This window comes from Phytopseudomonas daroniae, from assembly GCF_004327285.1.
Lineage (GTDB): Bacteria > Pseudomonadota > Gammaproteobacteria > Pseudomonadales > Pseudomonadaceae > Aquipseudomonas > Aquipseudomonas daroniae.
In genome coordinates, this window is sequence record NZ_QJUI01000009.1 from 167,729 (window position 1) to 225,399 (window position 57,671).

Here is a 57,671-nt window from a genome sequence, read left to right on the forward strand (position 1 = left end):
GGTGCAAAATCTCTCTTGATTCTACAGCTATTCTACGTGCGTTATAGGTGAATTATATTAGACATCTATATGATCTCTATGGTGATTCTATGAATAGAAATTTCTTTTTAGCCCAGTATTTACTAGGTTTCAGCTGGGTTTATACAGTTTTTCTCATTCTTTCTATTCGAATCTAATGTAGTGCGGTGTAATGGTGCGCAGCGGGACACCATCCTGAAAGCGCGGTTCGCAAGCCACGTTCAGGTAGTCGACAAGATGATCAGGAGGATGGGGCGCTAGATTGGCCTGACGGAAAACGGCTATGTAGAACTCACACCGGATGCCTGCAGGGCATGTGTGAGCCGAGGCGGTTTCTGAATGCTGGCGGGATAGTCACGAGGCAGGGCTGGGGCTCTTGTCGGGGTTCGGGTGTCAGAGAGCTGTACGTTTAAAGCTTGTAGGTGCTCTGGGGCTGCGGATCAGTCCTTCAGTGTTTTTTTACCGGCTCTGCCAATCCTCTGAGCGAATACGAGGAGCCCCGTTCATGAGGATCATCCGTCTGAAAGAAGTCATCGACTCGACCGGTCTTGCCCGATCGACCATCTACAAATACATCGGAGAAGGAACCTTCCCGAAACCGGTCTCGCTGGGCGACCGCTGCGTCGGTTGGGTCGATAGCGAGGTGCACGACTGGATCCTGGCCAGGATCGAGGAGCGTGACCAGGCCGAGGGAGCTACTGCGCGCCATATCGGTCACCTGAGCATGGCCAGCTAGAACCAGCAGCGCCATGACCGGCTACGGCTGGTCATGGCGCTTATGCCGCTGCTGAGGGTTCTCTGATCTCAGCTAACTCTCCCGAAGCTCGGTGCGGTAAATCTCTCGACAGGCTTGGCAGTGTTGCTCCCCATTGCCTGGCCTGACCGGGAAGGTCTGCATCGGTCAGGGCTGCATCTATTGATATAGCGATTAACTATCTACTCTACCTATCCAATAGTAACCATCACTACCCATCACCACTGACTACCACCAGAGGGAAAGAGACCAGTAAAAAGAAACAGACCACGTACCTAGTATGCACCATCAACCAATCAGGTACGCACCATGAATAACCGCAAGCTCAACGCCTACCTTTCCCAATCTGACATTGCCCTTCAGATCGAGTCACTCGTCCTAGCTATCGAACACAGCGACACACCTGCATTCCGCATCACACAGAGCCGTTCAGGTTGCGAGCGTATCGAAGCGACCAGGCTCTCCCGCTACTTCACCCATATCAAGCAGATGGTCGACCTGTTCGATGACAGAGTGGAGTACAGCTACAGCGAGCAACTGCAAGCGTTCAGGGAGGCCTGTCAGGATATCGGTCTTGAGCTTCATTCCGATGGGCCTGTCTGCCTGGATGAGCGGGGCGCGGGTTGGCTCAGTCATCACCACAGCATGAACGTCCTCGTCGCAAGGATCTGTCAGCTGACCCGGCAGCAGTGGTATCGGCGTAGGGCTAAGGATCGTCGTGATTTGGCCAAGCAGCAGGAGAGGGAGATCACTGAGTACACGGAAGCTGTGACGAGCTGGTACTCCCGCACCACGATCATCCGGGTCAATCTCTATTACCGTCCTGAAGCCCAGGCCAGGCTACGAATCGAGCATGTCTTCGATGATCTAGACGCTCTAATTGCTAAACACAGCCGCCATTCGATTTTCGAGCACCTCATCGGCTACACCTACTCAGTGGAGCAGGGGGATCGCAATGACGGGCAGGGCTATCACATCCATGCTGCCTACTTCTTCAATGGCAACGTGGTGTGCCGGGATGTCTGGAAGGCGATTGAGATCAGCGAGCTGTGGGAGGAGATCACGCGTGGTCAGGGCTATGCCCATAGCTGCAACCACGACAAGGAGGGGTATGGCGATAGGCGCGGAATCGGCCTTATCCAGAGGGATGATCAGTCGATACGGCCTAATGTGCACAAGGCGATGAAGTATCTGGTCAAGGATGGTCAGTGCCTACGCCTGAAGCCTGCAGGGAAGCGCTGCCTGCGTAAGGGGGCTCTGAGTCATGCTCGTCGGTGATGGCTGCTTAGATGTCCGCTGAGGTCCCCAGGCGCGCGCGTACCCGGTGCTCCTGGGATCGTGGGCATCGGCTGACGCTTCGGTGTCTCTGAAGAGCAAGTTTTAAGGCGCGAAGGTGAAATGGCTTGCGCCTACGGTAAAAAAAACCATAATGGCTACTTATGAATAGTTTTGAACACAATTAGCCGTCGGAATTTAAGAAGTGATTGAAGCAAACCTTACCCTTAAAGAGGTCGCGGCCTACCTAAAAGTCTCCCTGAGCACAGTGCGCCGTCTCATCCGTAACGGAGAGCTCCAGTCGTTTCGCATCGGTACGCAAGGCCAGGTCCGTGTGCCGGAAAGTGCCGTCAAGCGGATGTGCGGTGCTGAAGTTGCTGAGCCGGTGCTATCACGAGAGCTTGAGAATTCTGCGAAGTCTTCGATTGCTGTTGTCGACGCGCAAGCCGAGGTTAGGATCCTAAGCGGATCGACGCGAGAAGAACTGCGCTGGAGCATCCTTCATGCTGACGTGAACGCCGCGGCGGCCAAACTGCCTGCCGAGAGCGTCAACTGCGTGGTGACCAGTCCCCCATACTACTGGCAGCGCGACTACGAAGTAGGCGGGCAGATTGGGCACGAACCGACTATCGAGGGATACGTCGATGCGCTGGTCGAGGTGTTCTCGAAAATCAAGAAGTCGCTCACTCCTGACGGCACGCTGTTCCTGAACCTTGGCGACACGTATTACTCGGCCAAGGGCAAGCCCCACGGCACCGATGAGAAACATAAGGGCCGCAACATGATGCGCAAGCATCTGCGGGCAGTCGACGGCCCAGGTTTAGGTCTGCCGCGTAAGTCGCTCATTGGTATCCCTTGGCGAGTCGCGCTTGCCATGCAGGATGACGGGTGGACGCTCCGCAGTTCTATCATTTGGCAGCGCCCAGCAACCCTGCCTGAGCCGACTGCACGCGACCGGCCGTGGCGCACGCACGAGAATATCTTTGTCTTCTCAAAAGGGCCGAAGTATTACTTCAACCGCAATGCACTGCAGGGCGAAGAGGACATCTGGAAAATCATCGCCAGACCAGAAAACCCCGGCTCCCACTTCGCTCCGTATCCTCGTGAGCTCGTTGACCGTTGCCTTGCCTGTGGCTGTCCCGAGGGTGGAACTGTGCTCGATCCATTTGTAGGGTCGGGGACTACTATTGTCAGTGCCTTAGCCAGCGGGCGTCATGGGGTAGGCATCGAGCTCAAGCCGGAGTACGCAGAATTCGCCGCTAAGCGAATCAAGAAGGAGTTCGGAGAACTCGCGACGGCGAAGGACTCTGCATGACGCAGCCGGTCTCAGTCCGCCTTGAACAGGCTGGGATTTCGATGGAGCTGTCTCCAGGCGTCGGTGATGTCGAGTTGCGCGAAGGCACGGTCTTCGGGTCCGTGATGGCTTCGAGCCGTCCAATTGTCCAGCTCGACGACGTGCCCCTTCCCATTTCATGGCATCAAAGCGCCAAGCTGGCGGTTTGGAGCACGGACCTGACAAACCAAGTCGGCTTCCATCGCCTGAGCATACAGGTGGCCGGCGCGACGCACATCTACGATTTCCGGACCAGCACCGCCAAAGCGACGTGGGACGAGGTCCGTTCGATGGCCGAGGTGTGCGCGAGCTCTTACTTCGGATACCGCCGACAGTTTGCCTACATGGCTGCCAACGGGACGACGCGAAAAGTCCGTCTCCCTCAGATTCACTACGCCTGGCTGCGGGACCGGCTGCCGGAGATTGAGCGTCTGGTTCGCTCTATCAACGACCGTCCGGCCGTGTCCAGTGTGAGGACCACCGAGGTGTCGCAGCGTAGCAAAGGCCTGTCGGTGGCTCAGACGAGTCGGCTGCTGCGAGAGAAGCACCATCTTCTTGAGCGTGCGGATGGCGGTCCCATCCAAGTCGGTGGCGCCAGCTACTGGCCGTCTCGCGTTGCCGTGCATGCAAGGGAGCGGGAAAAGCAGATCGAAGAGCATGTGCAGATTGCGGCGTTTCTGCAGGTGCTAGCGACGCAGTGCGTAGACCTGGCGACATTAGTTGCGCCGGCGGTGAGGGCCGAGGTTCAGGGGTTCGCCGAGCTCTTGAAGTTGCTTCGTTCTTTGCCTGTGTTTAGGAACCTCCTTGTGCGGCCAGGCGCTAAGCCCACCACAGTACTACCGAGTACCACTCAGCGAAGCGATAAGCGGTATGGTCGCATGCGTGACCTCCATGCCGAGTATGGGGCAGACATCGCGGACAGTACGGACTTTACCAGGTCGATTCGTGCGAACGTCAAAGACGTGTGGGAGGTGTATCAGACGTTCGTGGCCCACGTGGTCGGCAACGCCCTCGGTCTCGCATACTCATCCCCCGACAAAGACCTGCGCAAACGATCACCACATGGGTGGTCCATGAGCTCTGACGAGTGGAGGCTCTTTTTCGACACCAAGCCGCCGACCGACGTTCTAAGCTCTTGGCGCGATGCCGCAGGCAGGCCCGCAGACGAGCGGCCAGATGTCCTATTGGTTGGCGCTGCCGGCTCAGTGGTAGTGCTCGACGCGAAGTTCAAAGTCGACGCGCGAGTGACTCGTGCCACTCAGCCCGATCTATTCGAGATGCAGGGCTACCTGAACAGCTTCGCGGCGAAGTCGGGCGGCATCATCTTTCCAGGCCCGGCGCCGGCCGCCAACCTGATTGCCGCTGAGGGTAACTCGCTGTTGGAACTGCCGATTCGGGCCGCTCACTTTGCAGAGGCCGGTGGGGCAGAAGCCGTTCACCTTTATGTGCGCAATGCCTTAAAGCTGGTCAGTACTTGAACAGGACATGGCCGGTTCCCAGGTCTTTGGTGCGCAGGAGTGCCTCCAGCGCGGCTGTGGCTACGGCGAAGTCTCCGGTCCCAGCGTCGGCGTTCGCGGTGAAAGCAAGCAGTTCTTCGCAGACGGTACTGGACCCGCTCAACTGCGGAACGACTTTCTGGGCAATTTGCTCGCTCAGCGCAGCCCGCCATGGTCGGCCGGACATCGCCACGTAGTCGAGAACGTCCTGGATGACGCCGAATGTAAGCGACGTCGAGTCGCTGCCGGCGCATGCTTTGCAAATGTTCCACAGCAAGTCACCGAACCCTGCGGAGCGCACATCCGAGTCTGCAGTCAGGGCGGTGGTCAGCCGTTGCGAGCGGAAGCTGTCGAAAACACTCCCGAGGCCGTCTCGGGTCCTCTTGTCGACGCGTGCTTTGGTTTGCTTCAGCATGTCGACGCAAGCTTGGTCGAACTTCGGTCGGTCGTTGCTCGCAACTAGGTCCCCAAGCGCGTTCGGCATCTCGATGATGTTCGCGCGCCTTTTGACAGGGCTGCTGAGGGGCGCGCGGGTTGACTCTTCGAGGAAAGAGTTCACTGTGCCGACCACGAACGCGTCTGGCGGAAACTGGCTCGGCGAACCATGACCTGGCAGCTCGACCTTCGCATCGCTCTCGATTGCGGGAAGCAAGCGCGCTAGGTAGTGGTCAACCTGACCGAGGTTCATCTCGTCCAGCAGCACCACGTAGATGTCACGCGGGCGCTCGGACAGGAACAGCTTGCGGCTAAGTTCCGTGGCTGCCAGGCCGCCTGAAATCTTCTCGTACCCCAGAGCGTCTGCCTCGGAGAAATCGCTACCCACACTGACGTCAATGAGCGAGACCGCGTTTGCAAAGAACGTGTTCAAGCCTTCTGTGAAGGCTCGCACGAAGGCGGTCTTACCCGTCCCGGGGCGACCGGCTAACACGACGAATCGCTGGGCGATCAGCGCGCCGTAGAAGCCGTGTACGAACCCGGCTGGTAGCGTCAGCCCTTCCACCCGGGTTACGTGATGCTCGATGTGCTGTAGGAGGTCAGCCTCCGTGCGTCCCAGCATTGACGGTCCGGGCGGCACGCCATGAATCAGTTGCGCCAGTTCCTCCTCAGTGATGGCTACGGGCGAGAAGTACTGTGCGACTGGCGGGCGAGACACGTCGAAGAGCCTGGCGTACTCGTCGTCGTTGATGTTGAACTCAGTCCGGAACTTGGTTTCGACATCATCGAGCGAGCTAGGCAGGTCCTCGTGGCGATACAGCCAGGCGGCCAAGTCGAATACCGGAATCCGCAGCTTCAGGCCCCCGGAGCCGTCCGGTAGCAGACCTTCGAGTTTGTCCAGATAGTCCGCCGTGAACTCCCAATCCCTATTGGTTGGTCGCTCAAGAGCTTCGCGGTAGTTGTCCGTTGTACGAGCACGCTGCAGTGTGCCCCCGGAATACTTAGAGTTCTTCCAGTACCAAGAGTCGGGGTCTTTGCGACCAAAGGGCACGCAATATGGCTTGTCCGGTGGTGCGCCGGCGGGAGCGAAGTATTGGCGTAGCAAGGCCTCCTCTTGGGTCCCTCCCCACCCCGTCGCAGTCCCAACGCCTACGCCAGTCTTCTTCATCGACAGGAAGGTGACGCCATAGAAGGCGTGAAACGGCTGCAGTTTATTGAGTGACCGAGCCAACTGACCGACGGAAATGAACGCCAAGACTTACCCCCTCCTCTCATGAACCATTTTATTTGAGATTGGATTCTACTGACACGCTGAACGAATCGCTATTCGACAGTGACCGTCCACTAGGCGAGTTTGGCGTTGACCGCCATTCCGGCATACGTTCGGCAAGAGCGCGGCGGGTGGCGGGGCATTCAAATACAGTCAGCCGCTGACCAGGAACCGGGTCAACATGAGCCTGGGTACATATCCAGACGATTCTCTGGCGCAGGTTCGCAGACGAGCCGTCTTCAACGGTTGCAATCGACCCAAAGTAGCCGCTCAAAAGTATCTAGGAAAGCCGGAGCGATTCAGGGGGCCGTTCGAAGGGGAACAAAAAATAAAGGGGGATCGAAGTCCCCCTTTATTGGTTTGGTGGCCTGAGCCTACGGAAGTGTTGAGCGTCTGGTTGAGCTTGAGTGTGGGACGGCCGACCTGCTGACAGAGGGGAGTTCTCTGCCTGCAGATCAGGCGCGTAGGCTACAGAGCCTGCTGAGTTCGCTGAGCGCAGAGGGTCGGCTACTGGTGCTGGAGATTGTGGAGCGCCTGGTCGAAAGGCTTGCCCGCAACTGAGCGCGAGATTTCACTCTGCGCCCTCGTTGAAGCGCGCCCCACAACGTAGGCATAGACACTCAAAGCCTGCGAAGTGAAAGCGTCCGACATCCTCAGCTGCACGCAGTGCCGATGGGTAAGAGGGAAGAATCTCCTTTAACCCATTGGTAAGCGCATCGTAGCTATCCTCCATCGGAGCGCGCCGTGCGCCCTGGATTGCTCCGTCGACCAGCCCCAGAAGCAATGCAAGACCCTTGGCTGCTTCGCACGTGATGACGGCCCTGGACTCGCAGATCAAACAGTTTTGACTCATTTTGATTCTCCCAATTGGATAGTCGTTGACCCCTTGCTGATCGGCATGGCCGTATCACTGCGCTGAATAGGTGTTTGCTTTGGTTTGGACCGGCTTGCGAAAGGCTTTCAGCAGCTTGCTGAGGAGCCAGCAGGCCAGAACCACCGCGACCAGCAGTGGTGGAAAGTGCAGCATCAGCAGAACGCTGATAACCAGCGCGCCTGCTGCAGCCAACGCGCCGATAAAGGTGAATAGGCACAGCAAAAATCTCAGTAGAGTCATGTTGAGTCTCCGAAGGCGTGCCCGGAGTGGACAGGCAAAGGGTTAGTGGGTTTGGGCGGCAAGCACTTCCAGCTTGCCTGCCAGCGAGCTGGCCGCATGCGCAGCTGTGTCGCCCTGGTTTTCGGGCACCCGGTCCGGGTTGGCGAAGAACTCCTCAACGATGGCGCTGACATCCTCCTCGCTGTCTTCGAACGCGCCGTTGCCAAAGCCGCGGCGTGCTGCTTCATCCAACGCGGCCTGATTGAAGCCGGCAGCCTGACGCCGCGAATCGAGTTCACTGGCTGTCACCAGTGCTTCAGTCATGTCCATGCCGCCGCGTACCGTCAGGTCGGCGTAGAAGATCGGAGTGCCATGGCTCTGGCGTGTCGACTTGCCACGCAGGCGCAGTTCCAGCGGCAGGCATGCCAGGCGGTTGCCCGAAATGGCCTGAAAGTAGTGCAATCGTGCAGCAAGGGTGCGGATGCTGTTGAAACCCGTGGTGCGGAACACAAGCTGCCCAGTGGATCGTCATCGCCAACGACCACATTCAGTCGGCCATAGGGCTTGCAGGCACCGCCCTTGGCCAGCGGACAGGCATCCGGTGAGGGGCAAGGCAGTGACTGCATACCTTCCTGGGTAATTCGCTTGCAGGTTTCGCCATTACCCACGCACAGCGGTCGCCCAGATTGGCGGTCGAATAACGTGTAGTCAGCGCGAAAGTTCAACTCCGGTTCGTTGAATAGCAGGCGTACCGGGATGCTGCGGAGCTTGTCGTCCTTACCCTGGCGCAGCTCGTCGTTGAGCGGATGTAGCAGCCATCCGTCTTTGCCTTGCACCTGTGAAGTGATGGTGAATTGATCATCCTTTTCCGGCAGGCGTTTGCCGTTCTTTTCGATGACCTTACCGATAGAAATCCGCCCGAGTACCGGCGGGGTGATAGCCAGACCTTTGAGCATGGTGGTTCTCCTGCAAACGAAAAAAGGCTAGCCACGCAGCGTTAACTGCATGGACTGGCCAAGGGGAGGGATTGGTTGGGGTTAGGGGCATCAGCCGATCAGGAAGCGTCGGCTGCCTTGTTTGAGCTTGGTGTAGCGAATCTGCAGGTAGGGTTTGTCCTTCAGCATGCGTTCAACATCGAGCACGTTGCTGTCTTTGGACTTCTTCCAGCTGATAAAGCCGTGACTGAACTCCGCGCGGGTGGCATCGCCCATGGCCTGTTGCAGCATCTGTTTGAGCTGGGCTTCGCGCGTTTCCTTCTCGTTGATTGATTGGCGCACCGCCTTGAGCTCCAGGTAGGCTGCAGCTAAACCGGCACGGCCGCTGAAGTCGATGATCTGGCCGTTGTCCTCCGGGTAGAGTGCGCGCAGTGCCATTTCAGCCGAGGCTGAGCCATCAGCCGGCGGTGGCGTGTCGGTCTCGACGTAGCGCCAGAACTTACGCTCCAGCTCGATCAGGCGAGCAATCATCTGCTCGTCCCGCTCGATGCGGTGGATCTCCAGCGTCTGGCCACCGAGCAGTACCGCGACATCTGCAGCCTGCTTGCCGGTGACGGCGAGCTGATGCATTACTTGTAGTTGCACATACTCGGGCACGCCTTCTTTCCAAAGGCGTGCGCCGTTTATGCCGGCTGTTTTGCATTCAAGGATCTGCACATCGTCAGCACCAATGACCTCGCGGTCGATGTTGGCCAGCATCCACGGCAGCTCAGGATCAGGGTGTTGCAGCACAGCGTTGATGCGCCGCACCTTGTTCTTCGTGCGTTTGCTGTAATGCCAGGCTACGACTGGTTCCAGCACATTGCCCCAGTACATCGGGCTTTCTTCGTCGTGGGGATCTGCTTTGGGCAATGTGGTGTCACGCCCGGTTTTCTCCATCCATAGTTCGAGCTGAGATTTATAGGGATTGAGGCCAACGGCCGCGCCTGCATCAGAACTGCCGATGCCCTGCTTGCGCACCGCCAACCAGTCTTCACGCGGTAGTTCCTTGGTACTGATCAAGCGCAGCGCTGGGCGCGACTTACTGGTGCTGCTCAACGGAGTAGCTGTCATAGCGTTCACCTTGCGGAAATAGAAACGCCCGATCAGCAACTAGGCTGACCGGGCGTTATGGGGTGGGTAAGTAAGCGGTCAGGCGACCAGTTGTAGAGCGGTGTCCAGGGCACGTTGCTTGATCTGTGCGCCCTGGCCGAACCAGGCCGAGTCCATGCGGTACTCGTTGCTGCGTGCGCGGCGCTCGTGATCGACAAACTCTGTCACGGAGTTGAGCAGGCCCCAGGCGGTGCCACGTGCCGAGTCGAGCTGACTGCCCCGGCCCCGGCCTTCATACAGCTCCTGAACCTTGCGCAGGGCGCGCTCGTTGGGCAGCACCTCCGGCAGTGCGCCGGTCGGATTGGTCTCGCACAGCACGTTCATAAAGAAGCCCAGCGCCTCATGCCACTGCACCTTGCGCTCGGCCAGCGCGCGCATGCGGTACATAAAGTCGTCCCATTGCGAGACGGCGATGCCGAGCTGTTTCTTCACCACCGTTGAATCGAAGCGGGTGTTGTGCGGCACTTTGATTGCTCGGCTGGTGCCGTCCAGGGCGATGGTCAGGGTGTTGTTGCACACCACCCGAACCGTGGTGGGTGTTGCCGTCGTGGCCAGGGTGCCGTCGCATGATGTGGCCAGCAGTAGGTAACCGTTCACCTGGTCATTACCCTTTATTGCTGCGCCCTGACCGGTACGTGCCAGCGCCCAGAATTTGCGCCCGCCTTTCAGTACACCAGCAGTTTCTAGCTCGTAGCCGGAAACCTCGGTCAGATCTCGGTAGAACTCCAGCACCTCACGCGGTTGCACCGTGTGGTAACGGTTGGAGACCACCGACAGCGGTGCCTTTGTGTCCGAGCGGAACAGCACCTTTTGCTCGGGAAACGAGTGGATAGCGCCCAGCGGGCCGATGCTGTCCGATTTGAAATGCACAGGGCTTTCCTGGATCTGCCAGTCCATGCCGGCTTCGCGTTGCCAGACTTCGATGGGTTGTTTCTGCGTGAGCTGATTGCCCAGGCCATGCCACGGTGCAGCGCCAGCGTAGGCCATTGTTTCGACGAGATGAGCCATGGTTGAGATTCCTTAGGGTGCAGGCCGGCATAAAGCGCCGCGCAAAGCGCAGCACCATCCGGACGAAATGAATAGAAAGAAGTGGTGTGGCCAGATCAGGCCGGCAGGTTGAAGCGATGACCGCAGAGCAGGCAGAGGTTGTGGGCCAGTACGTGACGGTCGAGCGTCTCGCCCAACTGCGCGCCGAGCGCACAACCACCCACCCCGCCGACCAGGCCGCCGAGGATGGCACCTGAGACATAACCGAGTGTGATACCAAAAGGCCCGGCGATGGTGCCAATTAATGCACCGGTCTGACCCCCAGCCAGTGCAGCGCTGACGCCGCGCGCAACACCGCCTACGGTGCCGATGGCTGCACCAACTTTCATGGCTTGATGGAATGAAGCGACTTTAGGGGAGTGACAGCGGGGACACTGCAATGACATGGTGTGAAACTCCTTGGTGGTGATGTCATGGCGGTGATGTAGGGCTGAGATTTTTTTGAATAAAATCATCACGCTGTTTAGATTGGTAGCCTGAGTATCACGGGTAGTTTTTAGGATCGACACAAACGGCAAGGATAGAATTTTGTCAGACCTGAATTTTGAAAAACAAGCGCAGGACTATTACAACAAGGCTCCCCTTATCATCCTGGGCAGCGGTGCATCAGCTGCCCATGGCATGTCTGGCATGTGGGCGCTTGCAAAGCACCTGGTCGCTAATACCGACATTTCAGGATTATCCGCTGGCGAGATAGATGCCTGGGGGAAATTCTGTGAGGTCTTGGATGCTGGCGTTGATCTGGAGTCGGCGCTGCACCAGGTGGCTGTTACAGAAGAGCTAACTTCCAGAATTATCAAAGCAACCTGGTCGCTCATCAACGCTGAAGACATTCATATTTTCAACGAAAGCCTTCAGAACCAGGCGATGTTTCCGCTTAGCCGACTGCTGCGCCACATGTTCAAAAGCAGCCTTACCAAATTAAACATCGTTACTACGAATTACGACAGACTCGCCGAATACGCCTGCGATCAGGAGCGAATTCACCATTATACGGGCTTCACGCACGGTTTTTTCCGGCAACTGGCTGCGCCGAATGAGATAAATTCTGCTCGCAGAGTCAATATCTGGAAGGTTCACGGCTCGCTAGATTGGTTTAAATCGCCGCTCGAAGACATTGTGGCTCTTTCAAATATTCAAGGTATCCCTGTCAATTACAAACCGGAAATCGTGACTCCGGGTACTCAGAAATATCAAACGACGCATTTAGAGCCATACCGCTCAATCATCAACAATGCTGACCAAGCCATTACTGTGGCGAACTCTTACCTGTGCATTGGCTACGGCTTCAATGATGAGCACATTCAGCCGAAACTTATGGCGAGATGTCAGCGTCAGAATACCCCAATAACGATTATTACCTATGCGCTTTCAGACGCGGCCAAGAAGCTAATTACTGACGGCAAGGCGCGAAATTATCTAGCAATAGAGCGGGGGGCAACAGACGACCAGTCCATTGTCTACTCCTCTTTGGATAAGACTCCAGTGACTGTTGAAAAAAACTTATGGAGTCTTGAAGGTTACCTGTCACTCATCATGTAGGAAGAAGAAATGCCGATATTTAATTTTAGGGATGAAGACGCGCTTGGAAAGGTGGCCTCCGTCGATACGACAAACGTTATCGTGGACGTAGAAAATATCGACCAACTCAAAAGGTTGCAAGTCAATCATCTGGCTGTGCTCCAAAGCAGCAGGCCTGGACAGCATCTCATCGGGCTCATCACCCAGGTGACCCGCAAGCGTGGTATCGAGGACATTGCCAATGACGGCATTAGCGAGCAGACCTCAGAACTGAATCTGTGCAAAATCGCCTTGATTGGCACGATGCTGGATCGTGATGGAGATAGAGAAAATGTATTTCGCCGCACTCTGGAAAGCGTTCCAGAAATTGACGCGAATTGCTTTTCGCTAGAGGGCGAAAACCTTACCGGTTTTATGCGTACGCTCTCTAGCGTCTCCGCAGATGGCAATGCCCTGACACTGGGAAAATACACACTGGACGAACACGCTGTTGCCTATCTCAACGGTAACAAGTTTTTCCAGCGCCGCGCCTTCATCGGCGGCAGCACTGGGTCAGGTAAGTCCTGGACGACAGCCAAGATTATTGAGCAGATGACAGGGCTCTCTACGGCTAACGCCATTGTTTTTGATCTTCATGGTGAATACTCGCCATTGGTGGGTGAGGGTATTCAGCACTTCAAGGTGGCCGGGCCCGCAGATGTGGAGGCAAAACGCACCATTAACGATGGCGTGCTTTACCTGCCTTACTGGCTGCTTTCGTATGAAGCGCTCGTGTCAATGTTTGTTGACCGGAGTGATCAGAATGCGCCCAACCAGGCTATGATCATGTCCCGGGAGATCAACCAGGCTAAAAGGAAGTACCTGGAGGATGGTGGCCAAAAGGAAATTCTGAAGCATTTCACCGTAGATAGTCCGGTTCCATTCGATCTGAATGTTCTGATGGGCAGGCTGAACGAGATCAACGTGGAGATGGTTCCGGGGGCGTCGGCCGGTAAAGAAAAGCAGGGTGATTTTTTTGGAAAGCTCGCCCGGATGATTTCTCGCCTAGAGAACAAAATCTCTGATCGACGCCTGGGTTTTATGTTCAGTGGCGGCGGAGACGTTCTGGATTTTTCCTGGCTTGAAAAATTCACCACTGCCGTGCTCGGCAGCTCAGGGGAGAATGGCAAAGCCGGTATCAAGATCATCAATTTTTCCGAAGTACCATCAGACGTTCTTCCGCTGATCGTTTCCCTTGTCGCGAGGGTTACGTTTTCCGTCCAGCAGTGGACACCATCCGAGCTGCGCCATCCGATAGCGCTTCTGTGTGACGAAGCGCATCTCTACATGCCTCAACGAAACATGGCGGAGTCCGCCGACGATATCTCCCTAGATATTTTCGAGCGCATCGCCAAGGAAGGCCGCAAGTACGGTGTCAGCCTTGTGGTGATAAGCCAGCGTCCGTCCGAGGTAAATAAGACGATGCTCAGCCAGTGCAGCAACTTCGTATCTATGCGGCTGACCAACGCAGAGGATCAGGGTGTTATCAAAAGGCTTCTTCCCGATAGCCTCGGCGGATTCAGCGACATCCTGCCTACCCTCGATACAGGCGAGGCCTTGGTTGTTGGCGATGCGAGCTTGCTGCCAAGCAGAATCAGGATCGATGAACCCCAAAACAAGCCAAATAGCGGTACGGTCAATTTCTGGGATGAATGGCAAAAGCCAGTCAAAGACAAGCGCCTGTCGATTGCGGTGGATAACTGGCGTAAGCAAAACATCCAGTAATTGCTTCACCGACTAATAGTCTAAGGGGCAATAGAGCGGAGTTCATGGTCTGTCGATGCTCATGGGCTTGTTTTAAGCCGATTTTTACATTTTCTAACTATCAGCAGTCGCCCCTTATATAAAGCTTTATATGAGGGGCGAGAGCAGACCTTTGATCAGCGTATCGATACGACTTTTCTGTCCTGATTCACCTTGATAGCTGATACCGACAGGTTGCCGGTGGCGGCTTCCTGAATGTGCTCGCTCCACCAGGCCATCATCGGTCGCCTGCGTTCGATATAGTCTGCCCGGTTGTAGGCGCTACGAACCTCGTCCTTATCGACGTGGGCAAGTGCCACCTCGATCAATTCAGGATCCCAGCCGTGTTCGTTGAGGACGGTGCTGGCCATTGAGCGCATTCCATGGCTTACCAGGCGGTCTTTAAAACCCATACGTTTTAGCGCCATGTTGGCGGTCTGGCTGTTGCAGTGTGTGCGAGGATTACGGTCTGCAGGGAACACGTACTCTCGATGCCCGCTATAGGGTTTGATCGCCTCCAAAAGCGCCAATGCTTGATCAGTGAGCGGCACGATGTGCGTGCGGCGTTTCTTCATGCGTTCAGCAGGGATCGTCCAGATACGCTTTTCGAAGTCGATATCGACCCAGCGGGCGGTGGCTGCCTCTGCTGGCCGGGTCATGGTGTTGAGTTGCCATTCGATAAGACAACGTGTGGTTCTTTTTATGCTGGCATTGGCAATTGCCACCATGAGCTCTTTCAGCTCATCGGGAGCAAGCGCTGCCATGTTCTTCTTTTTCGGTTTCTTGAAGACGGACCGAATACCGCTGAGCGGGTTTGCGTGAATCAGTCCCGAGTTGACCCCGTAGGTCATGATCTCGTTGAGTCGCTGTGACAGCCGCTTAACGGTTTCAAGGCTGCCTTTGGTTTCGAGTGGCCGAAGCAGGTTGATGACTTGTGGTGCGCTGATGGCTGAGATCGGTGTGGTGCCCAAATCCGGGTACACGTGCAGCGTCAGGGAGCGCCAGATGTCTTCAGCATAAGCAGGCGTGACCGAGTCTTTTTTGAGCTCATACCAAGCCGTCGCGACGTTCTGAAAAGTATGTTCGGTTTCAGCCTTCTTGGCCTGTTTCAGGGTATCTCGTTGCTCTTTTGGATCGATGCCAGTAGCAAGCAGCTCCCTTGCCTCAATGGTCATTTTTCGTGCCTGAGCAAGAGACAGTTCAGGATATGCACCAAGCCCCATGTTGATGCGCTTCTTGGTTACAGGATGGTAATAGTTGAAATTCCACAGCTTTGAGCCATTGATTCTCACTCGCATCTGAAGGCCGTCGCCATCAACTAGGACGTAGTCCTTCTCCGTAGGCTTGGCAGCTTTGATCTTGAGTTCAGAAAGGCGAGTAGCTTGAGCGCACATTGGTATTCCATGGAGAGTTTTGGTATTCCAAAAATTAGCACCTGTAGGCTTGGAATACCATTTGGAATACCGAAAGACATAGATCGCGCTGGACGCTTACGGACACTGATGGCGCTGAAAGCCCCGTACTTGCTGGGTTTCAGGCACAAAAAAAGACGTCCGTGGACGTCTTTAGATGGTGTAATGGTGGAGCCGGGGGGATTTGAACCCCCGTCCGCCAGTTCTCCACTGTCGGTACTACATGCTTAGCCGTGTCTATTGAGTTAATCCGCAGCCGCCCGACGGGCAGGGTGCTTTGGACGAGTTGTGTAAGTTTTAGCCACTTCGTCCACAACGTACTACGCGGCGATCCTGTTCTGCATGACAATCACTTCGGGTTTACAGGCATCCCCTGGTGATCGCTGGAGCCGAAGCTACCAGAAGGACTAGTCGCGCCGCTTACGCAGCGAGAGCGTAGCCCTCGTAGTTTTCGTCATTGGCAACTATAGAAAGTTGCAACAGTGGATTTACGACTTCTGTTACCAAGTCGGCATGCACCTCGAGCTTCGCTACCGGCGTCGAATCCTAATCGGCCCCAAAAGCGTGCAAGGTTTGTAGTGTACGCCAAAGGTCAGATGGAGTCGACCGGCATGCACTGCGCCTGCTGAATCAGGCCAGCACTGCGGCTGGCCTGATTCGGATCAGTTGGTTGCGCCGCTGCCATCGTCGCCCGGTGCATCGAGCAGTTGCAGGGCGCGTTCGGCGTGGGTGCCACAGGTTTGCAGGTCGCCTGCGGATTGCGCTTGCAGGGCTTGTTCCTTGGCTTCTTCGACCTGGCTCTTGAGGGGCTCACCTAGAGTGGCTTTGGTTGCCATACTATCGTTGAGCTTCTGCAGGTTGACGGTGCACAGGTCATCGGCTGCGAAGGCTGGTGCGGCCAGTACGGCGGCAATGACGAACATGGATACGCGCTTCATGTGGTAATCCTCTCATCACGAATAGGTTCCCGGTGCCGCCCTGGTTGAGGGTGAGGAGAGCCGGGAGCGACCAACCCAATCATTTGGGCTTACTGAAGCTGACTGGCCTTTCGTGACGACGGTTCAGTGTTTTTCTGATGGCGCAACGCCTGCATCAAGTTGGTGCAGGCACATCCAGCGGATCGGCATGTACCAGCACTTCGGCCTGGTCGAACTCGGCGCGAATCGCCATCTCGACCTCCTCGCACAGGGCGTGGGCGCTGGACAGGCGCAGTTCGCCTGGCAGTTCCACATGCAATTGCACGAACCAGCGGGTGCCGGAAAGACGGGTGCGTAGATCATGCACGCCGAGCACGCCGGGCACTGCGCAGGCCAGCTCCTGCATGCGCGTGCTGACTTCGGGGGCGAGCTCCTGATCCATAAGCACGCTGACGGATTCACGGGCGATACTGATGGCGCTCCACAGGATGTAAGCGGCAATGGCGATGGCGAACAACGCATCGCCTTGTTGCCAGCCAAGGTAGGCGAGTAGCAGGGCCAGCAGGATGCTGCCATTGAGCAGCAGATCGGAACGGTAGTGCAGCGAATCGGCATGGATTGCCGTGGAACCGGTGCGGCGAACCACGTGGTGCTGGAACAACAGCAAGGCGACGGTCAGCGCCATGGACAGCAGCATCACCGCGATCCCCAAGGCCTGTGCGCTCAGTGGCTCGGGCTGGCGCAGGCGTTCGACGCCCTGCACCGCAATCAGCACCGCACTGGCGCCGATGAACAGCGCCTGGCCGAGCCCTGCTAGGGCTTCGGCCTTGCCATGGCCGTAGCGATGATCTTCATCGGCGGGGCGCAGGGCGATGTTCACGGCGATCAGGTTGAGCAGCGAGGCGGCGCTGTCGAGTAGCGAGTCGGTGAGGCCGGCGAGCAGGCTGACCGAGCCGCTCGCCCACCAGGCGATGGCTTTGCACAGCACCAGGATCAGCGCGACGCAGAGTGCGGCGGCGGTGGCCTGACGCATCAGACGGGCGTGCTGGCGGTCGAGGGTCATGGGGCGTCCATGGTGTGCGGCGAGGGGCAAGCCCGTCGTCTGTGACGGGCTGCCGGAGTGGATCAGGCAGCGGGGCGCAGACCGTAGGCTGCCAGCTGTTCGCTGCTGCCGCTGTGCTGGATCAGGCGCGGATCGTCGAGCGGCAGGCTGTGGCCGGTCTGGGTTTCGATCAGGGCCTTGAGCTTGGCGGTGTCGATCTTGCCGTCAGCATCCACCACTTCCTGCAGGGACTGCGGATCGACCTGGGCATTGAGGCCGCCTGGCAGGTAGATGGCGCCAGTGGCGAAGTCGATGCCAAAGGCGATCAGGCCGGGAATCACGTAAAACAGGATACCGATGGCATTCAGGCCGACGATCAGCGGGTCGACGCGGCCTTCGATCTGCCCGCGGCGATCCGGATAGAACAGCGTGCCGCAGGCGGTGAGTTGAGTGAACAATGTAACGGCGAGAACGCCGCCGATAACACGGGATTTCGTGCGCATCGAGCACCTCCAGAAAAAGTGGACGCCACTATAGCAAGGCGTGAATTGCAAAGCTGCTGTGGCGCAGCGAATACGCCGCTTCCGATGTCATCTGACCGACGAACCCGGAAGGCGGTTCGTCGTATAATCGCCGGCCGATGATGGAGTCTTGATGAATACCCTGCCGATCGATTCCCTGCTGCCCGATTTGTGTCGCGCTCTGGCCGAGCGTGACGAAGTGGTGCTTGAAGCACCACCCGGTGCCGGCAAGACCACTCGCGTACCGCTGGCCGTGCTCGATCAGCCCTGGCTGGCCGGGCAACGCATCATCATGCTCGAACCCCGGCGTCTGGCCGCACGTGCTGCAGCGGAGCGTTTGGCCAGCGAACTCGGCGAGACGGTCGGCGAAACCGTGGGTTACCGCATCCGCCTGGACAGCAAGGTCGGCCCGCGCACGCGCATCGAAGTGGTGACCGAAGGCATCCTGGCGCGACGGCTGCAGGATGATCCGGCGCTCGAAGGCGTGGGGCTGGTGATCTTCGATGAATTCCATGAGCGCAGTCTGGATGCCGACCTGGCCCTGGCACTGACCCTCAATGGCCGGGCGATGTTTCGCGGTGCCGACAGTGGTGAGGCGCCGCTCAAGGTGTTGCTGATGTCGGCGACCCTGGAGGGCGAGCGACTGGCCGGTTTGCTCGACGATGCGCCAGTGCTGCGCAGCGAGGGACGCATGTACCCGGTGGACACGCGCTGGGGCGCGCCCTGGCAGGCCGGCGAGTGGCTGGAGCCCAAGGTGCTGCAGACCGTGTTGCAGGCCTTGGCCGATGAGCCGGGCAGCCTGCTGGTGTTCCTGCCCGGCCAGGCCGAGATTCGCCGGGTGGCCGAGCAACTGGGCGAGGCGCTGGCCGGGCGATCCGATGTGCGCGTTTGTCCGCTACATGGCGAGTTGGAACTGTCGGCCCAGCGTGCGGCCATCGAGCCGGCGCCGGCCGGGCTGCGCAAGGTGGTGCTGGCGACCAATATCGCCGAAACCAGCCTGACCATCGATGGCGTGCGCGTGGTGGTGGACGCCGGTCTGGCGCGGGTGCCGCGTTTCGATCCGGGCAGCGGCATGACGCGCCTGGACACCCAGCGTATTTCCCGAGCCTCGGCGACGCAGCGTGCCGGCCGTGCCGGGCGGCTGCAGCCGGGCGTGTGCTACCGGCTATGGTCGCAGGCCCAGCATGAACAATTGCCGGCTTATTCCTCGGCGGAAATCCTCCAGGCCGATCTTGCCAGTCTGGCGTTGCAACTGGTGCGTTGGGGCGTCGAGATGGACGAACTGGTCTGGCTCGATCCGCCGCCCGCCGCCGCATATGCCCAGGCCCGGGATCTGCTGCAGCGTCTGGGGGCTCTCGATGCCCGAGGCGTGCTTACCGCCCACGGCCAGGCCATGGCCGAGCTGCCGGCGCATCCGCGTATCGCGCATCTGTTGTTGCGTGGTCAGGCCCTTGGCCTGGGCCAACTGGCCTGTGACCTGGCGGCACTGCTGGGTGAGCGCGACATACTTCGCGGCGGCCAGCGAGGTGCCGGCGCCGACCTGCACAGCCGGCTGGCCTTGCTTTCGGGGGAGAGCCGGGCAGCGCGAGGCGCTCAGCGGAGCGCCGACCGAAGTGGCGTGCAGCGAGCCCGGCAGCTGGCTCGCCAGTTCCAGGGCTACCTGCGGCGCGTGCCGATCAACGAGGCGGTGAGCGACCCCGAGCACGGCCGCTGGCTGGGTGCGTTGCTGGCCTTCGCCTACCCGGATCGCGTCGCTCGGCAGCGCCGTGGGGGAGGCGCCGAATATCGCCTGGCCAATGGCCGTGCGGCGCTGTTCAACGAGGCGGACGCCTTGATGAAGCATGCCTGGCTGGTGGTCGCCGACCTGGGTAGCCGCCAGGGGCAGCGTGAGGAGCGTATCTACCTGGCCTCCGAGCTGGAACCAGAGTTGTTCGAGACGGTGCTGGCCGAGCAGGTGACCACTCAGGATCTGCTCGAATGGGATGAGCGCGAAGGCGTGCTGCGTGCCGAGCGGCAGCGCAGAGTAGGCGATCTGGTGCTGTCCAGCGAGGCGCTACCAGGGCTGGACGCCGAGGCGCGCACGGCTGCGCTGGTCGCCCTGGTGCGCCGCAAGGGGCTGGCGCTGCTGCCGTGGACGCCCGAGCTGCGCCAGTGGCAGGCGCGGGTCGTGCTGTTACGCGGGCTGGATCTGCAGGCGCAGGCGAGCAGCGAATGGCCGGACGTTTCCGACGCGGCGCTACTCGCCAGCCTGGAGACCTGGCTGGCGCCGTACCTGGGCAAGGTCACCCGGCTGAGCCATTTCGCCAACCTCGATCTGTCGTCGATGCTGCAAACGCTGCTGCCCTGGCCCTTGCCCCAGCGCCTGGACGAGTGGGCACCGCGCAGCCTGCCGGTGCCCTCCGGTTCGCGTATCGGCCTGGATTACAGCGAACACCCGCCGGTGTTGGCAGTGCGCCTGCAGGAGTTGTTCGGCCTGGCGCAAACGCCACGCATCGCCAATGGCCGACAGCAGGTCTTGCTGCATCTGCTGTCGCCAGCGCGCCGTCCGGTGCAGGTGACCCAGGATCTGGCCAACTTCTGGGTCAGTACCTACGCCGAGGTGAAGAAGGATCTGAAGGGGCGCTACCCGAAGCATTACTGGCCCGACGATCCGCTGATCGCCGAGCCCACGGCACGGGCCAAGCCGCGCAAGACCTGATGCCGATCAGCCCAGGCAGCGGGTCACATGCTTGACCGACTGATAGGCGGCCAGCCCCCAGGGGCCCAGTTCGCGGCCGATGCCGCTGCCCTTGGTGCCGCCCCAGGACGTTTCGACGAACACCGCCTGGATCGAGTTGATCCATACATGGCCGACTTCCAGGGCGTCGGCGACGCGCTCGGCGCGCTGCAGATCGGCGCTGGCAACGGTGGCCACCAGGCCGAAGCGGCTGTCGTTGGCCAGTGCCAGGGCCTGCTCCTCGGTGTCGAAGCGTCTGGCACAGAGCACCGGGCCGAAGATTTCCTGCGTCCACAAGCGGCTATCGGTCGGTACGTCGGTGTAGAGCGTCGGGGCGACGAACCAGCCGGGGCGTTCCAGTGGCGAGCCGCCGCTGGCGCAGTGCAGCCCTTCTTCACGGGCGATGGCGAAGTACTCGGACACCTTGTGCCATTGCGCCTCGCTGGTCAGCGGGCCCATGTCGACCGCTTCGCTGAGCGGATTGCCGATACGCAACGTGCCCAATGCCTCGGCCAGACGGGGCAAGAGGGCATCGGCGATGCCATCCTGCACCAGCAGGCGCGAGGTGGCCGAGCACATCTGCCCGGCGTTCCAGCAGATACCGGCGACTATCCATTCCACGGCCTGGTCGAGGTCGCAGTCATCGAACACCAGAATGGCGGACTTGCCGCCCAGCTCCAGGGTCACGGGGCGGCAATGGGCGGCAGCGCTGCGCATCACCAGGCTGCCGACCGCGTTGCTGCCGGTGAAGGACAGCTTGTCGAGGCCGGCATGCTCGCTCAGTGCCGCACCGATTTGCGCCTTGCCGCCGACGATGTTCAGCACACCGGCCGGCAGGCCCAGGGCATCGGCGATCTGGCCGTAGGTCTGCTCGATCAAGGGGGTGACTTCCGACGGTTTCAGCACCAGGGTACAGCCGGCCGCCAGGGCGGGGGCGAGCTTCCAGGCGCTGGTCACCAGGGGGAAGTTCCAGGGCACGATCAGCCCGACCACGCCGACGGGCTCCAGGCGCGTGCGCGAGGAAAAGCCCGGTGTAGCCAGGGCGACATCACGGTTCTGCTGCGGCAGGCCTTCGGCTTGCTCGGCGTAATAACTGAAGGTGGCCACGGCATCGTCGATATCGACTTCGGCCTCATGGCGCGGCTTGCCGTTGTTGCGCATCTGCAGGGTGACGAGTTCGTCGCGGCGCAGGCCGATCTGCTCGGCGAAGCCGCGCAGGTAGCGGGCACGCTCCCGGGCGTCGAGGTTTTTCCAGCCGGGCAGCGCCTGGCGGGCGGCAGCTACGGCCTGATCCACCTGGACGGTGCTGGCCGACAGCAATTCGGCGAAGGGTTGGCCGAGGGACGGATCGAAAACGCTGAGGATGTCGGCGCCTTCGCCAGCGACCCAGCGGCCATCGATGTAGTGAGGTGTGTTCATGGCAGTGCTCCAGCAGCCGCGCCGGGCGCGATGGTGAAAGTGGGATTGGTCTGATGCCGATCAGATGAAGTTATTTCCCTTCTCCCACTACGGATGCTTGCGTTCGTTGTAGGAGCAAGGGGGCACCTAACCTTGCCGGCGATAGCAGTGGTGGAACTGCCTCGCGCTGCGACGAAGGTTTTTATCGCTGGCGAGCCAGCTCCTACGGGCGCTCATTGGCTCTTGTCAGGGCGCGAACGGCGGTGCCTCGGCGATCTCGATGAGCAATGGCCGATCACTCGGCGCCTCGCGCAGCAGGGCCTGCAGATGTGCGTGATCGCGGGCGCGCTCGGCCAGGCAGCCGAAACCACGGGCGATAGCGAGGAAGTCCGGGGTGTAGATATCCACGCCCAGCGGGGTGATGTCGCGGCGTTGCATATAGCGCTTGATCTCGCCGTAACCCTGGTTGTTCCACAGCAGCACGATGATGCCGACTCGCGCTTCCACGGCGCTGGCCAGTTCCGGCAGGGTGAACTGGATGCCGCCATCGCCCATCAGGCTGATCACCGGGCGTTGTGGTTCTGCCAGCTTGGCGCCGATCGCCGCCGGCAGGCCGTAGCCCAGGGTGCCATAGCCGGTCGAGGCGTTGAACCAGCGGCGCGGGCTGTCCAGGTCGACCAGGTGGTTGCCGCTGTACACCGTCTGGGTCGAGTCGCCGACGAAGCGCGCATCGGGCAGTGTCTCGAGGATGCAGTCGAACAACTGGCGGTAGTGCGCCCAGCCGCTGAAATCCTCGGCCAACTGCTGGCGAGCCGCGGCAGCACGCCGGGCGCCAGCACTGTCGTCACTGCCGATGCGAGTCGGCAACTCGTTCAGCAGGGCGCGTATGGCAAGGCCCGCATCGCTCTGGATGGCGATGCTCGGAGGGTAATTGCGGGTGAGTTGCTCGGCGTCGATATCGATGCGGATCAGTTCGCCGCCAATGCGGAAGTTGCCATCGAAGACCACGTCGTAATCGGTCTCGCCCAGTTCGGTGCCGATCGCCAGCACCACGTCGGCCTCCAGGGCCAGTTGCCGTACCGGCAGCAGCGATTGATTGCTGCCGATCAGCAACGGGTGCTGCGCCGGCAACAGGCCCTTGGCGTTGATGGTCAGTGCGGTGGGCGCATCCAGCACTTCGGCCAGTTGGCGAACCTCATCGGGCAGCGCCACGCAGCCGCCACCGATCAGCAGCAGCGGGCGACTCGCCGAGCGCAGGCGCTGCGCTGCCTGCCGGATCAGTTGCAGTTCCGGGCCGGGGCGCGAGGTGACCACGCGCGGTTGCAGGTGCAGGTGGTCGGCAGGGGCGGTAATGATGTCCAGCGGCAGTTCGATATGCACCGGGCGCGGCCGCTGGCCGTCGAATACGGCGAAGGCGCGGGCCAGCACGGCGGGCAGTTCCTCGACGCTCATCAGGGTATGGCTGAAGGCGCTGACGCCGGCGACCAGGGCGTGCTGGTTCGGCAGTTCGTGCAGATAACCGTTGCCCAGGCCGAGTCGCTGGCGCTCGTTGACGCTGGAGATCACCAGCATGGGAATGGAGTCGGCGTAGGCCTGGCCCATGGCGGTGGCGATGTTGGTCATGCCCGGCCCGGTGATGATGAAGCACACGCCGGGCTTGCCGCTCACGCGGGCATAGCCGTCGGCCATGAAGCCGGCACCCTGTTCATGGCGCGGGGTGATGTGGCGGATGCCGCTATCGGGCAAGCCGCGGTACAGCTCGACGGTGTGCACGCCGGGAATGCCGAACACGGTGTCGACGCCCCAGGCCTGCAGTTGCTTGACGAGGAATTCTCCACAGGTGGTCATGCTGTTGTCCTTGTGGTGGATGACGCGATGCCGGCTCTTCGGGAGCCGGCACTCGATGGATAGTGGTCGTTGTACTCAGGCCAGGCTGGTCGCTTGCGCCGGGCGCCGACTCAGCAGGCTGACCACGACGAAGCTGAGCAGAGCGATGGCCAGGCTGTAGTAGATCGGCGTGTTGGCCTCCATACCGTCCCTGAACATGAACACCAGAGCGGTGCCGCAGCCCAGGGCCATGCTGGTGATGGCGCCGGCGGTGGTTGCGCGCTTCCAGTAGATGGCGCCCAGCATGGGGATCAGGATACCGCCGACCAGCAGGTTGTAGGCCAGGGTCAGGGCGCCGATCACGTCATTGACGATCAGGGCGATGACCAGCACCAGCAAACCGGTGAGAAAGGTGAACAGCCGTGCCATGCCCAGGCTGGACTGGCGACCGCCACGCAGCCTGGGCAGCAGGTCTTCGGTCAGCGTGGTCGAGGCGGCGAGCAGGCCGGCGCTGGCCGTGGACATCATCGCCGCCAGCGCTGCAGCGATCACCAGGCCGCGGATGCCATCCGGCAGGGCGTTCTGGACGATGGCCGCGAAGGCGTTGTTGGCGTTGTCCAGTTCCGGCAGCAGCACCTTGGCGCACATGCCGATCAGCGCACCGACCAGGCCGTAGATCACGCAGTACACCCCGGCCAGGCTGCCGGCTACGCGAGCCACATTCTCGCTGCGGGCGGTGAACACGCGCTGCCAGATGTCCTGGCCGATGAGGATGCCGAAGAAGTAGATCAGGAAGTAGGTGATGATGGTGTCATAGCCGATGGTGGTCAGGCTGAAGGCACTGCCCGGCAGCTTCGCCACCAGCTCGTCCCAGCCGCCGACGCGGTACAGGCAGATGGGCAGCAGCACGAACATCAGGCCGACCGTCTTGATCACGAACTGCACGATGTCGGTGAGGGTCAGCGACCACATGCCGCCGATGCTCGAATACACCACCACCACGGAGCCGGAAAGCAGGATGGCGACCCAGAAGGGCAGGTCGAACAGCACCTGCAGCACCGTGCCGCTGGCCAGGGTGGACACCACGGCGATCATCAGCGCGTAGGCGAACATCACCACGGCGCTGGCCTGGCGCGCCATGGGCGTATAGCGGCGTTCGAGGATCTGGGTGACGGTGAAGATGCGCAGCTTGAGCAGCGGCTTGGCCAGGAACAGATTGAGCACGATGATGCCGGCGCCCAGGGCGGCGCACAGCCAGAACCCGGAAATGCCGTGCACGTAGCCCAGGCGCACGGTGCCCACGGTGGCGGCGCCGCCGAGTACGGTGGCGGCCATGGTGCCCATGTAGAAGGCAGGGCCGAGGTTACGCCCGGCCACCAGGTAATCTTCCTGATTGCGTGCGCGACGCATGCCGTACCAGCCAAGCAATAACATGCCGGCGGCGTATATGAAGACAACGGAGATATCCAGGATCATGGTCTTGTTCTCATTTTTCTGGCGTTGATCCGGGCGAGGTTGCGCCCGGGGTTTGCGGTGTGATCGCGGCGTTGGTCAGACGGTTTCGGCGTTGCCCGGAACCCGTGGCGCGGCACTTTTCAGGCGTGCCCAGCGGGGGCCTTCGGGGCCATAGACTTCGGCTGGTTCGGGGAACAGGTTGAGCAGCATGAGATAGAGCACGCAGGCCATGCCCAGGGTGATCGGCAGGCTGATATCGATACCTCCAGCCAGTTCGCCCAGCGGGCCGACGAACTGGCCGGGCAGGTTGACGAAGCACAGGCCCGTCGCCGCGCTGGGAATCCAGGCGCCCAGGCCGCGCCAGTTCCAGCCATGCCGGAACCAGTAACGGCCACCGCGCTGGCCACGGGTGAACACCTGCAGGTCATCGGCGTGGTAGAAGCCGCGGCGCACGATCAGGCCGAGGATCATGATCACCATCCACGGGCTGGTGCAGGTGATGATCAGCACGGCGAAGGTCGACACGCTCTGCACCAGGTTGAAGGTGAAGCGGCCGATGAAGATGAAGGCGATGGCGGCCACGCCGATCAACAGTGTGGCGCCCGCGCGGCTCATCAGGCGCGGGAACAGGCTCGACATGTCCAGGCCGGTGCCATACAGCGCGGTGGTGCCGGTGGACATGCCGCCGATCACGGCGATCAGGCACACCGGCAGGAAGAACCAGGTCGGTGAAATGGCCAGCAGACCACCAACATAGTTGTTGGCCTCGATGTACTGCGGCGCCTGGCTCGCCACCAGGGTGGCGGTGCACAAGCCGAACAGGAAGGGGATCAGGGTGCCCGTCTGGGCGGCCAGTACGGCCAGCATGATGCGCCGCTTCGGCGTTTGCCGCGGGATGTAGCGCGACCAGTCACCGAGGAAGGCGCCGAACGATACCGGGTTGCTCATGGCCAGGATCGCCGCGCCGATGAACGCCGCCCAGAAGCCTGGCTGATCGATGCTGACGCTACCGGCGAAATCCGCATCGAAGTGACCGGCGAAGGCGAAGATGCCGAGCAGGAATAACAGGCTCGACGCCCACACGGCGATCCTGTTGACCCATAGCATGAAGCGGAAGCCGTAGATGCACACCACCAGCACCAGTAACGCGAACAGGCCGTAGGCCAGGCCCAGGGTCAGGTCGTTCTCGGGCAGGCCGATCAGCCGTTTGGCGCCGCCGACCAGGGCATCGCCGGAACTCCACACCGACAGCGAGAAGAACGCCACGGCGGTGAGCAGCGAGAGGAAGGAGCCGACGATGCGCCCGTGCACGCCGAAGTGGGCGCCGGACGAGACCGCGTTGTTGGTGCCGTTCAGCGCACCGAACAGGCCCATGGGCGCGAGGATCAAGGCGCCCACCGCAACGCCGAGGATGATCGACCACATGCCGGCCTGGAAGGACAGGCCGAACAGAACCGGGAAACTACCCAGCACCGAGGTGGCGAACGTGTTGGCGCCGCCGAAGATCAGGCGGAACAGATCGGTGGGGCTGGCATCGCGTTGGTCGTCGGGAATCTGTTCGACACCAAAGGTTTCGATACGCGTCTTGTGACTCATGTGTTTCTCCAGCGCCTGTCACGATTTTTATAAGGTCGGCGCAAGTACGCCGACCTCTTTATTCACCCCCGACAGTCATCGGGTGGTGGTGCATTGGCAGTGCGGCATGGCCGCGAAGAGCCAGTCAGGCTCCAATACCCGCAAGGGCGGTGTATATCCGGCAGGCAGGCTTCGGATGGCCCGCTAGTGCCGCTGTCGGATCAGCTCGCGCTTGGCACCGACAGGTGTTCATGACAGGCCAGCCAGCGGCCGTCGTACCAGTGGAAAACGATGCTTTCGCGTTCCTCCAGCTGCAGCTCCTGATCAGCGATCCGCAGCCGCGTGGACACATCGTGGATGAAGATCGCCATATCGCCGTGCAGGCTGACGCTGGCGTTGCTGGAGCGACAGTTCAGCACGGCAAAACCCTCGGCCTGCCACTGCGCCCACAGCGCTTCGTATTCATGGCGCGAGTGCAGCGGCTGGGGCAGGGTGTGAAAAACGAACGTGGCGTCCTCGCTGAAACAGGCGAAGTAACGCGCCGTGTCGTTGCTGGCAAAGGCGCTTACCAGGTCAGCGGCCGCCTGGCGAACATCGGCTTCGCGGCTCATCGGCGGGTCACACCGGGCAGCACGCAAAGCATCTCGTAGAGCAGGTTGGCACCCAGCAGCGCGGTATTGCCGGTGGTGTCGTAGGGCGGCGACACCTCGACCAGATCGCAGCCGATCAGGTTCAGGCCCTGGCAGCCGCGGATGATTTCCAGCGCCTGGATGGTGGTCAGCCCGCCGACTTCCGGGGTGCCGGTGCCTGGAGCCCAGGCCGGGTCGATGCCGTCGATGTCGAAGGACAGGTACACCGGGCCACCGTCGACCTTGGCACGTACCTCTTCCATCAGCGGCGTCAGCGAGCGATGCCAGCATTCCTCGGCCTGCACCACGCGAAAGCCCTGGCGACGGCTCCAGTTGAAGTCATCGGCGGTGTAGCCCTGGGCCCGCAGACCGATCTGTACCACGCGGTCGCTGTCCAGCAGGCCTTCTTCCTGGGCACGGCGGAAGGTGGTGCCATGGGCGATCTTCTCGCCGAACATATGATCATTCACATCCGCATGCGCATCGATGTGCACCAGGCCGACCTTGCCGTACTTCTTCTTGATCGCCCGCAGGATCGGCAGGGTCAGGGTATGGTCGCCGCCCAGGGTCAGGGGAATGATGCCGCGCTCGAGGATGCCATCGTAGTGTTGTTCGATGATGCGTACGGCATCGAGCAGGTTGAAGGTGTTGATCGGTACGTCGCCGATGTCGGCCACGTTCAGCGAGTCGAAGGGCGCGGCGCCGGTGGCCATGTTGTAGGGACGGATCATCACCGACTCGGCGCGGATCTGCCGCGGGCCGAAGCGGGTACCGGAACGCAGGGACGTGCCGATGTCCAGGGGAATACCGACGAAAGCGGCGTCGAGCTTGGCGAGTTCTTCGGGTGCTTGCACATGGGGCAGGCGCAGCATGGTGGCGATGCCGCCGAAGCGGGGCATTTCATTGCCGCCCAGGGGTTGGTGCAGGGTCTTGTCCATGGGGAGGCCTCAGGCTCGTTCTGGTTGTGGCCGGATTCTTGACCAGTCAGGTGTCGGGAAGAATCGGCAGGGGCAAAAACTTAGTTCAGGATTGTTTGAACTTATGGCGCGATCTGTTCCTGGGAAGGTGTAGGGCGGGTGCAACCCGCCATTCCGGTGCGGCGGGTTGCACCCGCCCTACGATCGGTAAGTGGGGTCGATACGATCCAGCTTGCGTAGCCAGGCCTGCCAGAGCAGCTGGCGTTGCCACTCGGCGCCCTGCAGTTGCTCACAGGCATGCTGTGACAGATGTGCCGGAATCTCGCTGCAAGCCTGGCCACCGCCGTTGGCGGCGAGCTGGATCTCGCAGGCGCGGTTGAGGTAGTACATGACGTAGAAGGCGTCGGCGACGCTAGCGCCGACGCTGAGCAGGCCGTGGTGGCGCAGCAGCAGGGCGATGTTGTCGCCCAGCGAGGCCTGGATGCGCTGGCGTTCGTCCAGATCGAGGGCGACGCCCTCGTAGGCGTGGTAGCCCAGGCGTTGGTGGAACTCGGTGCTGATCTGGTTGAGCTGCAGCAGGCCGGCGTCCTGCGCCGCCACCGCCATGCCCGCCAGGGTATGGGTGTGGATCACGCAGTGGGCGTCGTCGCGAGCCATGTGCACGGCGCTGTGGATGGTGAAGCCGGCGACGTTGTAGTCGGCGCGGCCTTCCACCACCTTACCGTGCATGTCGACCACGATCAGATCGCTGGCGCGGATCTCCTCGAAGAACAGGCCGAACGGGTTGATCAGGAAGCGCGGCTCGTCGCCCGGCAGGCGTACCGAGAAGTGGGTGTAGAGGGTGTCGTCCCAGCCGAACAGGGCGGCCAGGCGATAGGCCGCAGCGAGGTCGCGGCGCAGGGTGGCGAGATCGGTCATGCCGGAAGCTCCAGGCCGATGAAGCGGCGCACGCGTTCATGTTCGCCATGGCGAATGCTGTCGGGTGCGGCGTCGAGTTGGACGTGGCCGTTCTCCATGAACAGCACGCGGTCGGAAATGGACAGGGCGAAGTCCATCTCATGGGTGACGATGAGCATGGTCATGCCTTCGCGGGCCAGGTCGCGGATCACCGCGAGCACGTCGCCTACCAGCTCAGGGTCGAGCGCCGAGGTGGGTTCGTCGAACAGCATGATGTCCGGCTTCATGGCCAGTGCACGGGCGATGGCCACACGCTGCTGCTGGCCGCCGGAGAGCTGGTGCGGGTACTTGTCGGCATGGGCCAGCAGGCCGACCTTGTCGAGCAGGGCCAGGGCCTCGGTGCGCAGGTTTACGGGTGTGTCCAGGTGGTGGTAGCGCGGTGCGAGCAGGACGTTGTCCACGATGGTGCGGTGCGGAAACAGGTTGAAGCTCTGGAACACCATGCCGATGCGCCGCACGCCTTCGCGCTGGCGACGGTTGTCGGGGCGGTCGCCGGCCCGGATGAAGTCTTCACCGAACAGCACGATCTCGCCTTCGTCGATGCTTTCCAGGCCGTTGACGGTGCGGATCAGCGAGGTCTTGCCGGAGCCGGACGGGCCGATGATGGCGATCACCTCGCCGGGCTGCACGCTCAGGTCGATGCCCTTGAGCACGTGATGATTGCCGTAATGCTTGTGGATGTTGCTCAGGTGCAGCGCCGCCGGTGTGCCAGCCGCATTCGTCTGGACACTGCCGCTGGCCACGCTCGGCAGCGTGCGGCGCAGCTCGGCGATGGCGTTGTCGCCGAGGGTGTCCGGCTTGCGCCGGGTCAGGTCGAGGTGGCGTTCGAGGTACTGCAGGCCCCAGCCGAACAGCGTGACGATCAGCACGTAGTACACGGCCACTGCGCCGAGGGTCTCCAGCACCAGGAAGTTCTGTGCATAGAGGCGTTGGCCGACCAGCAGCAGTTCGGTCAGCGAGATCACCGAGACCAGCGAGGTCAGCTTGACGATGGTGACGTATTCGTTGGTCAGCGTCGGCAGGGCGATGCGGAATGCCTGCGGTACCACGATCAGGCGCTGGGTGCCGAGGCGGCCGATGCCCAGGGCACGGGCCGCCTCGCGCTGGCCCTTGGCCACGGAGAGCAGGCCGCCGCGGTGGATTTCCGCCATGTATGCCGCCTCGGTCAGCACCAGGGCGATCAGGCCGGCGTAGAAGGGATTCGACAGTACCTTGCCACTGGCGGGCAGGAGCTGTGGCAGGTTGTAGACGAAGATCAGCAGCACCAGCAGCGGTACGCTGCGGAAGAACCAGACATAGATCGAGGCCGGAGCGCTGAGCCAGCGGCTGCTGGCCTGCTTGGCGCTGGCCAGGCCGAAGCCGAGCACCAGGCCGATCAACCAGGCCAAGGCGCTGAGCTTGACCACCGTCCAGCAGGCCGCCCAGAAGGCCGGCATGGAAAACAGGGAGAAGAAGTAGCCCCATTCGAATTGCATGTGACATCTCCGATGAGCCACAAGCTCCAAGCCACAAGCTGCAAGCGAATCGGGCGTTTCCCCTGCTTGTGGCTTGCAGCTTGTAGCTTGCGGCTGTTTTTCAGGCTTCTTCCAGGTTGTATTTCTTCAACAGCTCGGCGTACTCACCGCTGGCCTTGAACTCGTCCAGCGCGCTTTTCAGTGCGTCCAGCAACTGGGCGTTGCCCTTCTTCACGTAGATGCCCAGCACCTGCGGATAGATGGCGTTCTGCGAGCTGATGGCGATGCGCCCGCGCGCCTTCTCGACGATCAGCAACGAGGCGGCGTCGATCTCCAGGTGCGCCTGGATATGGCCGGAGAGCAGGGCCTGCGAGGTTTCCGAGGTGGTCGGGTACTGGTTGATGGTGATGGCGCCGGTGCCCTGTTCCTTGCAGTAGCCGTCGGAGACCTTCTGCAGCGCCGGGATCCACGAGGTGCCCTGTTGCAGGCCGACGGTCAGGCCGCACAGTTCTTCCGGGGTGGCCGGTTTCTTCTCGGCGTCGCTGCGCACCATGATCGCCGCGCCGGTCTTGGCGTAGGGGATGGCGTCGGCCTTCTCCAGGCGCTCGGGGAGGATGTACATGCCGGAGATGATGGTGTCGAAACGCCCGGCATCGAGGCCGAGGATCAGGTTGGGGAAGCTGATGTCGTTGAAACTGGCCTCAAGGCCCAGGCGCTTGGCCAGGGCGGCGGAAACTTCCGGGTCGAAGCCCAGTACCTTGTCGCCTTCGTAGTACTCGAACGGTGGGTAGGAGATTTCCATGCCTACCTTCAGTTCGCCGCTGGCGATGGTCTTCGGGGCTTCGGCGGCCTGGGCGACGCTCACGGCGAGGGTGCAGGCGATGGCCAGGGAGGCGGTACGGATCGAGGGGCGAATTGCCATTGTGGTTATCTCCGGATCAGGTTTTTGTGTTGGCAGGGGGCTACATAGGGGAAAGTCACAGTGCGCTCGGCTGGTGCTTCAGATGGCCGAAGCTGGAGGGCCGGCGCGCGCGTTCGGGCAGTTGCAACTGGCCGTCCTCGACGCGCTTCTTCAGGTATTGGTAGGTCTGCAGCGCCTGGCTCCACATGTGCTCGCCGATGCTGATGGCCTCGTAGGCCTGGCCGGCAGTCTCGAACTGCGGCAGCGGGCGGATCTGCGTGTGGTAGTCGCAGGCGTAGAAGAACGGGAAGGAGTAGCGCTCTTCGCTGACCTTGCGCACGCGGTGCGAGGTGGCGACGAAGGTGCCGGCGCTCATTACCTCGAGCATGTCGCCGATGTTGACGACGAAGGTGTCCTCGCGCGGTGGCGCGTCGATCCACTGGCCGAGGTCGTTCATCACCTCCAGGCCGGGGCGGTCGGCGAGCAGGATGGTGAAGCACTCGTAGTCGGTGTGGGCGCCGATGCCGGGGGCGTCCTGGGCATCGCCGTCATAGGGGTAGTGGATCAGGCGCAGCTTCGACGGCGGGAACTTGGCCATCTCGTCGAAGGTGTTTTCCGGCAGGCCCAGGGCCAGGGCGAAGCCGCGGAACAGCGTGCGGCCGAGCTGGAACACGCGCGCGTAGTAGGCCTGCACGGCTTCCTGGAAACCAGGCAGGCTTGGCCAGTGGTTCGGCCCCAGCAGCGGCGTGCCGGCCAGTACCAGCGGATTGTCGGCGGGCACCTCGAAGCCGATGTCGAAGGCTTCCTTGTGATCCGGCTTGCCGGCGCTGTAGCGCTCCTCGCCCTCGGGCACGAAGCCCTTGTGGCTTTCCGAGGCGCCGATGTAGTGGCGCATCTTGTCGTCCAGCGATTGCGCGAAGTAGTCCTCGGCCGCCTGGTGCAGGCTGTCGATCAGCGCCGCTTCGATGCCATGGCCACTGATGTAGAGAAAGCCCACTTCACGCGCCGCACGGCCCAGCTCTTCGGCCACGGCCAGGCGATCGGCGAGGTCGTCACTGAACAGACCGGCGATATCGACCACGGGGATTTCGGTGAAATTCTTGTTGGTAGTCATCGTGTTTTCTCAACGGCTGGTGAAACGATGGAAGTGCTGGCGCTCGCAACGCGCCATCCATTGGTTGAGCTGCCACAGGTCGGCCACCGGTACGTCGGTGAAGGGCAGGTGGTGCAGGTAGCCATCCGGGCCGAACTCGGGGGTCAGGGTGGTGGTCGGCAGGCCGCGCTTCTCCTGGCTGCTCCAGATGCTTTCCCAGTGGCGCTGGTGGAAGGCCAGCACTTCGGCATACTCCGGCGCGCCGGGGTGCGGCACCTGCGGGCCCTGGTCGTAGCCGACGCGGGCCTGGATATGGTCGACCCGCTCGATGAAGGCCGAGAGGTCGTCGGCGGGGTCGTCGAGCAGGCGCTCGCAGGTCACCAGCCAGTGGCTGATGTCGCTGGTGAAGCGCAGCTCGGGCACCTGGCGGATCACCTCCAGAGTCACCCAGGGGCTGTACAGCGAGCGCCCGCGGTGGATCTCGAAGCAGCAGTGCAGGGCGCTGGCATCGGCCAGCTCCAGTGCGCTGGCGAAGAAGTCGACCTGTTCGCTCAGCGACCAGCGATCGTTGCCGGGCAGCACGTTGACCAGGCGCGGGGCCAGTTCGGCGGCCCAGTCGAGCTTGCGCCGCAGGTCTTCCAGGTGAGCTTGCGGCGTATCGCTCTGGCGCGGCAGCACCGGCGTGGAGGTGAACAGAGTGGCGATGTAGGGGATGTTCTGCTCGCGCAGCAGACGGGCGTTGGCGCTGCGTTGCGCGGCGGTCTCGGGGATACGCGCTTCAATGCCGTCGAAGCCGGCGCTCAGCGCTTCGTCGAACGCTTGCTGCCAACTGCCGCGGTAACCCCAGAGGGTACGGAAGATTTCCAGTCGCATGGCCGTCTCCTGGAGAGGGCGAGGGTCAGCGGCAGATTGGCAAGGGGCGTGGTGTGGCGCCCGGTGGCGTCCGATTCGAGCCGGCGCCTGGTTATGGGCTGCATTGTTCGCTCAGCTCGCGACCGGGTTAAATCGCCCCGAGCAAAAACTTAGTTTAGAGATTGCTGAACTATCGGCAGTGCAGGGCGATCAGTGCAAAGCCATTCGATATAAAGGAGCGCTGGAGGCTGGACGAAAGGGCGATTCGGGCCAAAAGTAGGGTGGGGCACGCTTTACCTACGCGGGCCGACCTACGCGGCCCGACCGATCCAGCGTTCTGGCGGATGTGAAAAGTGACATCGAATGACATAGTGTGCCTGGCCAGGGTGCCGTGTCCGCAGCGGTGACGCTAGACTGGTGACCCGTTTGCGTGATCGACCACCATGTCCTTTACCCTGCCCGACCTGAAACTGCTGCGCATCTTCGTCGCCATCGTGCGCCACCAGGGCTTCGCCGCTGCGCAGCAGGAACTGAACCTGTCCACCTCGGCCATCAGCACCTACATGAGTCAACTGGAAAGCCAGCTCGGTATCGTGCTCTGCCATCGCGGGCGCGGTGGTTTCAGCCTGACCAGCAAGGGCGAGCTGTTCCACCAGGAAACCCTGCGCCTGCTCGGCGAGTTGGAGGGTTTCGAACGCTACTCGGCGGCGCTCAAGGGCGAGTTGCGCGGCACCCTCAACCTCGGCGTGCTGGATTCGACCGTCAGCGACCCGGCGCTGCCGCTGGCCGAAGTGATTGGCGTCTACAGCCAGGAGTATCCTGGCGTGCACCTGCACCTGGCGGTGCTCAGCCCCGCCGAGCTGCAACTGGGGGTACTGGAGAACCGTCTGGATCTGGCCATCGGCGCCTTCTCCGTGCGCACCAACGGGCTGGTCTATCAGCCGCTGTACCGTGAGCAGCACTGGCTGTACTGCAGCGACCGACACCCCTTGTACGCGCAGCGGCAGATTCCCGCTGAAGTGATCACCCAGCAGCGCATGGTCGGCCGTGGCTACTGGAGCCAGGCCGAGCTGGCGCGCCACGGCTTCAAGCATAGCGCCGCGACGGTGGAATCGATGGAAGCGCAACTGATTCTGGTGCTTTCCGGCGCCTATATCGGTTATCTGCCGGAACATCATGCGCAGTTCTGGGTGGAGCAGAAACGCCTGAAGGTGCTGCTACCGACCACCTTCGGCTACCAGGCACCCTTCACCCTGGCCCTGCGCCGTGGCCGCTCCCGCGAGCCATTGATCCAGAGCTTTCGCGACCGACTCAAGGCGCAACTGAATCAGGGCTAGCATGCAGTTCGCATGGACAAGCCGTGATAGGGCGGTTCAAGGCGGAAGCGGCCGCTCGTAGGGTGGACGACGCTTCACCCGTCCACCGCTCTGCAACCGCGATGGTGGATGAAAAGAGCGTCATCCACCCTACGAGGTGAGCGTCCACTATCGCCTTGTTGCCGCCATGCTGGCGGCGCGTTGTCTCGCAGGCGAGAGGTGCTCAGCCACACAGCAACCCGCCCAGATCGCTGGGCACGCGCCCGGTCCAGCGTTTGAACGAGCGGCGGAAGTTGGTGATGTCGCTGAAGCCCAGATGCTGGGCGACTTCCTCATTGCTGTAGCCCTTGACCTGATAGAGGAAGAGGGCGAGGTCGCGACGGGCCTGGTCGAGTTGTTCCTGGAAGTGTGTGTGGTGCTTGCCGAGCCGGCGTTTGAAGGAGGCCGGGCTGGTAGCGAAGGCCGCGGCGACTCTCTCCAGGCTCAGAGGCTGGCGGATGTGCTGGCTCAGGTGCTCGTGCAGGCGGTCGAGAAAGCTGGTCTGCCAACCCCAGGCATGTAATTGCTCACTGCAACTCTGGCGGGCGACCAGGGCGCCAGTGGAACCGGCATCCGGCCAGGTGCGCAGCAGGTATTCACGGGGCAGGCTCATCACTGTCGAGGGGCGGTCGAAGGCCAACGCGTCGCCCAAGTGCACCCAATATTGTTCGACGTAGGCGGGTTCGGCGTAGGCGAACTGGAAGCGCCACGGCAGGCGTTCGTTCTGCTGGCGGCGGGCGAGGGCGACCACTGCGGTCATGCTCGCTTCGAGCAGGAAGGTGCCCAACTCACCGGCGCCGCAGCTGTCGCGCCAGTACAGGTGCAGGTAGCGATCATCCAGATGCATCACCGGTGTCAGCAGCGGCGAAAGCAGTGCCCGATATTCGCCGATCCGCTCCAGCGCCTGCAGCAGATTATCTGCCTGTTCGAGCAGTTGGCTGCTCGTGCCGTAATGCCCGGGCCACTGGCGCTGGCCGAGGAGAAAGCTGGTGTCCGGCGCGCCGAGCAGGCGCCGGGCGTTGTCGATCAGGCGCAGGAATTGTTGCGGGCTGATCAGGGCTCGGCCGGTAACCACATCGTCATAGAACAGCTCGCAGCCACGCAGCAGGTGGTGGGTGTCGATGCGCCTGGAGCGCGCCAGGTCGATTAGTACCGCAGGCAGGTGGTGAGCGGCGATAAAGCGGCTGTCGGCATCATAGGCGCCGGGCAGTGCCGGCAGGTTCATGCGCTGCGCACCAGGCGAGGTTTGGCCTGTGCCAGGGCAATATTCAGGCGTTTGAGCAACTGCGCTTCGTCTTCATCCAGGGCCATCACCGCCGCGGCGGTGGCCTGCAGGTGCAGGCGCTCACCATAGTGCTGGGTGCGGTGGGCGAGGCTGGCGATACTCTGACGCATGTCCTCGGCCATCACCTGGGCCTGGCTTTCGCCAGTGTCGGGCAGCACGGCGACGAAGCGGTCGCCGGCCAGGCGGCAGAGCATGTCCTGGTGGCGCAGGTTGAACAGCAGCAACTGCGCCACGACCTGCAGCACCAGGTCGCCTTCCTCCTGGCCGTAGCGTTGGTTGATCTGGTTGAAATCGTCCAGGTCGATGGCGATCAGCGACAGCGGACGCTGCTCGCTTTTTGCCTGTCCCAGCGCCTGGCGCAAGTGCTGGCGCAGGTACTGGGCACCGGACAGCGAGGTCAGGTTGTCGAACAGTCGGTGCTCGCGAAACAGTTGCTCGCGCTTGCTCATCTGCACGCTGATGGCCTGCTGCTCGCGGTGCAGGTGATACACGCCGAGAGTGAGCAGGATCATGCCGACCGGCATGGGCGCGGTTTCCAGCCAGTTGTCCCAGACCGCTTCGGGTGGCAGGCGAATGAACTCGTCGAGCATGTCCATCCACATGGAAAAGGTCAGGCAGCACAAGCCGATAGCCAGCAGGCGAGTGACCCGCCCCGCTGGCCGCGCCCGCAGCAGCATGATCAGCCAGCCGAACCAGATGGCCCCGGCGCCGCCTTCGCCGAGCACATCCATCCAGTTGATCTCGGCCCAGTACTTGATGTCGCCGGCTGCCAGGTAGATCAGCAGGCCGCAGTTGGCCGCCAGGAACAAACCGCCCAGCGTGAGGCTATGCAACTTCAACAGCGACTTCATGGTGCACCTCCTGCCGCACGTTCGCGGATGCGCAAGGGTCTGTTCCCGTTTCATCGCGAGCCGCGTTGCTGCGAGAAATTTCGCCAGGCTAGGCGGAGGACGCAGGGAATGGTGTTCCCTTTTCAAGTCCTCCAACGACGCATGGCGAAATTCCCCGCGCAACCCGCAGGGCCGGGCCAGTTTTTGCGCGATGCGGCGTTACTCGATGGCTCATTTGGCCCGCCAAACTTCGCATCTCGTGCCTTGCCTCGCGCAAAAACTGGCTCCGGCGCGGCCGTGAGTGAAACGGGAACAGACCCTAGTATGCCCGGCGAATATCTCAGAACGATGACGCTTACTTGTCTTTGGCAGAGCAGGGCAGGCCATCCGGCCCGGTTTCGCCCTGGCAGAAACGCTCGTTCTGCTTTTGCAAGCGTGGTTCATGCAGGTATTTGCTGCCGCTGGCATCGCGCTGGATATCGAAGGCATCGTAGAGCCGATCGTCGGCGGTATAGGCGCGTACGCTCAGGCGGTTCTGTTCGACGCTGATGGTCTGGAACAGCTGGGTGTCTTCGGCTGTCCGGTCGGGCTGCGTATGGGCGCGGTCGTTGAGGCCGTACATTTTCGAGCCGGTGACCGAGACCATGTACACCGGGCCGATGGGCTGGTTGCTCTGCTGCGCCTCGGCGCTGGCTTCGCGTCCGGCTTCGTGGGTCAGCCGGCTGTAGCAATGGTCGTGGCCCTGCAGCACCAGATCCACCTTGTAGCGGTCGAGCAGGGGCTTCCAGGCAGCCTTGAGTTCTTTGCTGTCTTCGGGGCGGGCGCAAGTGTAGATCGGTTGATGCATGACCACGATGTTCCAGGTCGCCTCGCTGGTTTTCAGAGCGTTTTCCAGCCAGTTGGTTTGCGCGTCGAGCGTGCCGAGATCCAGGGCCGAGGTGCCGTCCAGTACCACGAAGCGCACACCCTGGTAGTCGCTGAAAAAGCTGGTGTCGCGCACTCCCTCTGCGCCGTTGCGCGGCAGGGCGAACTGAGCGGGAAAGTGCGGGCCGAGGCTGCGGCTTTCGCGACCGTCGGGTAGCAGGGTGTCGATGTATTCGTGGTTGCCGGCCGCTGTCAGCTGCGGGATGGCGGCGTAGGCCCAGCCACCGGCCTGATTCCATTCGCCCCACTCGTCGTCGTGGGCGAGTTCTTCCCGCGAGGCGACCAGATCACCGGCATGCACCACCAGCGCCGGGCGCGCCACGCTGCGCAGCGCCTGGCGAATGGTGCGCGAGGCGACGGCAAGAATGTCGTTCTGGGTATCGCCCAGGTACAGGAAGGTGAACGGCGCGAAGTCTTCCCGCGCGGTGCGGAACTGCTGCCACTCGCTCCAGCCGGCGCTGCCTTTCACGCGGTACACGTAGGCGGTATCCGGCGTCAGCTGTTCCAGACGCACCTGGTGGTAATTGGACGGGCCGTTGTCGCTGTCCAGGCGGCGGGTGATGCCGGTGAGTTGCGTCGCCTTGGCGGTGAGCTGCGGCCCGGCGAGTGCCGGCCCGAACTCCAGCAGCGCGTCGCCTTGCTGCAGATTCGTCCGGAAACTCACTGCCATTTGCATGGCTGCGTTCTGCCCGGGAGTGAGCACGATGCGATCGGCGAGATTGCCCGCGGCGTAGGGCTGGCCGACGGAGCGCGGCACGGTCTCGCTGGCGAACGATGACGAGGTGGCCAGCGCACAGGCCAGCAGTGATGCAAACAACAAGGGGCGAGACATTCGCGATTCCTCATGAGCCGTTGGGCGTGATGGGGCGTCACGGAAACAAAGCCATATGACGGTTCGGTGAATTCACGGGGGGTCGATTCGGCTCAGTACATCGGTGTGGGCGAGGGTGATTTTTCAGGGTGAATTCAGGCTGGCGCTCTGTGCAGCAGAGCAGCGAATAGCCAGCGAAGCGATTTCATCCGTAATACGGGTGTGGATATCGCTATTGCTGTCGCGAGCAAGCTTGCTCCTGCATGGATTCGGCGCCGACCTTTGCTGCGGATCGATGAGGTGGGGGTTATTTCAGCTCAGAAGCCTGTGGAAACACCCGAAAAATGGCGGTTTGCAGCGCTGTCGCCGTTCCCTGTCATGCAAGTGCCACAAAGGATTTCTAACGTCCGCAGCCATTCCTGGTGTCGCCAGGGGCCATTGGAACGAGGGATTCAAAGTGGCAATGCCTTTTCGTCAAATCCGTAATGCCGGGTTCAGGGTCAGCCTGCTGGCCATCGCCATAAGCGCTGCGCCAGCCTGGGCAGAGGAAGAAGCGGTCGAGCGTGTCGACGTGATCGGCCAGGCCGCCAGCATCGACAAGGCGCTGCGCGAGCAGAAAAGCTCGGACAGCATCAAGAGCGTGGTGCACGCCGACGGCGTCGGCCAGTTGCCGGACGACAACGCCGCCGAAGCGCTGCAGCGCATACCCGGCCTGTCGGTCGAGCGCGACCAGGGCGAAGGCCGCTTCGTCAGCGTGCGCGGCATCGCCCCGGACCTGAACAGCGTGACCATCAACGGCACCCTGGTGCCCGCACCGGAGGGAGACCGCCGCGCGGTGGCGCTCGATGTACTGCCGTCCGAACTGGTGCAGTCGCTGTCGGTAGTCAAGAGCCTGACGCCGGACATGGATGCCAACTCGCTCGGTGGCACCATCGAGGTACAGAGTCTGTCGGCCTTCGACCACGAGGGCCTGTTCTACACCTTCTCCGCTGAAGGCAGCCACGACACCAATGTCAGCAAGAACAGCCCGAAGTTCTCCGGCGCGATCAGCGACCGCTTCAGCCTCGGCGACGGCACCGACAACTTCGGCGTGGCCGCGGCGTTCAGCTGGCAGAAGCGCAAGTTCGGCTCGGAAAACGTCGAGACTGGCGGCAACTGGGATTTCTCGGATGGCGCACGGCTGGAAGAGGTCGAGCAGCGCGACTACGAGATCACCCGCGAGCGCACCGGCTTCGGTTTGAACTTCGATTACCAGCCGGACGATTACTCCAATTACTACCTACGCACGCTGTACAGCAAGTTCAAGGATACCGAGACCCGCAACGCGGCCGGCGTCGAGTTCGCCGATGCGCAGGCCTCCGGCGAGCGTGGCGATGCCGAGGGCTGGCGCGATCTGAAATCCCGGCAGGACACCCAGGAAATCCAGTCCTACGTGATTGGCGGCGAGCGCCTGATCGACCTGTGGACGCTGAGCGGCCAGGCCGGTTACAGCCAGGCCACCGAGAAGGATCCGGGCGGTATCGCCGGCGCCGAGTTCGTCGGCGATTTCGAAAACGTCGGTTTCGATGGAACGCGCAAACCGCGCGTCTCCGTAGGCGGTGCTTTCTACGACCCGGCGTCCTTCACCCTCGACGAGGTGGAATGGGAAAAGGTCAAAGGCAAGGACAAGGAAAAGAACATCCGCCTGGATCTGGCCCGCGACTACGATCTCAGCGGCAACGCCGCACAGGTCAAATTCGGTGGCAAGCTGAGCCGTCGCGACAAGACCAGCGATACCGAAGTCTGGGTCTATGACGATTTTTCCGGTGTCGGGCTCGATGGTTTCCAGAGTGGCAACGTCGATTACTCCCTGGGCAACTACGGCAACGGCATCAGCGCCGGGGCGATCAAGGATCTGATCGCCGGCCTGGATCGCGATGCGTTCTACGACGAGGAAAACTCGCGCATCAACGACTTCGACATGCGCGAGGACATCAACGCCGCCTACCTGATGAACAGCCTCGACGTCGACGACTGGCGCTTTATCGCTGGCCTGCGCTACGAAGGCACCGAGTTCGAAGCCAAGGGCACCGGCCTGCGCGACGGCGTGTACGAGAACACCCGGAGCAAGAAGCGCTACGACCACTGGCTGCCGGGCCTGCATGTGCGCTATCAGCTGTCTCCGTCCACCGCCGTGCGCGCTGCCTGGACGAATACCGTGGTGCGTCCGACCTTCGGCCAACTGGCACCGGGCTTCGCTATCGATGGTGCCGACGCATCCTTTGGCAACCCCGATCTCAAACCGCTGGAGTCGATGAACTTCGACCTCGGCATCGAGCATTACATGGGCCGCGCCGGCGTGGTGTCGGGGTTCCTGTTCTACAAGGATATCGACAATTTCATCTACAACACCGATCTCGCCGGCACTGGCGCCTGGGTCGATTTCGACGAAGCGCTGAGCTTCGAGAACGGCAGCAGCGCCAAGCTCTACGGTGTCGAGCTGGCCTACTCACAGAAATTCGACTGGCTGCCAGCACCCTGGAATGGCGTGCTGCTCGGCGCCAACCTGACCCTGAGCAAATCCGACGCGACCCTCTCAGGGCAGGGCGCCAAGCGCTCCATCGAGATGCCGAACCAGTCCGACACCGTCGGCAACTTGATGGTTGGCTGGGAGAACGACCGTTTCAACGTGCGCGTGGCCGCCAACTACAAGTCCAGCTACCTGTACGAGATCGGCTCCATCGAAGACAAGAACCAGGATCTGCACGTCGACGATCAACTATTCGTCGACTTCAAGGCCGGTTACTTCCTTACGCCGGATCTGCAGCTGACCTTCGAGGCGCAGAACATCACCGACGAGTCCTACTACGTCTACACCGGGCGCCACGGCTACAACGCCCAGTACGAAGAGTACGGCCCGACCTACAAGATCGGCCTGACTCTCACTCACTTCTGACCACGATCCTGTAGGAGCTGGCTTGCCGGCGAGGCGCTACGCAGTCGAAGACTGGCGTGAGCTTCGCCGGCAAGCCAGCTCCTACGCAATGACTGCTGCAGGACACTTTTCATCCATGCGTATGTTCAATCTGTCCCTGTTGGGACTCTGCGTCACCCTGGCCGCCTGCCAGAGCACTGCACCGGAGAAACCGCTCTCCGCTGCCGCTCCAACGGTAAAGATCAGTCGTTCTCTGATCGCCACTGAAAGTACTCAGTGGCTGGCGCCACTGCCGTCTCTGACCAACGCCGAACGCCTGCAGATCGGCCGCAAAGCCCTGCAGGTGATCGACCGTAGTGGCCAGGTGGCAAGCGAGTTATCCGGCCGCTTCGAAACCCTCGACCATCGTGCGGATGACAGCGGCCTGCTGGTCGCCACCCTCGACAAGACGCGTCAGCAGGCGTTGCTGGTGCGGCTGCAAGGCGATGTCTGGGGCGGCGCGCACTACCTGCCGAAAACCCGTTTCGCCATCGAAGGGCTGTGCCTGTACCGCGACAGCGCGCGCAACGACTACCTGTTCCTGGTGGGCGAGGAGGGCATAGGCGAGCAATGGCTGGTGGCCGAAAACGGTCGACCGCTGGCCGACGCACGCCTGGTACGTGCCCTGAGCCTGCCGCCGGAAAGCGGCTTCTGCCAGGTCGATGACCGCAGCGAAAGCCTTTACGTCAACGAGGAAAATGTCGGTGTCTGGCGTTACCAGGCTGGGGCCGAAGCACCGCTGGTGCGTGAGCCGGTGGAGTTGCTCGCGCCTTTTGGCGCTCTGGCTGAAAGCGCCGCGGGTATGGCGGTGTTGCCCGACGCTCTGTTGTTGCTCGATTCAGACGCCGCGAACCTGCACCTGTATCAGCGCAGCGCCGAGCAGTGGCAGCGCACCGGCGCGGTGAAGCTCGACGGTCTCAACGAGCCGGAACAGGTCAGTGCCCGCACCACGGCCGAGGGCCTTGAGCTGCTACTGATCGATGATGACGGTGCACGTAGCGCAACCCTGGATTGGGTGCCGAAAGCGACGCCGCAAGCGACAGTCATCCCGCAGATCGCGCCGTTGGTGCAGACCGATGGCGTGCCCAGCCTGGGCGATGCGGCGGATGACCCGGCGATCTGGGTCAATACCCGCTATCCCGAGCGCAGCCGCGTACTGGGCACCGACAAGAAGGGCGGGCTGCTCGCCTACGATCTGGCCGGCAAGCAGGTGCAGAACCTGCGTGTTGGCCGGCTCAACAACGTCGATATCCGCCCGGGGTTCAGGCTCGGCAATCGTCAGGTGGATCTGGCCGTGGCCAGCAATCGCGATCACGACAGCCTGCATCTGTTCGCCATCGATCCGGCCAGCGGCGAGCTCAGCGATATTGGCCAGCTCGCCACGCCGCTCGAGGAGATCTACGGGCTGTGCCTGTTCAAGGATCGCCAGGGCGCCATCCATGCCATCGCCAATGACAAGGACGGCACCTTTCTGCAATACCGCCTCAGCGGTGAGAGCGGCGAGGCGACCAGCCAATTGGTAAGGCGCTTCAAGACCGAGACCCAGCCGGAAGGCTGCGTGGCCGACGACCGCAACGAGCGCCTGTACATCGGCGAGGAAGACGTGGCGGTGTGGGCGCTGGATGCCCGTGGCGATGCGCAGGCAGAGCTGGAGAAAGTCATCGCCGTCGGTGGCCCGCTGCAGGGCGACATCGAGGGCCTGGGGCTCTACCACGGCAAACAGCGCGACTACCTGGTGATTTCCAGCCAGGGCAACGACAGCTACGTGGTAGTCGAGGCGCAGGCGCCCTACAAGCTGCGCGGCAGTTTCCGGATTGGCCTGAACGCCCGACTGGGCATCGACGGCGCCTCGGAAACCGATGGCCTGGAAGTGACCTCGGCCAACCTCGGTGGGCCATGGAGCGCCGGCATGCTGGTGGTGCAGGACGGCCGCAAGCGTATGCCCGAGGGCAACCAGAACTACAAGTACGTGCCCTGGTCGGCGGTCGCCGACGCTCTGGGACTGGAGTGAAAAACCTTCGGTTGTAGGGTGGATCACGCTTCACCTATGCGGCCCGCCCGATCCACCGTTTCGGTGGATGTAAAAGGCGACAGCTACGCGCCCCGATCCACCCTACGAAACTGGAGTTAGTTGCGTGGCGTTGCGCCTGTCATCAGTGCGCAACGTCCCTGTCTTCCAATGTGAGCCGTGGTGCTCGCGCAATCGAAGGAATCCGTCATGCAAAACCAACCCCATCTCGAACACATGACCGTCTGGGGCCTCATCAGCGAGGCGAGCATCGTCGTTCAAGCGGTGATGCTCTGCCTGGTGCTGGCATCGCTGATCAGTTGGTACCTGATCGTCCAGCGTGGCGCGGTACTGCGCCGTAGCGAGCGCCTGGCGAAGACCTTTCTCAAACGTTTTCGCAGCGATGAAATCGGCGGGTTGTACCGCGAAGGCGCGCAGCAGGAGCTGCCGGTGGACGCCGCTCTACAGCGCATCTTCATTGCCGGTTACCAGACCTTCAGCCAGTTGCAGTCCCATGCCGGCGATCACCCGGACACGGTGCTCGACGGTGTCGAGCGCAGCCTGCACGTGGCCATCGCCGAGCAGGAAGAGCGCCTGGAAAAAGGCCTGCCGTTCCTCGCCACCGTGGGTTCGGTCAGCCCCTATATCGGCCTGTTCGGCACCGTGTGGGGGATCATGAATTCCTTTCTCGGTCTGTCCCAGGTGCAGCAGGCGACTCTCTCGACCGTGGCACCGGGCATCGCCGAAGCGCTGATCGCCACTGCCATCGGCCTGTTCGCGGCGATTCCCGCGGTGATGGCCTACAACCGTTTCTCGGCGCGTACCCAGACGCTGATCGCCCGTTACTACGCCTTTGGCAACGAGCTGCAGGGCCGTCTGCATCGGCGCCTGAACAGTGCGGCGCCAAGCATGGCCGCTGCGGCCTGAGGAGGGCTTCCCCATGCTGGTTAGACCGACCCGGAAACACGGCCTGAAAGCCGAAATGAACGTGGTGCCCTACATCGACGTGATGCTGGTACTGCTGGTGATCTTCATGGTCACGGCGCCGATGCTGGTGCAGGGCGTGCAGATCGAGCTGCCCAAAGTAGCCGCCGAAGCACTGCCGACGCCGAACGAACAGCGCATCGTCACCCTCTCGGTAAAGGATGACGGCAGCTACTACTGGAACCTGGGTAGTGAAGTGGACACCGAGTCGCAGACCGGCAGCGCGGTGGACAAGGCGCAGATGGGCGAGAAGATCGCCGGCATCGTTGCCGAGCACCCGGACACCCAGGTGTATATCCGCGCCGACCAGAACGCCGACTATGGCGCGGTGGTCGCCGGTATCGCCGAACTGCAGCGTGGCGGCGTCAGTCGTCTCGGGCTGATCACCGAGGCCCCTTGAGATGAATGCCCTGACCCTGGAATTGCACGAACCGCGTTTCTCCTGGCCGGCCTGGCGTGAGCACAGCTTCGCCCTCGGTGTGGCGGTGGCGCTGCATATCGGCCTGGCGTTCGTGCTGCTCAACCTGTCGCATAACGCGCCGATGCCGCCTGTGGTTTCCGCGGTGATCACCACCCAGCTGGTTTCGCTCCCCGCGCCGGCTGTGCAGCCTCCGCCGCCACCGGTTGCGCCGCCCATGCCGGAGGTGGCGGCGGCCGAGCCAGCGCCGCTGCCTGAACCGGTGGTCGAGGCGCCCCAGGTGCAGGAGGCGGATCTGGCCCTCAAGCGCGTGCAGCAGGAACGGCAGGAAAGGCAGCAACGCACCGAGCGGGAACGTCAGCAGCAGCGTCGTGAAGAAGCGTTACGTCAGGAGGCGATGGCTCGCCAGGAACAGCAGCGCCAGGCACAGCTGCAGGAACAGCAACTGGCCCAGGCCCGCCAGGCCGAAGCCGAGCGCCAGGCCGCTGCGGCAGCAGCCGCGCGAGCGGAGGCCGAGGCGGCCAGCCGTCAGTACCTGCCAATTGCCAAGGATGCGCCGGACTACCCCCAGCGTGCTCTGGATCGCAAGATCGAGGGTGAATGCACCGTGGCTTACCGGGTGAACGCCCGGGGACGGGTGGAGGATCCCCAGGTCGTGGGCGAGTGTCACCCACTGTTCGTCAAACCCTCGCTGGCGGCCGCGAAGAGCTTTCGCTATCAGCCAAAGGTGGTCAACGGCCAGGCGGTCGCCGTGGCGAACGTGAAGAACACCTTCACCTACAAGATTCAGTAAGCAATTTTAGGGTCTATTGACGCTTCAGCACGACCGCGCCGGAGCCCGTTTTGCCGCGAGGCAAGGCACGAGCCGCGAAGTTTGGCTGGCCAAATGAGCCGGCGAGAAACGCAGCATCGCGGCAAAACGGGCCCGGCCCTGCGGGTTGCGCGGGAAATCTCGCCATGCGTCGTTGGAGGACTTGGCAAGGGAACGACCATTACCGGCGTCCTCCGCCTAGCCTGGCGAGATTTCTCGCGGCAACGCGGTTTGCGCTGAAGCGTCAACAGACCCTAGGAGCGGTAGGGTGGGTTAGGTGCCTGTTACAAGGCACCAGCACGATGCCATTACCGTTGCGCCGTAACCCACCATGGGCGCGAAACCGGATATCGATTTGGTGGGTTACGCGCCGCGTCAACGTCGCACCGGAGAGTTCTCAACGCACCAGGCAGGGCTTCTTGTTATCGAATGTCCAGCCACTGATCAGGTACTGCATGGCTACGGCATCGTTGCGCGCACCCAGGCCCATTCCCTTGTAGCACTCGTGGGCCTTGGCCACGGCGTCCATGTCGAGCTCCACGCCGAGGCCCGGTTTCTGCGGCACGCTGACCAGGCCGCCTTCGATGCGGAACGGCTCCTTGGTCAGACGCTGGCCGTCCTGCCAGATCCAGTGGGTATCGATGGCGGTGATCTTGCCCGGTGCCGCGGCGGCCACGTGGGTGAACATGGCCAGGGACACGTCGAAGTGATTGTTGGAGTGCGAGCCCCAGGTCAGGCCCCAATCGTTGCACAACTGCGCCACGCGTACCGAACCCTGCATGGTCCAGAAGTGCGGGTCGGCCAGGGGGATGTCGACCGATTGCAGCTGGATGGCATGGCCCATCTGACGCCAGTCGGTGGCGATCATGTTGGTCGCGGTCGGCAGGCCGGTGGCACGGCGGAACTCGGCCATCACCTCGCGGCCGGAGTAACCGTTCTCGGCACCGCAGGGGTCTTCGGCATAGGCCAGCACATGGTGCTGGTCGCGGCACAGGCGGATGGCTTCCTGCAGCGACCAGGCGCCATTCGGGTCGAGGGTGATGCGCGCATCCGGGAAGCGCTCGGCCAGCGCGGTGACCGCTTCGATCTCCTCATCGCCGCGCAGCACGCCGCCCTTGAGTTTGAAATCCTTGAAGCCATAACGCTCGTAGGCGGCCTCGGCGAGACGCACCACGCCCTGAGCATCCAGCGCTTCTTCGTTGCGCACCTGGAACCAGGCGTTATCGACATCCGCTTCCTGGCGATAGGGCAGGTCGGTTTTCTTGCGGTCGCCGATATAGAACAGGTAGCCCAGCATTTCCACGGCATCACGCTGCTGACCTTCGCCCAGCAGGGCGGCGACCGGTACTTCCAGATGCTGACCGAGCAGGTCGAGCAGCGCGGCTTCCACGGCAGTGACGGCGTGGATGGTGATACGCAGATCGAAGGTCTGCAGGCCGCGACCGCCGGAGTCGCGGTCGGCGAAGGCCTGACGCACCTGGCCGAGAAGCTTCTGGTATTGGCCGATGGATTGGCCGAGCAGCAGTTGGCGCGCGTCTTCAAGGGTTTGGCGAATAGCTTCGCCACCCGGCACTTCACCGACGCCGACATGCCCGGCGTTGTCGCGCAGGATCAGCAGGTTGCGGGTGAAGAAGGGCGCGTGGCCACCGCTCAGGTTGAGCAGCATGCTGTCGTGCCCGGCAACGGGAATGACCTCCAGGGAGGTGATGACCGGGGTGCCTGTGTGGATATTGTTATTGTTCATCGCTTGACTCCTGTTGCCGTCGCCGGCGTTGCGGATGGTCTGGCTGCCTCGTCGGGCAGCGTTTGCAGATCGCTTCGGGTGTCGCTGGTGGTGAAAAAGATAACGTTATCATCATAAACAGATAACGTTATCATTCAAGCGTGAATTTTTAGGGTTGATGGTTGCGGGCGGATAGAGAAGCAGGCTGTAGGATGGGTGAAACCCATCACGATTGATGGGTTTCACCCATCCTACGAGTCTGAACCGCAGCGATGATTTCACCCAACCTACGAATGCAGGCGTAGTGTCTGTCGCCAGGCTCAAGCGGTGCTGCCACGCTCGATGATCGCGAACCCGGTATCCATGCTCGGTTCGGCGCTCTGGCCGTCGAAGCGGCGCAGCAGCGCTTCGGCGACTTGCCTGCCCATCTCGGTGGCGTTGACGCTGACCGTGGACAGGGCAGGGTTGGCGAATTGGCCATTGAGGGTGTCGCCGAAGCCCAGCACGGCGATGTCGCCAGGCACGTTCAGCCCGCGGGTGGCCGCTTCAGCCAGCACGCCGAGGGCCACGGTATCCGAGCTGCAGAAGATGAAGTCCGGCCGTTCACCGGCATCCAGCAGATTGGCCAGGCCCTTGCGGCCGACCTCCCAGGTCGCCGGCAGGGGCAGGGTCTGTACCGCCACGGTCTCGACACCCAGCGTGGTGAGGCGGCCGATCACCGCGTTACAGCGGCGCAGCGCACGAGGATCGTCGACGCCGATCACCGCCCAGCGCCGGTAGCCCCGAGCGAAGAAGTGCTCGGCCACGGCGGCGCCGACCTGCTCATGGGAGAAGCCCACCTGCATGTCCAGTCCGTCGTCGCCGAGATCCCAGGCTTCGACCACCGGGATGCCGGCGGACGCCAGGCGTTCGCGGCTGGCCTGGGTGTGAAAGGTGCCGGTCAGCACGATGCCGTCCGGGCGACGGCCGAGAATGGCTGCCAGCAGGGCTTCTTCATGTTCGGGGGTGTAGCCGCTCGGCCCGACCAGGGTGTGATAGCCGGCTTCGGCGAGGCGATCCATGATCGCCTGCACCACGCTGGCGTAGATCGAATTGGCGATGGTCGGCAGCACGATGGCCACCAGGCGGCTCTTGCTGGTCGCCAGGCCACCGGCCATCAGGTTGGGCACGTAACCCATGGCGCGTACCACTTCGAGTACATGCGCGCGGGTGGCATCGCTGACCAGCTCCGGACGCTGGATCGCCCGCGACACGGTGATCGGCGACACACCGGCCTTGAGCGCCACATCCTTGACCGTGATCGGCAGGTCGCCGAGGTCACCGCGGTCTTTGGCCAGCTCTCTGCGCGATTTTCTTGCCACGTGGTCGTCTCGGTCTAAGCAGCGATGGGTTACCCGGCAGGTTACGGCAGGGGCGCGGCGTTGTCGCCCGTGCGCAGCATGAACAGGCGGAACACCACCACGGTGGTGAACAGCTGGCAGAGTCCGAGCAGCAGATCGAGTAGCAGGCGCCCGGCCGGATCGGCAGCGATATCGCCGGCCATGAAGCCGATCACCCAGATCGGCACCATCACCAGCAGCACGCAGGCGAAGATCGGCCAGAAATGCCCGCGGGTCAGTTGCAGGCTTTCATGCAGTGCCTGCAGCGGCGACAGGCCGCGCAGCACCAGCAGGTAATCGGAAAATACCAGGCGCACCATCAGCCACAGCCCCGGCAGGATGAACAGCGAGGCGCCCAGCATGATCGCCAGGGTGCCGATGCCGGCCAGCAGCACGAAGCGCGGCCACAGGCTCAGGCTCATGGCGATCAGCGCGCGCTTGGCCGGCTGCCCGCCGCTGCTGCGTGCCTCGATGAACAGGATCAGCGCGGCGCTGTACAGCGGATAGAAGAACAGCCCGAGCAGTACGTCGTAGAGCGGTGCCTGGGCGGCAGCGACCAGGCCTTCGATCTGCAGGCGAAGAACTGCCTCCAGGAGCAGGAAGGGCAGGCACAGGAGGATGATCTGCAGCAGGTTTTGCCGGAAGAAGTACCAGGCGTCACGCAAGGCGTCGAGGGGATTCATGGAAAGTCGCGGCCAGAAAAACAGGTCGTCATCATACGAGGGCGCCGGTTTCTCGACCAGTGATGAGGCGAGCCTCGATCACCGTCAGGTCGCGGCTTTCGACCTGGGGTACCTCTAAAAACTATCTGCGTTGTCATCACTGCGTTAAAAACAGGCTCAAAATGCTCATTTACAGCTCGTAAACTGCGCTTTTTCGCCTGTTTTTGCCTTGTGCTGACTACCTCGCCTACGTTTTTAGAGGTGCCCCTGGAGGGGGCGAGGCTGGCATACTGGCTACCCGTGCAACCCGCGCGAGCCCTTGTGAGGATGTCCGGTGAAAAAAATAGCCGTGTTCGCCGACGTACAGAATCTCTATTACACCGTGCGCCAGGCCTATGGCTGTCACTTCAACTACACCGCGTTCTGGGCCGAGCTGGCCGGCGGTGGCGAGATCGTCGAGGCGTACGCCTATGCCATCGACCGCGGCGACCCCAAGCAGCAGCAGTTCCAGCAGATCCTGCGCAACCTCGGTTTCACCGTGAAGCTCAAACCCTACATTCAGCGCAGTGATGGTTCGGCCAAGGGCGATTGGGACGTGGGCATCACCATCGACGTGATGGATGCTGCGGCGAACGTCGACAGCGTGGTGCTGGCTTCCGGCGACGGCGATTTCGATCTGCTGCTCGAGCGTATTCGCCAGCGCCATGGCGTCGAGGCCGTGGCCTACGGCGTTCCCGGGCTTACCGCACAATCGCTGGTGCGCGCGGCTACTCGTTATGTGCCCATCGAGGGTCATCTGTTGTTGAAACACTGAGGCTTTACGTGAAACCCATCGCTGTCATCGACTTCGAAACCACCGGCATGTCGCCGGCCCAGCAGGCGCGTGCCACCGAAATCGGTGTGGTGATCATCGAGAACGGGCAGATCACCGCGCGTTACCAGAGCCTGATGAACAGCGGTGCCTGGGTGCCGCCGTTCATCGAGCAACTCACCGGCATCAGCAACGCCATGTTGCGTGATGCGCCACCGGCGGCCGAGGTGATGCATGACGTCGCCGAGTTCGTTGGCGACATTCCGATGCTGGCGCACAACGCCTCCTTCGATCAGAAGTTCTGGGACGCCGAACTGGGCCTGATCGGGCGCAACCGTGCCCAGCCGTTCGCCTGCTCGCTGCTGCTGTCGCGGCGTCTGCTGCCAGGCGCACCGAGCCACAAGCTCGGCAATCTCAACCGCTGGGCGCGCCTGCCGGATACCGGCAAGGCTCACCGAGCGCTGGCCGACGCGGAGATGGCCGCCAACCTCACCCTGCATCTGTGCCGCCTGTTGCGCGAGGAGTACGGCCGCAGTGTGGTCGATCACGACTTCCTGCGTCAGTTGCAGGGCATGTCGGCGGCCAAGGTTCGCGCGATACTCAACGTCGTGGGTTAGGGCGATCTGTTCCCGGACAGGATAAACTGTGCGGCATTCCCATTGCCCATCACGTTGCCCGCCATGACCTTCGCTTCCCTCGGCCTGATCGAACCTCTGCTGCGCTGCCTTGACGGCCTCGATTACAAGACCCCGACGCCCGTGCAGGCCCAGGCCATCGGCCCGATCATCAAGGGCCGCGATCTGATGGCCGCGGCGCAAACCGGCACCGGCAAGACCGCGGCCTTCACCCTGCCGATCCTGCAGCGCCTGATGATGGAAGGCCCGAGTGTGGCGAGCAATTCGGTGCGTGCGCTGGTGCTGGTGCCGACCCGTGAGCTGGCCGAGCAGGTGCAGCAGAGCGTGCAGACCTACTCGCAGTTTCTGCCGCTGCGCAGCTACGCAGTGTACGGCGGCGTCAGCATCAACCCGCAGATGATGAAGCTGCGCAAAGGGCTCGACGTATTGGTTGCCACACCCGGCCGGCTGCTCGACCTGTACCGCCAGAACGCGGTGAAGTTCTCCCAACTGCAGGTACTGGTGCTCGACGAAGCCGATCGCATGCTCGACCTGGGTTTCGCCCGCGAGCTGGATGACCTGTTCGCCGCCTTGCCGAAGAAGCGCCAGACCCTGCTGTTTTCCGCGACCTTCTCCGAAGCCATTCGCACCCTGGCCGGCGAAATGCTGCGCGATCCGCTGAGCATCGAGGTCAGCCCGCGCAACGCCGCGGCCAAGTCGGTCAAACAGTGGCTGATCCCGGTGGACAAGAAGCGCAAGGCCGAGCTGTTCCTGCACCTCTACCGCAGCAGGAAATGGTCGCAGGTGCTGGTGTTCGCCAAGACCCGCAAGGGCGTCGACGAGCTGGGGCAGGAGCTGCTGGCCGCGGGCATTCGTGCCGACTCGATCCACGGCGACAAGCCGCAGCCAACCCGCCTGCGTGCGCTGCAGCGCTTCAAGAACGGTGAAGTCGACGTGCTGGTCGCCACCGACGTGGCCGCCCGTGGCCTGGATATCGACGATCTGCCGCTGGTGGTCAACTTCGACCTGCCCATCGTCGCCGAAGACTACGTGCACCGCATTGGCCGTACCGGTCGTGCGGGAGCCAGCGGCCAGGCCGTATCACTGGTCTGCGCCGACGAGGTGCAATTGCTGTCGGCCATCGAGGCGCTGATCCAGCAGATCCTGCAGCGTGTCGACGAGCCAGACTTCATTCCCGACCACCGCGTGCCGCAGACGGTCGCTGGCGGCCTGGTGGTGAAAAAGCCGAAGAAACTGAAAAAACCCAAGGTGGTCGGCGGCGGCAAGTCCGGCAGCCTGGGCCGCTGGATGGAAAGCGACGAACCCGCTGCACCGCCGGTCAAGGCCATCCGCAAGGTGCCGAGCTTCGGTGGTAAGCCGAAGGGCGGGCGCTAGGGGCTGGACTTTGGTGCGCTTACCCATACAGCCCCCGGTATCGCTTCGTTCAACCCTGGCTACGTTCCGCTGTTCAGCCCGGCGCTCAGATATTCTGGCCGATCCGCCACAGCACACCGCTCGGGTCGAAGATGATGAACTCGCGGATGCCCCAGGGCTGGTCTTCGGGGGCGATGGTGCGTACGCCGAAGCGTTCGGCCAGGTTTTCCTGTTGCACATGGGCCCACCAGGCTTCGACGTCATCGACCAGCAGGTGCATGACGAAGTTGTCCGCCTGCTCCTTGACGTAGAAATTCTGCAGCAGGAAGGCGCTGTGCTCGCCATTGCTGAAGTAGCTCATCTCGTCCGATTGCCAGCCGGGTTTGAAGCCCAGGGCGGTGTAGAACGCCTGGCTTAGCGGGTAGTCCTTTGCCGGGATGAAGGTCTTGAGTTCGACGCTGGTCAGCATGGGGATCCTCCTGATCCGTGAATTATCGGGTGTTGTTTCGTAGCCAGCGCGCGATGCCCTGGCCGGCCACGCGGCCACTGGCGAAGCAGGCGGTGAGCAGATAGCCGCCGGTGGGGGCTTCCCAGTCAAGCATTTCGCCCGCGCAGAAGGTGCCGGGCAGGGCGGTCAGCATCAGCCCCTTGTCGAGGGCTTCGAATGGCACGCCGCCGGCACTGCTGATCGCCTCTTCCAGTGGGCGCGGTTGGCGCAGCTGGATGGGCAGGGCTTTGATCGAGGCGGCCAGGCGTCCAGGGTCGACGAAGTGTTCGGCGGGGGCCAGTTCACGTAGCAGTGCAGCCTTGGCGCCATCCAGCCCGGCCTGGCGATGCAGGTGTTTGGCCATGGAGTGTGAGCCGCGCGGTTTGCTCAGGGCCTTGCTCAGGGCTTCTTCGCTACGTTGTGGCAGCAGGTCGAGATGCACCGTGCAACTGCCGTCGCGACTGATGCGCTGGCGAATTCCGGCGGACAGGGCGTACACCAGGCTGCCCTCGATGCCCGTGGCGGTGAGTACGAACTCACCCTGGCGCTGCGCTTCGCCAGCCAGGCTCAGGGCGACGTTCTTCAGCGGCGCGCCGGCGAATTTTTCGCGCAGTAATGGGCTCCAGGCGTCCACATCGAAACCGCAGTTGCTGGGCTGCAGCGGGGCGATGGGTACGCCGGCCTGTTGCAGATGTGCGACCCAACTGCCATCGGAGCCGAGCCGCGGCCAACTGCCGCCGCCCAGGGCCAGCAACACGGCATCGGCATGGATCGAGCGCTCGCCCTCTGGTGTGTCTAGCCGCAAGCTGCCATCGGCATTCCAGCCCAGCCAGCGGTGTCGGGTATGTAAATGCACGCCCGCTTCGCGCAGGCGTTTGAGCCAGGCGCGCAACAGCGGCGCGGCCTTCATGTCGGTGGGGAACACGCGACCCGAGGTGCCGACGAAGGTCTCGATGCCAAGGCCATGAATCCAGTCGCGCAGGGCATCGGCGTCGAAGTCTTGCAGCAGCTTGTCGATCTGCGGCTGGCGTTCGCCGTAGCGAGCGACGAAAACCGGGTAGGGTTCGGAGTGAGTGATGTTCATGCCGCCGACGCCGGCGAGGAGGAATTTGCGCCCCACCGATGGCATGGCATCGAACAGTTCGACGCGCAGGCCGGCACCTGCCAGTACCTCGGCGGCCATCAGGCCGGCTGGGCCGCCGCCGATGATGGCGACCGAGTGGGGGGAGGGCGTGGGAGTGTCGGTCATGGTGGCATCAGATTGGGCAAAGAGAGAAGTTTACCCGAGGCTTCGTTGCTGCCATACCCGCGCGGCACTGTGGTGGAGGATGCCGTGGCGCCGGGCCAGGGCGTGGCGATCCTTGCTGTAGCCGCCACCGATCACGCCGACCACGGGAATGTCGCGGCCCAGGCAATGCTGCAGCACGGCCTCGTCGCGGGCGGCCAGGCCGGCGTCGGTGAGTTGCAGGTAGCCGAGGGCATCGTCGCGGTGTACGTCGACGCCGGCGTCGTAGAGCACGATATCCGGCTGATAGAGGGGTAGCAGGTAGTTGAGGCTGTCGTCGACCACCCGCAGGTAGTCGCTGTCGCCCATGCCCCGGGGCAGGGGAATGTCCCAGTCGCTGGCGGCCTTGCGCGCCGGGAAGTTCTGCTCGCAGTGCAAGGATACGGTGATCGCGTCCGGCGTATCGGCGAGCAGGCGCGCCGTGCCATCACCCTGGTGCACGTCGCAGTCGAAGATCAGCACTCGCTGCGCCTTGCCGCTTTCCAGCAGGTAGCGGGCGATTACCGCCAGATCATTGAAGATGCAGAAACCCGCCGGGTAATCGTAGTGAGCGTGGTGGGTGCCGCCCGCCAGGTGACAGGCCAGGCCGTGGTGCAGGGCCTGCTCGGTGGCCAGCAGCGAGCCGCCGACTGCTCGCACGGTGCGTCGAGCCAGCTCCGGGCTCCACGGCAGGCCCAGGCGGCGCTGATCCTCGTGGCTCAGCTCGCCGCTCAGGTAACGCTCTACATAGGCGGGGCAATGGCAGAGGGCGAGGATGTCCGCGGGGCAGATTTCCGGGCGCAGCAGGTCGATATCCCGAGTCAGTCCGCTGTCCACCAGGTGGTCGCGCAGCAGACGGAATTTCTCCATCGGGAAGCGATGTCCTTCTGGAAAGGGCGGGCTGTAGTCGTCGTGGTAGATCAGCGGCAGGGGCATACAATGGCGGCGTTGGTGAACCCTGAGCAGTATGCACGAGAAGCGAAATGGATGTGATCGAGCTGCAGACGCCACGTCTGAACCTGCGCGCCTGGCATGACGAAGACCTGAGCGAGCTGGCGACACTGTGCGCTGACCCTGAGGTGATGCGCTATTTTCCCGCACCCTTGAGCCGCGAGCAGAGCATGGCGTTACTGGCGCGTCTGCAGCAGCACTTCAGGCAGCACGGTTTCGGCTTCTGGGCGTTGCAGCGTCGTGAGGATGGGCGCTTTATCGGCTTCACCGGGCTGGCCCATGTTGGCTTCGAGGCTCCCTTCAAGCCAGCGGTGGAGATTGGCTGGCGACTGGTGCCGGGTCATTGGGGGCAGGGCTATGCACAGGAGGCCGCTCGCGCCGCTCTGGATTGCGCTTTTGGCCGCTTGGCGCTGGAGCGGGTGGTGTCCTTCACCGCTACCGTGAATACGCCATCGCAGCGAGTGATGCAGGCGCTCGGCATGCGGCCGGCTGGCGGCTTCGAACACCCGGCGCTGGCGCCCGGGCACCCGCTACGCCAGCACCTGCTGTACGAGATGACGCGAAACGGATGGCTGAAGCGGGGCTGAGCCTGTCGTCTCTGCCGCCATGCCAATATTCCTGACGGCCCGCAAAGGCATTACCATTCACCGTCCGCGCACCCCGCGCGTGTCGCAGTATTGCCCTGGTCAAGGGCCGTGGAGAACCGCTATGAGTCAAGTCCTGCAAGAGTTGGTGGCGTTGCTGAGCCTTGAGGCCATCGAGGAAAACCTGTTCCGTGGCGTCAGCCAGGATCTCGGCTTTCGCCAACTCTTCGGTGGCCAGGTACTGGGGCAATGCGTGTCGGCGGCCTCCCAGACGGTCGAGGCGGATCGCCACGTGCATTCGCTGCACGGTTACTTTCTGCGCCCTGGCGATGCCACGTTGCCGGTGGTGTATCAGGTCGACCGCGTGCGTGACGGCGGCAGCTTCAGCACCCGCCGGGTGACGGCGGTGCAGAAGGGCAAGGCGATCTTCACCTGCAGCGCCTCGTTCCAGTACCTGGAGGAAGGGCTCCACCATCAGGAGCAGATGCCCGATGTACCAGGCCCGGAAGGGCTGCGTTCGGAAACCGAACTGGCCAGCCTGGTGGCTGACTCGCTGCCGCCGCGGGTACGTGAGCGTGTGCTGTTCGACAAACCCATCGACATCCGCCCGGTCACCGTCGACAACCCGTTCGCGCCGCAGCGCAGCGAGCCGGTCAAGTACGTATGGTTCCGCGCGGACGGCGAGCTGCCGGACACGCCCGCCATCCACAAGTACCTGCTGGGCTACGCCTCGGACTTCAATCTGCTGACCACCTCGATGCTGCCCCACGGCGTATCGGTGTGGCAGAAATTCATGCAGGTCGCCAGCCTCGATCACTCCATCTGGTTCCACGGCAACCTGCGCATGGACGACTGGCTGCTCTACGCCATGGACAGCCCCTGGGCAGGCAATGCCCGCGGTTTCTCCCGCGGCAGTGTGTTCAACCGTCAGGGCCAGCTGGTTGCCTCGGTTGCGCAGGAAGGCCTGATCCGCTTGCGCGAAGACTGGCGCTGAGCGGTTTCGCAGCGGCTATTCGATATTGTCCTGCCGGAGGGGTAATGAGTCTGCAGCGCTATACCCATTGGGTCTTCGATATGGACGGCACCCTGACCATCGCCGTGCATGATTTTTCCGTTATCCGCATGGCCCTGGACATCCCGCCCGAGGACGACATCCTTCATCACCTGGCAGCGCTGCCCCTGGACGTCTCGCGGGCCAAGCATGCCTGGCTGCTCGAGCACGAGCGGGAACTGGCCATTGCATCCCGGCCAGCGGCAGGTGCCGTGGCATTGGTGCGAGCGCTGCACGCGCGGGGGCTGCGCCTTGGCATCCTGACCCGTAACGCCCGAGAGCTGGCGCTGCTGACCCTGCAGGCCATCGGCCTGGATGACTGCTTCGCGCCGCTCGACATTCTCGGTCGCGACGAAGCGCCGCCCAAGCCCGATCCAGGCGGCCTGCTGCACTTGGCCGACCGCTGGCAGGTGGCACCACGGGACATGGTGATGGTCGGCGATCACCGTCATGATCTGGCGAGTGGCCGTGCCGCGGGCACCGCTACGGTGCTGGTCAACCTGCCAGCCAACCCCTGGCCGGAACTGACCGATCATTTCGTCGCGGATTGCTCGGCGCTTCAGCGGCTGTCGCTGGGCGCCTGAGTGCGTTGGCAGCACCCGTCACCCGCTTGCA

49 protein-coding genes, 1 other RNA gene and 1 pseudogene (1 of these 51 cut by a window edge) are annotated in these 57,671 nt (G+C 62.4%); 19 read left to right on the forward strand and 32 right to left on the reverse strand.

What is annotated here, in order from left to right:
* Positions 1-523: 523 nt before the first annotated feature.
* From DNK06_RS12095 to DNK06_RS12110, 4 genes are all read left to right on the forward strand, one after another.
* A complete protein-coding gene (locus DNK06_RS12095) occupies positions 524-754 on the forward strand; it encodes a helix-turn-helix transcriptional regulator (RefSeq protein ID WP_057406246.1) in 231 nt (76 codons plus the stop codon).
* Between the two features lie 327 nt (positions 755-1,081).
* Positions 1,082-2,050, forward strand: coding sequence for a YagK/YfjJ domain-containing protein (locus DNK06_RS12100; RefSeq protein ID WP_131180261.1), 969 nt, complete (start codon positions 1,082-1,084; stop codon positions 2,048-2,050).
* A gap of 202 nt (positions 2,051-2,252) precedes the next feature.
* Positions 2,253-3,362 (forward strand): DNA methyltransferase, encoded by a 1,110-nt coding sequence (locus tag DNK06_RS12105; protein WP_131180262.1) that lies wholly within the window; start codon positions 2,253-2,255, stop codon positions 3,360-3,362.
* Positions 3,359-4,858 (forward strand): hypothetical protein, encoded by a 1,500-nt coding sequence (locus tag DNK06_RS12110; protein ID WP_131180263.1) that lies wholly within the window; start codon positions 3,359-3,361, stop codon positions 4,856-4,858. Before DNK06_RS12105 ends, DNK06_RS12110 begins: the two co-directional genes overlap by 4 nt.
* Here DNK06_RS12110 and DNK06_RS12115 read toward each other — a convergent pair.
* The 6 genes and pseudogenes from DNK06_RS12115 to DNK06_RS12150 form a co-directional block, all read right to left on the reverse strand.
* A complete protein-coding gene (locus DNK06_RS12115) occupies positions 4,848-6,566 on the reverse strand; it encodes a hypothetical protein (RefSeq protein ID WP_131180264.1) in 1,719 nt (572 codons plus the stop codon). The two genes, DNK06_RS12110 and DNK06_RS12115, sit on opposite strands and share 11 nt — an antisense overlap.
* A 922-nt stretch (positions 6,567-7,488) precedes the next feature.
* Complete coding sequence (locus DNK06_RS12130) at positions 7,489-7,695, reverse strand: hypothetical protein (RefSeq protein ID WP_131180266.1); 207 nt, start codon at positions 7,693-7,695, stop codon at positions 7,489-7,491.
* A gap of 42 nt (positions 7,696-7,737) precedes the next feature.
* Positions 7,738-8,630: pseudogene (locus DNK06_RS12135) on the reverse strand (recombination directionality factor).
* Positions 8,631-8,720: 90 nt separating this feature from the next.
* Positions 8,721-9,722 (reverse strand): YqaJ viral recombinase family nuclease, encoded by a 1,002-nt coding sequence (locus DNK06_RS12140; protein WP_131180339.1) that lies wholly within the window; start codon positions 9,720-9,722, stop codon positions 8,721-8,723.
* A gap of 78 nt (positions 9,723-9,800) precedes the next feature.
* Positions 9,801-10,769: a DUF932 domain-containing protein gene (locus tag DNK06_RS12145; RefSeq protein ID WP_102821363.1), complete on the reverse strand. Its 969-nt coding sequence runs from the start codon at positions 10,767-10,769 to the stop codon at positions 9,801-9,803.
* A 95-nt stretch (positions 10,770-10,864) separates the two neighbouring features.
* On the reverse strand, positions 10,865-11,137 hold the full coding sequence (locus tag DNK06_RS12150) for a hypothetical protein (protein WP_242674658.1): 273 nt from the start codon (positions 11,135-11,137) through the stop codon (positions 10,865-10,867).
* A 199-nt stretch (positions 11,138-11,336) separates the two neighbouring features.
* On the opposite strand from DNK06_RS12150, the gene DNK06_RS12155 reads away from it, so the two are divergent.
* Both DNK06_RS12155 and DNK06_RS12160 read left to right on the forward strand, forming a co-directional pair.
* Entirely contained in the window at positions 11,337-12,350 is a 1,014-nt protein-coding gene (locus DNK06_RS12155; protein ID WP_131180267.1) for an SIR2 family protein, read from the forward strand.
* Positions 12,351-12,359: 9 nt separating this feature from the next.
* A complete protein-coding gene (locus tag DNK06_RS12160) occupies positions 12,360-14,093 on the forward strand; it encodes an ATP-binding protein (RefSeq protein ID WP_131180268.1) in 1,734 nt (577 codons plus the stop codon).
* A gap of 155 nt (positions 14,094-14,248) precedes the next feature.
* On the opposite strand, the gene DNK06_RS12165 is transcribed toward DNK06_RS12160, so the two are convergent.
* The 5 genes from DNK06_RS12165 to DNK06_RS12185 form a co-directional block, all read right to left on the reverse strand.
* On the reverse strand, positions 14,249-15,505 hold the full coding sequence (locus DNK06_RS12165) for an integrase domain-containing protein (protein ID WP_131180269.1): 1,257 nt from the start codon (positions 15,503-15,505) through the stop codon (positions 14,249-14,251).
* Positions 15,506-15,689: 184 nt separating this feature from the next.
* Positions 15,690-16,081: a transfer-messenger RNA gene (ssrA, locus tag DNK06_RS12170) on the reverse strand.
* 104 nt (positions 16,082-16,185) lie between these two features.
* Positions 16,186-16,461, reverse strand: coding sequence for a hypothetical protein (locus DNK06_RS12175; RefSeq protein ID WP_131180270.1), 276 nt, complete (start codon positions 16,459-16,461; stop codon positions 16,186-16,188).
* A 154-nt stretch (positions 16,462-16,615) separates the two neighbouring features.
* Positions 16,616-17,503, reverse strand: a complete 888-nt coding sequence (locus tag DNK06_RS12180; RefSeq protein ID WP_131180271.1) for a cation diffusion facilitator family transporter — start codon at positions 17,501-17,503, stop codon at positions 16,616-16,618.
* Positions 17,504-17,565: 62 nt separating this feature from the next.
* Positions 17,566-17,985 (reverse strand): polyribonucleotide nucleotidyltransferase, encoded by a 420-nt coding sequence (locus DNK06_RS12185; protein WP_131180272.1) that lies wholly within the window; start codon positions 17,983-17,985, stop codon positions 17,566-17,568.
* Between the two features lie 151 nt (positions 17,986-18,136).
* On the opposite strand from DNK06_RS12185, the gene hrpB reads away from it, so the two are divergent.
* Positions 18,137-20,701 (forward strand): ATP-dependent helicase HrpB, encoded by a 2,565-nt coding sequence (gene hrpB, locus DNK06_RS12190; RefSeq protein WP_131180273.1) that lies wholly within the window; start codon positions 18,137-18,139, stop codon positions 20,699-20,701.
* A gap of 6 nt (positions 20,702-20,707) precedes the next feature.
* Here hrpB and DNK06_RS12195 read toward each other — a convergent pair whose 3' ends face one another.
* From DNK06_RS12195 to DNK06_RS12245, 11 genes are all read right to left on the reverse strand, one after another.
* A complete protein-coding gene (locus tag DNK06_RS12195) occupies positions 20,708-22,138 on the reverse strand; it encodes an aldehyde dehydrogenase family protein (protein ID WP_131180274.1) in 1,431 nt (476 codons plus the stop codon).
* 225 nt (positions 22,139-22,363) lie between these two features.
* Positions 22,364-23,965: a 5-guanidino-2-oxopentanoate decarboxylase gene (locus tag DNK06_RS12200; RefSeq protein ID WP_131180275.1), complete on the reverse strand. Its 1,602-nt coding sequence runs from the start codon at positions 23,963-23,965 to the stop codon at positions 22,364-22,366.
* 75 nt (positions 23,966-24,040) lie between these two features.
* On the reverse strand, positions 24,041-25,420 hold the full coding sequence (locus tag DNK06_RS12205) for a sodium:solute symporter family protein (RefSeq protein WP_131180276.1): 1,380 nt from the start codon (positions 25,418-25,420) through the stop codon (positions 24,041-24,043).
* Positions 25,421-25,495: 75 nt separating this feature from the next.
* The gene (locus tag DNK06_RS12210; protein ID WP_131180277.1) at positions 25,496-26,995 is read right to left on the reverse strand and encodes a purine-cytosine permease family protein; all 1,500 of its coding nucleotides are present in this window, start codon (positions 26,993-26,995) and stop codon (positions 25,496-25,498) included.
* A gap of 200 nt (positions 26,996-27,195) precedes the next feature.
* Positions 27,196-27,585: a YybH family protein gene (locus DNK06_RS12215; protein WP_131180278.1), complete on the reverse strand. Its 390-nt coding sequence runs from the start codon at positions 27,583-27,585 to the stop codon at positions 27,196-27,198.
* Positions 27,582-28,541 carry an agmatinase gene (speB, locus tag DNK06_RS12220; protein ID WP_131180279.1) on the reverse strand — a complete coding sequence of 320 codons (960 nt, stop codon included), beginning with the start codon at positions 28,539-28,541 and terminating at the stop codon, positions 27,582-27,584. Before speB ends, DNK06_RS12215 begins: the two co-directional genes overlap by 4 nt.
* Positions 28,542-28,718: 177 nt before the next feature.
* The gene (locus tag DNK06_RS12225) at positions 28,719-29,438 is read right to left on the reverse strand and encodes a class II aldolase/adducin family protein (protein WP_131180280.1); all 720 of its coding nucleotides are present in this window, start codon (positions 29,436-29,438) and stop codon (positions 28,719-28,721) included.
* On the reverse strand, positions 29,435-30,952 hold the full coding sequence (locus DNK06_RS12230) for an amino acid ABC transporter permease/ATP-binding protein (RefSeq protein ID WP_131180281.1): 1,518 nt from the start codon (positions 30,950-30,952) through the stop codon (positions 29,435-29,437). Before DNK06_RS12230 ends, DNK06_RS12225 begins: the two co-directional genes overlap by 4 nt.
* Before the next feature lie 100 nt (positions 30,953-31,052).
* Positions 31,053-31,853 (reverse strand): ABC transporter substrate-binding protein, encoded by an 801-nt coding sequence (locus tag DNK06_RS12235; protein ID WP_131180282.1) that lies wholly within the window; start codon positions 31,851-31,853, stop codon positions 31,053-31,055.
* Between the two features lie 55 nt (positions 31,854-31,908).
* On the reverse strand, positions 31,909-32,946 hold the full coding sequence (locus tag DNK06_RS12240; RefSeq protein ID WP_131180283.1) for an isopenicillin N synthase family dioxygenase: 1,038 nt from the start codon (positions 32,944-32,946) through the stop codon (positions 31,909-31,911).
* A 9-nt stretch (positions 32,947-32,955) separates the two neighbouring features.
* A complete protein-coding gene (locus DNK06_RS12245) occupies positions 32,956-33,798 on the reverse strand; it encodes a sugar phosphate isomerase/epimerase family protein (RefSeq protein WP_131180284.1) in 843 nt (280 codons plus the stop codon).
* A gap of 422 nt (positions 33,799-34,220) precedes the next feature.
* Between DNK06_RS12245 and DNK06_RS12250 the strand changes: the two genes are divergently transcribed.
* Entirely contained in the window at positions 34,221-35,114 is an 894-nt protein-coding gene (locus tag DNK06_RS12250) for a LysR family transcriptional regulator (protein WP_131180285.1), read from the forward strand.
* Between the two features lie 202 nt (positions 35,115-35,316).
* On the opposite strand, the gene DNK06_RS12255 is transcribed toward DNK06_RS12250, so the two are convergent.
* The 3 genes from DNK06_RS12255 to DNK06_RS12265 form a co-directional block, all read right to left on the reverse strand.
* A complete protein-coding gene (locus tag DNK06_RS12255) occupies positions 35,317-36,357 on the reverse strand; it encodes an AraC family transcriptional regulator (protein ID WP_131180286.1) in 1,041 nt (346 codons plus the stop codon).
* The gene (locus DNK06_RS12260) at positions 36,354-37,268 is read right to left on the reverse strand and encodes a GGDEF domain-containing protein (RefSeq protein WP_131180287.1); all 915 of its coding nucleotides are present in this window, start codon (positions 37,266-37,268) and stop codon (positions 36,354-36,356) included. The genes DNK06_RS12255 and DNK06_RS12260 overlap by 4 nt, the downstream gene beginning before the upstream one ends.
* 334 nt (positions 37,269-37,602) lie before the next feature.
* Positions 37,603-39,003, reverse strand: coding sequence for a purple acid phosphatase family protein (locus DNK06_RS12265; protein WP_131180288.1), 1,401 nt, complete (start codon positions 39,001-39,003; stop codon positions 37,603-37,605).
* A 442-nt stretch (positions 39,004-39,445) separates the two neighbouring features.
* Here DNK06_RS12265 and DNK06_RS12270 point away from each other — a divergent pair, with 442 nt between their 5' ends.
* The 5 genes from DNK06_RS12270 to DNK06_RS12290 all read left to right on the forward strand — a co-directional run bounded on the left by DNK06_RS12270 (position 39,446) and on the right by DNK06_RS12290 (position 46,138).
* Positions 39,446-41,917, forward strand: a complete 2,472-nt coding sequence (locus DNK06_RS12270) for a TonB-dependent receptor (protein WP_131180289.1) — start codon at positions 39,446-39,448, stop codon at positions 41,915-41,917.
* Positions 41,918-42,032: 115 nt separating this feature from the next.
* On the forward strand, positions 42,033-43,946 hold the full coding sequence (locus tag DNK06_RS12275; RefSeq protein ID WP_131180290.1) for a phytase: 1,914 nt from the start codon (positions 42,033-42,035) through the stop codon (positions 43,944-43,946).
* Between the two features lie 207 nt (positions 43,947-44,153).
* Positions 44,154-44,870 carry a protein TolQ gene (gene tolQ, locus DNK06_RS12280; protein WP_131180291.1) on the forward strand — a complete coding sequence of 239 codons (717 nt, stop codon included), beginning with the start codon at positions 44,154-44,156 and terminating at the stop codon, positions 44,868-44,870.
* 13 nt (positions 44,871-44,883) lie between these two features.
* A complete protein-coding gene (tolR, locus tag DNK06_RS12285; protein WP_131180292.1) occupies positions 44,884-45,327 on the forward strand; it encodes a protein TolR in 444 nt (147 codons plus the stop codon).
* A gap of 1 nt (position 45,328) precedes the next feature.
* Positions 45,329-46,138, forward strand: a complete 810-nt coding sequence (locus tag DNK06_RS12290; protein ID WP_131180293.1) for an energy transducer TonB — start codon at positions 45,329-45,331, stop codon at positions 46,136-46,138.
* A gap of 415 nt (positions 46,139-46,553) precedes the next feature.
* Here the strand turns inward: DNK06_RS12290 and gudD are convergent, their stop codons facing one another.
* From gudD to DNK06_RS12305, 3 genes are all read right to left on the reverse strand, one after another.
* Positions 46,554-47,900, reverse strand: coding sequence for a glucarate dehydratase (gene gudD, locus DNK06_RS12295; protein WP_131180294.1), 1,347 nt, complete (start codon positions 47,898-47,900; stop codon positions 46,554-46,556).
* Between the two features lie 299 nt (positions 47,901-48,199).
* Complete coding sequence (locus tag DNK06_RS12300; RefSeq protein ID WP_131180295.1) at positions 48,200-49,240, reverse strand: LacI family DNA-binding transcriptional regulator; 1,041 nt, start codon at positions 49,238-49,240, stop codon at positions 48,200-48,202.
* A 41-nt stretch (positions 49,241-49,281) separates the two neighbouring features.
* The gene (locus DNK06_RS12305) at positions 49,282-49,941 is read right to left on the reverse strand and encodes a YciC family protein (protein ID WP_131180296.1); all 660 of its coding nucleotides are present in this window, start codon (positions 49,939-49,941) and stop codon (positions 49,282-49,284) included.
* Positions 49,942-50,254: 313 nt separating this feature from the next.
* Here DNK06_RS12305 and DNK06_RS12315 point away from each other — a divergent pair, with 313 nt between their 5' ends.
* From DNK06_RS12315 to rhlE1, 3 genes are all read left to right on the forward strand, one after another.
* Positions 50,255-50,734, forward strand: coding sequence for an NYN domain-containing protein (locus DNK06_RS12315; protein WP_131180297.1), 480 nt, complete (start codon positions 50,255-50,257; stop codon positions 50,732-50,734).
* A gap of 8 nt (positions 50,735-50,742) precedes the next feature.
* The gene (locus tag DNK06_RS12320) at positions 50,743-51,348 is read left to right on the forward strand and encodes a 3'-5' exonuclease (RefSeq protein ID WP_131180298.1); all 606 of its coding nucleotides are present in this window, start codon (positions 50,743-50,745) and stop codon (positions 51,346-51,348) included.
* A 63-nt stretch (positions 51,349-51,411) separates the two neighbouring features.
* Positions 51,412-52,740: an RNA helicase RhlE1 gene (gene rhlE1 / locus DNK06_RS12325; RefSeq protein WP_131180299.1), complete on the forward strand. Its 1,329-nt coding sequence runs from the start codon at positions 51,412-51,414 to the stop codon at positions 52,738-52,740.
* An 85-nt stretch (positions 52,741-52,825) separates the two neighbouring features.
* On the opposite strand, the gene DNK06_RS12330 is transcribed toward rhlE1, so the two are convergent.
* The 3 genes from DNK06_RS12330 to DNK06_RS12340 are packed head-to-tail and all read right to left on the reverse strand — an operon-like array spanning position 52,826 to position 55,406.
* A complete protein-coding gene (locus DNK06_RS12330) occupies positions 52,826-53,188 on the reverse strand; it encodes a VOC family protein (protein ID WP_131180300.1) in 363 nt (120 codons plus the stop codon).
* A 22-nt stretch (positions 53,189-53,210) separates the two neighbouring features.
* Positions 53,211-54,455, reverse strand: a complete 1,245-nt coding sequence (locus DNK06_RS12335; protein WP_131180301.1) for a TIGR03862 family flavoprotein — start codon at positions 54,453-54,455, stop codon at positions 53,211-53,213.
* A gap of 30 nt (positions 54,456-54,485) precedes the next feature.
* Positions 54,486-55,406 carry a histone deacetylase family protein gene (locus DNK06_RS12340; protein WP_131180302.1) on the reverse strand — a complete coding sequence of 307 codons (921 nt, stop codon included), beginning with the start codon at positions 55,404-55,406 and terminating at the stop codon, positions 54,486-54,488.
* 47 nt (positions 55,407-55,453) lie between these two features.
* On the opposite strand from DNK06_RS12340, the gene DNK06_RS12345 reads away from it, so the two are divergent.
* The 3 genes from DNK06_RS12345 (at position 55,454) to DNK06_RS12355 (ending at position 57,640) form a co-directional block, all read left to right on the forward strand.
* Positions 55,454-56,008 carry a GNAT family N-acetyltransferase gene (locus tag DNK06_RS12345; RefSeq protein ID WP_131180303.1) on the forward strand — a complete coding sequence of 185 codons (555 nt, stop codon included), beginning with the start codon at positions 55,454-55,456 and terminating at the stop codon, positions 56,006-56,008.
* A 121-nt stretch (positions 56,009-56,129) separates the two neighbouring features.
* Positions 56,130-56,999: an acyl-CoA thioesterase II gene (gene tesB / locus DNK06_RS12350; protein ID WP_131180304.1), complete on the forward strand. Its 870-nt coding sequence runs from the start codon at positions 56,130-56,132 to the stop codon at positions 56,997-56,999.
* Positions 57,000-57,043: 44 nt separating this feature from the next.
* The gene (locus tag DNK06_RS12355; protein WP_131180305.1) at positions 57,044-57,640 is read left to right on the forward strand and encodes an HAD family hydrolase; all 597 of its coding nucleotides are present in this window, start codon (positions 57,044-57,046) and stop codon (positions 57,638-57,640) included.
* On the opposite strand, the gene cueR is transcribed toward DNK06_RS12355, so the two are convergent.
* Positions 57,616-57,671, reverse strand: partial view of a Cu(I)-responsive transcriptional regulator gene (gene cueR, locus DNK06_RS12360; protein ID WP_131180306.1) — the final stretch only. It continues 376 nt past the right edge of the window; only the last 56 of its 432 coding nucleotides appear in the window; its start codon lies beyond the right edge, outside the window; it ends in the stop codon at positions 57,616-57,618. The genes DNK06_RS12355 and cueR overlap by 25 nt on opposite strands.

Coding starts and splice junctions, on each gene's coding strand:
- DNK06_RS12230 (WP_131180281.1), bottom strand. CDS start 30,952: ATGCAATTCGAATGGGGCTACTTCTTCTCCCTGTTTTCCATGCCGGCC.
- DNK06_RS12110 (WP_131180263.1), top strand. CDS start 3,359: ATGACGCAGCCGGTCTCAGTCCGCCTTGAACAGGCTGGGATTTCGATG.
- DNK06_RS12100 (WP_131180261.1), top strand. CDS start 1,082: ATGAATAACCGCAAGCTCAACGCCTACCTTTCCCAATCTGACATTGCC.
- tolR (WP_131180292.1), top strand. CDS start 44,884: ATGCTGGTTAGACCGACCCGGAAACACGGCCTGAAAGCCGAAATGAAC.
- DNK06_RS12270 (WP_131180289.1), top strand. CDS start 39,446: ATGCCTTTTCGTCAAATCCGTAATGCCGGGTTCAGGGTCAGCCTGCTG.
- tolQ (WP_131180291.1), top strand. CDS start 44,154: ATGCAAAACCAACCCCATCTCGAACACATGACCGTCTGGGGCCTCATC.
- DNK06_RS12245 (WP_131180284.1), bottom strand. CDS start 33,798: ATGCGACTGGAAATCTTCCGTACCCTCTGGGGTTACCGCGGCAGTTGG.
- DNK06_RS12165 (WP_131180269.1), bottom strand. CDS start 15,505: ATGTGCGCTCAAGCTACTCGCCTTTCTGAACTCAAGATCAAAGCTGCC.
- DNK06_RS12330 (WP_131180300.1), bottom strand. CDS start 53,188: ATGCTGACCAGCGTCGAACTCAAGACCTTCATCCCGGCAAAGGACTAC.
- DNK06_RS12340 (WP_131180302.1), bottom strand. CDS start 55,406: ATGCCCCTGCCGCTGATCTACCACGACGACTACAGCCCGCCCTTTCCA.
- DNK06_RS12225 (WP_131180280.1), bottom strand. CDS start 29,438: ATGACCGATCTCGCCACCCTGCGCCGCGACCTCGCTGCGGCCTATCGC.
- DNK06_RS12235 (WP_131180282.1), bottom strand. CDS start 31,853: ATGGCAATTCGCCCCTCGATCCGTACCGCCTCCCTGGCCATCGCCTGC.
- DNK06_RS12355 (WP_131180305.1), top strand. CDS start 57,044: ATGAGTCTGCAGCGCTATACCCATTGGGTCTTCGATATGGACGGCACC.
- DNK06_RS12175 (WP_131180270.1), bottom strand. CDS start 16,461: ATGAAGCGCGTATCCATGTTCGTCATTGCCGCCGTACTGGCCGCACCA.
- DNK06_RS12095 (WP_057406246.1), top strand. CDS start 524: ATGAGGATCATCCGTCTGAAAGAAGTCATCGACTCGACCGGTCTTGCC.
- DNK06_RS12255 (WP_131180286.1), bottom strand. CDS start 36,357: ATGAACCTGCCGGCACTGCCCGGCGCCTATGATGCCGACAGCCGCTTT.
- DNK06_RS12150 (WP_242674658.1), bottom strand. CDS start 11,137: ATGAAAGTTGGTGCAGCCATCGGCACCGTAGGCGGTGTTGCGCGCGGC.
- DNK06_RS12240 (WP_131180283.1), bottom strand. CDS start 32,946: ATGACTACCAACAAGAATTTCACCGAAATCCCCGTGGTCGATATCGCC.
- DNK06_RS12130 (WP_131180266.1), bottom strand. CDS start 7,695: ATGACTCTACTGAGATTTTTGCTGTGCCTATTCACCTTTATCGGCGCG.
- DNK06_RS12265 (WP_131180288.1), bottom strand. CDS start 39,003: ATGTCTCGCCCCTTGTTGTTTGCATCACTGCTGGCCTGTGCGCTGGCC.
- hrpB (WP_131180273.1), top strand. CDS start 18,137: ATGAATACCCTGCCGATCGATTCCCTGCTGCCCGATTTGTGTCGCGCT.
- DNK06_RS12145 (WP_102821363.1), bottom strand. CDS start 10,769: ATGGCTCATCTCGTCGAAACAATGGCCTACGCTGGCGCTGCACCGTGG.
- DNK06_RS12160 (WP_131180268.1), top strand. CDS start 12,360: ATGCCGATATTTAATTTTAGGGATGAAGACGCGCTTGGAAAGGTGGCC.
- DNK06_RS12260 (WP_131180287.1), bottom strand. CDS start 37,268: ATGAAGTCGCTGTTGAAGTTGCATAGCCTCACGCTGGGCGGTTTGTTC.
- DNK06_RS12290 (WP_131180293.1), top strand. CDS start 45,329: ATGAATGCCCTGACCCTGGAATTGCACGAACCGCGTTTCTCCTGGCCG.
- DNK06_RS12140 (WP_131180339.1), bottom strand. CDS start 9,722: ATGACAGCTACTCCGTTGAGCAGCACCAGTAAGTCGCGCCCAGCGCTG.
- DNK06_RS12305 (WP_131180296.1), bottom strand. CDS start 49,941: ATGAATCCCCTCGACGCCTTGCGTGACGCCTGGTACTTCTTCCGGCAA.
- DNK06_RS12180 (WP_131180271.1), bottom strand. CDS start 17,503: ATGACCCTCGACCGCCAGCACGCCCGTCTGATGCGTCAGGCCACCGCC.
- DNK06_RS12275 (WP_131180290.1), top strand. CDS start 42,033: ATGCGTATGTTCAATCTGTCCCTGTTGGGACTCTGCGTCACCCTGGCC.
- speB (WP_131180279.1), bottom strand. CDS start 28,541: ATGGACAAGACCCTGCACCAACCCCTGGGCGGCAATGAAATGCCCCGC.
- DNK06_RS12205 (WP_131180276.1), bottom strand. CDS start 25,420: ATGATCCTGGATATCTCCGTTGTCTTCATATACGCCGCCGGCATGTTA.
- DNK06_RS12200 (WP_131180275.1), bottom strand. CDS start 23,965: ATGACCACCTGTGGAGAATTCCTCGTCAAGCAACTGCAGGCCTGGGGC.
- DNK06_RS12335 (WP_131180301.1), bottom strand. CDS start 54,455: ATGACCGACACTCCCACGCCCTCCCCCCACTCGGTCGCCATCATCGGC.
- DNK06_RS12210 (WP_131180277.1), bottom strand. CDS start 26,995: ATGAGTCACAAGACGCGTATCGAAACCTTTGGTGTCGAACAGATTCCC.
- gudD (WP_131180294.1), bottom strand. CDS start 47,900: ATGAACAATAACAATATCCACACAGGCACCCCGGTCATCACCTCCCTG.
- tesB (WP_131180304.1), top strand. CDS start 56,130: ATGAGTCAAGTCCTGCAAGAGTTGGTGGCGTTGCTGAGCCTTGAGGCC.
- DNK06_RS12250 (WP_131180285.1), top strand. CDS start 34,221: ATGTCCTTTACCCTGCCCGACCTGAAACTGCTGCGCATCTTCGTCGCC.
- DNK06_RS12195 (WP_131180274.1), bottom strand. CDS start 22,138: ATGAACACACCTCACTACATCGATGGCCGCTGGGTCGCTGGCGAAGGC.
- DNK06_RS12215 (WP_131180278.1), bottom strand. CDS start 27,585: ATGAGCCGCGAAGCCGATGTTCGCCAGGCGGCCGCTGACCTGGTAAGC.
- rhlE1 (WP_131180299.1), top strand. CDS start 51,412: ATGACCTTCGCTTCCCTCGGCCTGATCGAACCTCTGCTGCGCTGCCTT.
- DNK06_RS12345 (WP_131180303.1), top strand. CDS start 55,454: ATGGATGTGATCGAGCTGCAGACGCCACGTCTGAACCTGCGCGCCTGG.
- DNK06_RS12185 (WP_131180272.1), bottom strand. CDS start 17,985: ATGCGCACGAAATCCCGTGTTATCGGCGGCGTTCTCGCCGTTACATTG.